Here is a 49,290-nt window from a genome sequence, read left to right on the forward strand (position 1 = left end):
GCGGGAATAAAATCCCATTCAGACGCCGGATAGATTCAAGCAAGCCAATTTATCGTCAAAATCGGTGTTGCAAAAACGGGAGTGACCATAGATTCCGTTCTCGTAGATTGTCAGCCGCTGCGCTGGGTCGGTCAACTTACCCCCGTCCAGCACCCACCGGCACATCATTGACGCTATTTCTTTTGCTGCGGGATCTATGGTTGATGGGGTGCCAGCATTAGCCTGGTAGGCCATAAGAAACGCCGCGGACATAATGAGTGTGTGGCGTAGTTTCATGAGAGATCCCTTAGTTCAGATTGCATCCAATGCGGAAGGCATTGCCGATTTCAGTGTATTCAGCACGGCTTGCGCCCGTGAGCTTAGTGGCTTCACTGCTGAAGTGCGTATTGTCGCGGGTGCATTTTTCTGGCGTGGATTGCGCGCCTTTGAGGCACATAGAGTACGCAACAGACGGATTAGCGAACTGGGTACGCTGGGCGTAGCCTTCGCACACAGCAGTTGCACGGGCCTGCTTCTGGCGAGCGGTCATCGGTTTGATTGCCTTACTATTGGCAGCCTTCAGCTTATAGCAGCTCAGATTACGCGAGCGGGCAGCTGCCTCTAGGGCTTTTGAGCGGCTAAGATTGTCGTTGTATTCAGGATGGCTGGATGGGTTAACGTTCAGGCTCGGCTGTATCGCGTCAGATGCCTGGCAAAGTTGCTGATCGCTGTATCTGGCAATCTCCGCTGCCTCTATCGCGGCTTTGTCTGGCTGCGGGGCTTTGGGTGCGGGAGTAGCGCATCCTGCTAATGCCAGCGCCAATGAGGCGGCTAATAGTCGTTTCATGGGTTCGAGTGCCCTGTATGCAAGTTGTAGAAGGGATCAGTTTGGAGATCGGAAATTATTGTACGTTCAGCGCGGTATTTAACCACTAATACCCGTAACGGATTGATTTAGAGCCAGTGGCTATCGCTTTTAAATTATCGCCTAATCAGTATCGCATTTAGGTTATCCGATTAGCCAAAAACCGCGGAAAACGGCGTATAGCGCGGGAGTTCACCCTACTTCGATGATTTGGCCTGTTCAAAAAACAGGCTTACCGTACAATATTGTCCGTTTCCCAAACGGCCCCCAAGATGGACGGGTACAGAATATGCAAATCCTTGAATCGACAGCTACTCAAGAAGTTGAGCGCAAAGTCATCAATAAGATGAAGAATGAATGGCGTTATGAAAAAGGAAAACCGAGAATGGATCTCAGAATAATCGCCACGTTACGTCCCCTCAAACGGTAGCACCGCCATGATGGGGGCTGCGCCGAAGAACCTGATTGTAATGAAACGGCGGCGTTGCGGCGGTTCTTCCTTATTCTGCCACACAGCCATACCAGGTTGACTCTCTCTCTGGCCGAAAGACTACCATTGGATAACACGGATTCATTCCACTAATAGTTGGTTCTAGGCTGTGCCCCTTAATCACCTGAGATATAGTAAATATTTGTTTTTAAATCATATCAATCATAACTGGCTACAACCTTCCTGACGAAGCATGGACCATCTAGCCCTTGTTGGGGGTAGTTTGGATACTCGTTCCTTTGTCATTTTAAGAGCAGCGGCGGTGTACTTAAGATAAAATCGCCTAAATAACAGAAGCTAAGCGCCCAATAACAGGATAAATAATGACAAGTCTTCAGCAGCGCGCAGAGTTACACCGCCAAATATGGGCAATCGCCAACGATGTACGAGGTTCGGTCGATGGGTGGGATTTCAAACAGTACGTCCTTGGCGCGCTCTTCTATCGCTTTATCAGCGAAAACTTCTCCAGCTACATTGAAGCCGGTGACGAAAGCATTATCTATTCATCACTTGATGACAGCGTCATTACGGATGACATTAAAGACGATGCCATCAAAACCAAGGGCTATTTCATTTACCCGAGCCATCTGTTCTGCAATGTCGCCGCGAAAGCCAACACCAACGACCGACTCAATGCCGATCTAAACAGTATCTTTGTGGCGATTGAAAGCTCGGCATACGGCTATCCGTCTGAGGTCGATATCAAAGGTCTGTTTGCTGACTTTGATACCACCAGTAATCGCCTGGGAAACACCGTTAAAGACAAGAACAGCCGCCTGGCTTCCGTCCTGAAAGGTGTGGAAGGCTTGAAATTGGGCGATTTCGATGCTCACCAGATTGACCTGTTTGGCGATGCCTATGAGTTTCTGATTTCCAACTATGCGGCGAATGCCGGCAAATCAGGTGGCGAGTTCTTTACCCCACAGCACGTCTCTAAGCTGATTGCGCAACTGGCAATGCATGGGCAAAACCAGGTTAATAAAATCTACGACCCAGCGGCAGGCTCGGGTTCACTGCTGCTACAGGCGAAGAAGCATTTCGATAACCATATCATCGAAGAAGGCTTTTTTGGTCAGGAGATTAATCATACGACCTTTAACCTGGCCCGTATGAATATGTTCCTGCATAACATTAACTACGATAAGTTTAATATTATGCTGGGTAACACCCTGACTGATCCACACTTCAAGGACGATAAGCCCTTTGATGCCATCGTCTCAAATCCGCCGTACTCGGTGAAATGGATTGGCAGCGATAACCCGACGCTGATTAACGATGAGCGCTTTGCACCGGCCGGCGTGCTGGCCCCGAAATCGAAAGCCGACTTTGCGTTTGTGCTGCATGCCCTGAACTACCTGTCAGCCAAAGGCCGCGCGGCCATTGTCTGCTTCCCTGGCATTTTTTACCGGGGTGGTGCTGAGCAAAAAATTCGTCAGTATCTGGTCGATAATAACTACGTTGAAACCGTGATCTCCCTAGCGCCTAACCTGTTCTTTGGCACCACCATCGCGGTGAATATTCTGGTGCTGTCAAAACATAAAACCGACACCGATGTGCAGTTTATTGATGCCAGCGGGCTGTTCAAAAAAGAGACCAACAACAACATCCTGACTGATGCGCATATTGGGCAGATTATGCAGGTGTTCGACAGCAAGGCTGATACCGACCATCTGGCGAAATCCGTGCCAGTTGAGGCCGTTGCCGCCAATAACTACAACCTGTCCGTCAGTAGCTATGTCGAAGCCAAAGATACGCGTGAAATTGTTGATATCATCGAGCTGAATGCCGAACTGAAAGCCACGGTCAGCAAAATCGACCAATTACGCAAAGAAATCGATGCCATTGTGGCCGAAATTGAAGGCAATGAGGCGCAGGCATGAGCGAGTTAAGTTATCTGGAAAAACTGCTGAATGGTGGTGAGATTGAGTGGGTTTCATTAGATTCAATTTTCGACATTTTTGCAGGGGGTGATGTACCAAAAGATGCATTATCAAACATTCAAACTGAAGAATATAATATTCCCATACTGTCCAATGGTATTGGTAATAATTCTTTATATGGTTGGACAAATAAAGGGAAAATCAATTCACCTAGTTTAACCATATCAGCCAGAGGAACTATAGGCTGGACAAGTTATAGAGATACGCCTTTTTTCCCGATAGTACGCCTTATTGTTTTAACACCTAAAAAAGAATTAAATTTGAAGTATGCTTATTACTTTATGAAAATGATTGAGGGTGATTACAAAACGCCTAAAACGGGAATTGCGCAGCTAACAAAACCAATGTTAAAAGATATTAGACTCCCGGTACCTTGCCCCTCCACCCCGCGAAAGTCGCTCGCTATCCAGTCTGAAATCGTCCGGATCCTGGATACCTTTACCGCCCTTACCGCTGAGCTTACCGCTGAGCTTACCGCACGTAAAAGACAGTACAACTACTATCGCGACCAGTTGCTGAGTTTTGAAGAGGGCGAGGTTGAGTGGAAGACACTGGGGGATGTAACCAAAAAATGGTACTCAGGTGGAACACCTACAGCAGGCAAAGCTGAGTATTACGAAAATGGAGATATCCCTTGGTTAAGGACGCAAGAGGTTAAATTTAGCGATATCGACAGTACTGAAATAAAAATAAGTCGAGTTGCGTTAAAAAACTCTGCGGCAAAATGGATTCCAGAAAATTGCGTCATTATTGCTATTTCAGGCGCAACGGCGGGACGGTCTGCTATAAATAAAATTCCTTTAACAACTAACCAACACTGCGGTTGTTTAGAAATTGATGACTCAAAGGCATTATATCGTTATGTCTTCCATTGGGTAAGCTTCAATTATGAAAACATTAAGTCGCTGGGACAAGGTGCCAGGGGCGATCTAAACTCAACCATTATAAAGAAATTCAAACTTCCTATACCTTATGCAACCGATCCTGATAAATCACTGGAAGAACAAGCTCGCATTGTTGAAATTCTGGACAAATTCGATGCACTGACCAGCTCAATCACTGAAGGCCTGCCCGGTGAAATCGCCCTGCGCCAAAAGCAGTACGAATACTATCGCGATTTGTTGTTCAACTTCCCCAAGCCTGCTGACGTCGCTAACTGACACCGACAGGCATGCAGCAACCGTCCGGTCAGCGTGCTGTTTCTGACCGGGATTATCGACAACCACTTTTCCGCGCCGGTAGCGTTGTATGCTTTTCTGCCGGTTTTTCCCCCACTGGCACACAGGATGCGCTATGACCCAAGAGACACACGCCGTCGCCGAGACTAATAATTTCATTGTCCTCGATAAATATACCAAAGCCTGGGAAGCCGCTGACAGCTACCAGAGCGAGTCGGACCTGGAGCGCGAGCTGATTCAGGACCTGCGCAATCAGGGATATGAGTTTGTCTCGCTGCCCTCGCAGCAGGCGATGCTGGCCAACGCGCGGACGCAGATTCAGGCCCTGAACGGTGTGACGTTTAACGACGGGGAGTGGCGACGCTTCTGTGAGCAGTACCTGGACAGCCCGAGTGACAGCAGCCTCGACAAGACCCGTAAAATCCATATCGACTACATTTGTGACTTCACTTTTGATAACGGCCAGCTGGAAAACGTTTACCTGATTGATAAAAAGAATCTGGTGCGCAACAAGGTGCAGGTCACCCAGCAGTTCGAGCAGGCCGGCACGCACGCTAACCGCTATGACGTCACGATACTGGTCAATGGCCTGCCGCTGGTCCAGGTTGAACTTAAAAAACGCGGCGTGGCCATTCGCGAAGCCTTTAATCAGATACACCGCTACAGCAAAGAGAGCTTTAACAGCGACACATCCCTGTTCAAATACCTGCAGCTGTTTGTCATTTCCAACGGCACCGACACCCGCTACTTTGCCAATACCACCAAGCGGGATAAAAACAGCTTCGACTTCACCATGAACTGGGCGAAGTCCGACAATACGCTGATAAAAGACCTCAAAGACTTTACCGCGACCTTTTTCCAGAAACATGCCCTGCTTAATATCCTGTTTGACTACAGCGTGTTTGACAGCAGCCAGACGCTCCTGGTCATGCGGCCCTATCAGATTGCGGCGACGGAGCGCATTTTATGGAAAATCAACAGCGCTTTTGCCGCAAAAGGCTGGTCAACGCCGGAGGCGGGCGGGTTCATCTGGCACACCACGGGTTCAGGCAAAACCCTGACCAGCTTCAAGGCCGCGCGGCTTGCCACCGAGCTGGACTTTATCGACAAGGTGTTCTTCGTGGTTGACCGTAAAGACCTCGATTACCAGACCATGAAGGAGTACCAGCGCTTCTCACCGGACAGCGTCAACGGCTCGGATAACACCGCCGGTCTGAAGCGCAACCTGGAGAAAAACGACAATAAAATCATCGTCACCACTATTCAGAAGCTTAACAACCTGATGAAAGGGGAAGCCAACCTGCCTGTGTACCGCCAGCAGGTGGTGTTTATCTTTGACGAGTGCCACCGCAGCCAGTTCGGCGAAGCGCAGAAAAACCTGAACAAAAAATTCAAACGCTTTTATCAGTTTGGTTTCACCGGCACGCCCATTTTCCCACAAAACGCACTGGGGGCAGAAACCACGGCCAGTGTGTTCGGTCGCGAGTTGCATTCTTACGTGATCACCGACGCCATTCGGGATGAAAAGGTCCTGAAGTTCAAGGTGGACTACAACGATGTCCGGCCGCAGTTCAAGGCACTGGAAACCGAAACCGACGAAAAGAAACTCAGTGCGGCTGAAAGCCAGCAGGCCTTTTTACACCCGCGCCGTCTTGAGGAAATCACCCGGTATATCCTGACCCACTTTCGTCAAAAAACGCACCGCACCTTTCCCGGCGCAAAAGGCTTTAACGCCATGTTTGCGGTCAGCAGCGTGGATGCCGCTAAAGCCTATTATGACGCCTTTAAACAGCTACAGCGCGACGCCTCCCCGGACAGCGACATGCCTAAGCCGCTGAGAGTGGCCACCATCTTCTCTTTTGCGGCCAATGAGGAACAGAGTGCTGTCGGCGACATTACCGATGAGAGCTTTGATGTCAGCGCCATGAACAGCAGCGCGAAGGAGTTTCTGGATGCGGCAATAGACGACTACAACGGCCACTTCAAAACGAACTTCAGCACCGACAGCAACGGTTTTCAGAACTACTACCGTGATTTGGCGCAGCGCGTGAAAAATCAGGACATTGATCTCCTTATCGTGGTGGGCATGTTCTTAACCGGCTTTGACGCCCCGACGCTGAATACCCTGTTTGTCGATAAAAACCTGCGCTATCACGGACTGATGCAGGCCTTCTCGCGCACTAACCGTATTTATGACGCCACCAAGACCTTTGGTAATATCGTCACGTTCCGCAATCTTGAACGCGCAACCATTGATGCCATCACGCTGTTCGGTGATAAGAATACCAAGAACGTCGTTCTTGAAAAAAGCTATACCGAATATATGGACGGCTTTAAGGATGTGGTAACCGGCGAGGCCAGGCGCGGCTTTATGGATATCGTTACCGCGCTGGAGCAACAGTTCCCAGACCCGACTGACATTGACAGCGAGAAAGAGAAAAAAGCTTTTGTGAAACTGTTTGGCGAATACCTGCGCGCCGAAAACATCCTGCAAAACTACGATGAGTTTGCCAGCCTAAAAGCCCTGCAGCAGGTCGATACCAATGACGCTGCAGCGGTAGAGGCCTTCAAGGCCGCGCATTATCTGGATGATGAAAAACTCGCTGAACTTCAGACCATTCGCCTGCCGGCAGAGCGCAAAGTGCAGGACTATCGCTCGGTGTACAACGATATCCGCGACTGGCAGCGCCGCGAGAAAGCCGCCGGGGACAAGGACAAGTCCACGACCGACTGGGAGGACGTGGTGTTTGAGATTGATTTGCTGAAGTCACAGGAAATTAATCTGGACTACATCCTTGGCCTGGTATTCGAGCATAACAAGCAGAACAAGGGCAAAGCGGCCCTGACTGAAGAGGTGCGGCGGCTTATCCGCTCCAGCCTGGGTAACCGCGCCAAGGAGGAGTTGGTCGTTGATTTTATCCAGCAGACCAACCTCGATGACATGCCGGATAAGGCCGGTATCATTGATGCGTTCTTTACCTTCGCTCAGCGGGAACAGCAACGTGAAGCGGATGCGCTAATAAAAGAGGAGAACCTTAATGAAGAGGCCGCCAGGCGTTACATCCGTACCTCGCTGAAGCGCGAGTATGCGACGGAAAACGGAACTGAGCTTAACGCGACGCTCCCAAAACTCAGCCCGCTAAATCCGCAGTACAAAACCAAGAAACAGACAGTATTTCAGAAAATCGGAGCATTCATTGAAAAATTCAAAGGCGTCGGTGGCGGGATTTAATTCACGTATATGGTTGTACACGGATAACCGCTTCCTTGCATTTGATTTATGCCGCTAAGCGGCATGAAGGCGACAAACGATGTTTCCTGTGACGTCAAGGGCTCCATGTCGCCGGAAACGCGGCGCAGCCGCCCAGGTTTGATAGATATTACCGATGCCAACCCCTCGCCCTGCCAGACCATTCCCGCTCACAGCAACGATACGTTAATGTACGCGGTCGGAGTGGTCCTGGCGAAGCCAGGGCGTATCTCCGCGTTAGCGCCTTTGGCGCTTACGAGCGTGTAATTCAGAGCTAAAGCCACACTTCTCAAAGCGACACAGCTTTAATAGTTACAACATTCACTTTTAAAGCCACTCTGTTCCCGGCCTTTGGCCGGGGGCGGGGCGGCTTTTCAGGTGGGCGGAGGGGTTGCGTTTGCGCTCGGTGCTGGGGGTTGATGTGGGTGAGGTCTGGTGAATGTTGTAACTAATATAACAGGTGTTATGCCCCGGCTTGTCCGGGGTGCTACTTCTTCTTTTGCCCTGGCAAATGATGGGGGTGTTCAGGTGTGGTTGCCCTGAGCAGAGCGAAGGGAGCTACTCCAGATGCCATGCCGTAGGCTGGCTCAGGAGTACTCTTTCTTTAGAAAGCTTGTTTTGTTCAGAAGTAACGTTCGAAATTAATCCTGTCTGAAGAGGGGTTTTCGAAGTTAATGGGATGCCTCGACCGGGAGAATTATCTCTTCGAATTTAAACGATTATTTCTTAATCAGACGCTGGCCAGCGCCGTATCGTGAGCATGCCCCGACCGTCGCCGGTGCACATTTTGGCGGACAACAGACGTGGGGAAGCCTGCCAGGCATCCGCGAACGGAAAAAATGCCAGCATAAGGCCCGCGAGAATCGCAGGAAGGGGAAAGGTTTAGAGAGGAATGTGGTTAAGACAGAGGAACGCCGGCGCGTTCAAGTAACATCTGATAGAACTTCTCGGCATTGGTGGCCAGCAGCGTCGGGAACTCGACTTTGAGAGCGCTTTCCAGTGACATTTGCGCGACCATCGTCAGTTGGCCGGCGGCTGTATAGCGACGCCAGGCATTCTGGTAACGGCTTGTCTCTTTGGCCGGACGCAGCTGCCGCACTTTACGCGCCTGTTCGTCAAGAACGGCGCCAATATCCGCCTCAGTGCGCGCTTTTTCATCGCGCAGCTCCGGGCTGACAACCCAGCGTTTTATCTGTCTCAGCCGGTTTTTGAGGGAATGGTGGCGGTCAATACTGATGCCCAGACGCGCCATTTTGAGCAGGTGACGCTGATATTTCTGCTGCATTGACTCCGCCAGTCCGCTGGCTACCGCCCACTGGCGATATTTATGCAACCACTCCCGGATGCTTTCAACGGCGATGCCGCGTGAAGTAAAGCATTTGTCGGTGAGAAAAATTCGCATGGGCTTGTTCTGGCCAGAGTCGGCGTCGCGGTCGCGGTGTATTACCACGTAGTCCAGCTGTTCCATCACCCGCAGGGCATGCAACAACACGTCATAGGCCTTGCGACCGTTCTCATAAACGTGCAGCGCATTCATGCGGCGGGCAATCTCTTCCACCGGCAGCATCATTTCGAAAAGGTAATCGCTGTCCGGGCTGTAGTCACAATTTGCGGCCAGAACTAAAGAGAGAGAGGTCAGCGCCTCACGGCTCTCAGAGCGTGGGGTAATCCGCATGGGTTTAGGGGTAAAGGAAGGGTCAGACGCACGGGAGTACGGCGTGTAACCAGTACGGCGAAGCGCGATCAAATCGGCATTTCGCCGCCAGTCATGCTGACGGAAGCAGGCCACCACTTTTGCAGCCATGCCGCGCGGCGTTTTGCCCGTGTAGGCCGGCTGGTTGTTGCGGTGCGTCTTCGACTGGCCTTTGCGCAGACGGTTAGCCTCACCCCGGCGCGAAGGACGATAGACACTGGCAGAAACACTGTTTGCTACCGGTGAAAACGGAAACAGTTGTTCAGACACGGCTCCCAACGCTTATGTTGCGCCGGAGGAGTTGACCTTTAAAAGGCATAAATCTATACTCCCTATATAGAGTAACAAACTCTATACAGTTTTAGTGAGCCCCGATTATCTTCTCCTGAGTCGCCAAACCTAGGAAGATTTTCGGGGTTTTTGCTTATATGGGCCTGTAAGTATCTCAATCAGCACCCATTCCCTGCCACCTTATGGCGTGGCCAGCCAGAAATTCTCTACTCGATCAGTAATCTCGTACTCAATGTGCCAACCATCAAAAATGTGAAATCTTTACATCTAAAACACCACGTTCAAGCAATTCACGCTCGGGTAAACCTTCAATAAACTGCGCCTGTGTAAGCCCTTCTTCACTCGCAGATTTCAATCAGAGAGCTCCTTTCTTTATGCGTTTCACGCTTACGTACAATAGCGCCCAGCTGTCTTTGGCTGGCAGACATTGGTTTACCTTTTCGATATGCGCGTTTTAATCCAATGGGGAAGTTTTTGCATTGTCAGCTTGTGGCATCTCCACCTCCCCATGTTTTATAAGAGAATATGTAGAGAATACTAGAGCTTTTTAACTTTATGTCAGGCATGAGCAACGTTGGCGCGCTGCTCATATTGTTGAAGTGACGAGCTGAGTTTCGTTAATCGTTAATAAGCAGAGTGCCAGTCTTTCCCTAACGCCCAGCGAGACTGCCAGTGAGTTAGATAGGTTTGTGCCAGGTCAGGCACATCGTGCAGTACCAGAGCGTTCTCTGAATTCGACCGCGCGGCAGACAGGGTATAGTTATATGATCCGGTTTCGACCGTCTGGCCATCAACGATAATCACCTTGTCATGCATGATTTTAAACTGACTGACGGTGCGCACCGGGATCCCCGCATTCACCAATAAATTCATCGCGGCCACACTGGCTTTCCCGCGATTGCCGCCCTCATCCAGTACCACCTGGACGTCGACGCCCCGTTTCTTTGCTTCGACCAGGGCCCCGGCAATGTCGGGCGAGGTAAACGAGTACCCCATCAGGCGAATGCTTTGCCGGGCATCATTCACCGTTTGCAGTACCAGCTGCTGCGCGCTGCCTTCCGGTGAGAATCCCACCTGTACCGACGGGGCCGCGCTGGCGGTGCAAACGCCCACATTCAATAACATGGTCAGTAAGGCCACCCGCAATCTGTTGTTCTTCATCAGTCTGTTTCCTCCTGGTAGGGCAATGCATAAATCCCTGATGACACACTGGCGGTCAGCAGGCAAAAGGAACCTTCGCCACAGGACGCGTCCCAGGTCAGGTTTTCCGGCACGCACTTGGTCAGACAGGTAATGGCCACCTTCAGTGCCTCATGGTGCAATCCCGGATGCGTTCTGAAACACACCCGCTGATGCTCGATATCATCATCGCTGAACATAAAGCCATGCAGGTCAAAAAAGTGGATCGACAGTGCTTTTTCACACTTCATCGTTTTTCTCCTGACACCGCGCAAAGCCACCTCATATCCGGTGGCCTGCACGACCTCGCTTTATTTCATCGCATTATCGATGGCCTGCTGCATCACCTGAGCGGACACGACGCCCGGAATGACAGTCGTGTTGTCAGCGGTCGCGTTCTCTGCCGGCATCACGATGATCCCCGGCGTCCCGGTTAATCCCAATAGCTCTGCCAGCGCACTGTTACCCGCGATCAGGGCATCTGCCGCTGTGCGGTTCGCGACGTCTTCTTCTCCTGCGCCCGCTGCCGTGGCCACTTTTTCAATATCGTCTGACGTCAGTTTCCCTTCGTTATGGCCGGTGCCGTAAATCCCGTTGTGGTAGGCCATATAGGCATCAGCCCCCTTCTGTTTCCAGATGGCCAGACCACGGCGTGACGCCTGCGTAGACTCGGGGTAATGCCCGGCAAAAATCGTCCAGTCACGAAAAGCAAACCTCACATCCGGGTTGCTGACCATGACCTGCTCCATTACCGGGGCCATCATGTTGCAGGCGATACATTCGTAATCAAAAAACTCGGTCACAATCACTTTCGAATTTTGCGGGCCTTTCACCGGCACGCCATCAAGCTGCATCAGCAGCCGGTGCCCCTTCAGCACCGACTGTGCCATCAGCTGTGCCTTGATGGCTGCCTGCTGTGCCTGCAGCTTTTTGCTCACCTCGATAAGCACCTGCGGATGGGCCACCAGGTAGTCGGCGGCAATCTCGCCGATGCGTGACTGCTGTGCCGGTGTGAACTCTTCCGGCTCTGCGGCGCCGGCGTGGATTGAGCCGAAAGTAAAACTCAGGGCGAGCGAAAGCGCCGCCGCGTTAAAACGGTTTGTCATGATGATGTCTCTCAAAGAAGGATCCCGGGGTCACCGGTGAATAAAAGATTGTGCCGCTGCCAGGATGTGTCGCGGTGTGGATTAACGTTCTTTCTGAATATTTCGGACGGCTTCGTGGGTAATTTCTTCCCGCTCCGGCTCCCGGCCCCGACTTTCGGGCGGCAGCGTCAGTTGCCCCTGCTTTTCCAGTTCACGCGCCGCGCTGGCCAGCGCCCGCTCTGACAGGTCATTTTGCGGGTTTTTAGCGGAGCCGTGCGCTTTATCCTGCTCGGCCTGCACGTAGCGGAGTGCTTCTGCAGACACCAGGCTTGCCTGCGCGTTTTCAGCCGGCAATGCTGCACTGTCAAACTGACCCGCCCCGGCAAGGGTGGCCAGCACAGCCCGAATGGCGCCGTTGTTGTCCTGCAGGGCTTCGTTTTGGGCAAGCAGGCCAGAAGCCTGACGGATAAGCGCGGCGTAGTCCGGCAGCTTCTCACCCGGTAGCACCGGTATTTCCTGCCGCATGTTCTGAACTACACGCTCTACCAATTGTGCTGACAACGCTGGCACATCCTGCCCTTTAGTCTCTGGAAGCTGAATTTCAGACAGGGGATGCCGCGTCTCTTCAATAGCCCGGAGTGCCTGGCGAAGCAGGGCAGACTCATCCGCCGGCCTTTCTTCTGCCGGCAGATACCGCAGGATCTCCTGCAGCTCAGACTGGACCAGCCTGAGCAACGTGGCATCCGGCCTGACAGTCCGGTCAGTCACCCCGCCCGCCACTTTCAGCAGCTGCGCGGACGGCATCTGCCGGCCGGTGAGCAGCAATACGCCTGCCGCCGGGTTGCCTCGCGCCGCCGCCAGCGCCTGCGTCATATCGCTGACCACAATCGTGTCACCGTTACGGCTTTTTTGCACCACCGCCGCCTGGGCGCCCTCGGTCGTCAGCTGGCGTACCGGCCCGGTCTGTATCTGGCCGGTGTCTGACTGAAGGGGAAACATCGTCAGACCCGCCGTTTTGCCGTTGCTGTCATAAACCGGTAACGCCAGATGCGGCATCGGATATTTCCTGGTCGGCGGAATAATCCGCGCCGTCACGGGGTTATCTTTTAAGCCCTGTTCCCGCAGGTAGGTTCGCCCGATGGCCGTTTTGCCCACCGGCTGCCCCATCGCCCAGATGCTCCGGGCCTGCGCCCGCTCTGATTCCGGCTTCAGGGCATCATGCGCAGTCGTCGGGCCGTTATCTTTTTGCCGCAGCGTATCCATCCAGTCACGAAGGCCATCGGTATAAATCTGCACATGATCGCGCGCACGGGAGGCGTTAATGTAAAAGGCCCGCATGCCGCTCATTCGCTTACGCGCACCCTCCGTCCCCTCCAGCGCAATCACATAGTCCGTACTGGCCCCCTGTGCGCCGTAGCCGGTCACCGCCCAGGCATAATCGATGTGCTGGTCTGCCAGCGTCATGCCCGGCGTAATGACCTTTTCGCCGCCGGCGTTTTTAAGCACCACCTCGCCGTTGTCACGCAGCGTTTCTACCCGGTACTGTTCATGGGCATCATGGCCTGCCTGCTTCTGCGTTTTGCTCATGCGCACGCTGTCACCTTCCCGCAGCTCAATCTCACGCCGTTCAAACACCTCAATTTCGGTGGCGTTTAGCTCTTTCGGGGAGTAATAGTGCATGCGGTCATTTTCATCGCGCAAAAAGACGCGCTCCGTTCCCAAATCGATGCCGGTCACGCTCAGATATCGCTCGTTGGCCAGCACCACCTGCCCCGCCTTCCAGTCATTAATGCGGTTGAAATCGTGACGACCGCCGGTAATGCGATCCAGTATCGGGACGGTCACCGCCTTCTCCCCCAACGCCCCTTCTTTTAACATGGCCTGATGAATGTATTTATTGATCATCTGCCGGTCCTCATGCAGCTGCACCACAATCATGGTGCGCTCACGGGCATCCGGTGTACGGCTCATGTAGTCCACGGTAATACGTGTCCACGGTGATTCGGTTTCGACCACCGAGTAGCCAGGGGCCTCCCAGGATCTCAGCCGGGGCACCGTCTTCGGTGACACTCTCTCCATTTTCTCGAGGGCAGCACCGGCTTTGTTCTCAATGACGCTGTAAACGGCAGACTTCAGGTCATGATTACGCTGGCGAACGATTTCGTTCATCACGGCCACGTCGAGGGTACTGCGCTCCTGCATCAGCGTGAACGGTGCCCCGCTTTCCGGTGACTGCAGCTGACCGGTATCGCCCACCGCAACGGCCCGGCCCTCTCCGCGTGATATCGCCTGATAGGCGGCAGCGGTGTCCTGATTCCCCAACATCGAGGACTCATCAATCAGAAAAAGTGTCCTGGCATAACGCACGTCTTCGCCCGCCGCCGTGCGCTGTTGCCAGTCCACCACGAAGGATTTAAGGGTCTGCGCCTCGATGCCAACGTCACGCATTTCCTTCACCGCGCGGTGCGTCGGGGCAAGCCCAATCACGAGCGGCCGTTCACTTTCCGGCAGGGTGTCAATCGCGGCTTTCACCGCCCGGAACTGGGTGGTTTTCCCCACGCCGGCATAGCCCTGTACGGCAGTAAAGCGATCGGGACTTTGCAGGATAAGCGTCGTGGCGGCCTTCTGCCCGGCGGTCAGCCCATTAAGCAAGACCGGGTCCATCGTGGCCATCAGCGGCGTCTGGGTGTTTTTACCCGTATCAATTTCCCGGATGATGGCCTTTTCCATCTCCCAGGTCGCCCGCCCCACAAATCCCCCACCGCCGGCGACTTTCACCGGGATGAGGTCTCCCTCTTTAACCTGCCGGGCCACTTCACCCCGTAACGCCCCCAGATTATTGAAGAACGTGCCCGCCTGCTCCAGCAGTTTCACCTCTGAGAAGGCGACGTCCTTCATCTGGGAAACCGCCCGCGACACGGCCTTTTGCGCATCCGTGAGTAATCCCGCGTTTAACGCGGCCAGCGCTTCCCCGGCGTCTTCCTTGCCACTGGCCTGGCGGACTAACGCCAGCGGTGAACGGGTGGTGCGCATCCGGCCGAGTTTCTCTTCCGCCTTGTTTTGTGCTTCACCGGTAAAGATTTCCGCCTCATGGCCCGACTGGGCCAGGGCGTTCATGATGTTGCCGGACAGGTCACGAGCATTGAGGCTGGCCAGCACGATACCGTGCTCATTGTCCCGGCTCCCCGGTGCGCTGATGTAGCCGTGCGTCAGATACAGCGGCCGGTCGGTCGCGACCTGCAGCGGTTTTTTCTGGCCATCGCGCTGCACCGTTAATTTTCCCTCACTGACGGCAGTGACCGTCAGCCGGTCGCGGGCTTTCAGCCCATTGGCTTTGTCTGCGGCCAGGGCAAACAGCTGCTCCCCCTGAGCAACGTGCAGCTGTTCACGGGTAAACAGCCGCCAGTCGCCGGTCAGGTCGCTCAGTTTTACGCGGCTCAGAACGCCGTCGCTGTCGATAAGTGACAACATGCGCGTCTCCTCATGCACCCGGTCAAGGGTGTAGTGGCGGGTCTCATTTTTGTCTGACCGGTCTTCCAGCACCATCCCCGCCCGGTACGTGGCCGGGAGCAGGCGTTCTTTCACGCTGGCATAGACCGGCGTGCGGGCTTCGACGGTCACGCCGTCCCGTTCAAGCTTGCCGGCGTTTTGCAGGGCGTCACGGATAATGCTGGTCAGGTGCTGCTGCTCGCGGGCGCCGGTGACCACGGCGGTGACGGGGGTGTCCGGTGAACTCAGGTCAGCATAGCGTTCAGCCAGTGCCCGGTAACGGTCACGCTTATCGCCGATACTGATCACCCGTGCTTCCAGCCCCGCCACCGGTTCGGTCAGACCGTGACGGGGCACGCCGGCGGATGACAGCACCGACAGGGCGTTGGCGTTGGACTGCCGCCCGGCGCTGTCCAGGAAAATAAGCTGGGCGTCTTTCTCCTTCGCTTCGCCGCTCAGGACCAGCATCTCCTTGAGTCCGAGGCGCTCCGCACTTTCCACGATGAGTGTGCTGTGCGGTGAGAGACTGAACCCCTTATCCAAAATGCGACTGCGATAAAGGATGTCGTCTTTGAGCAGCGGAGATTTGCCAAAGCTCAGGCCCCGTTCGGCAGAACTGGCCAGTATTTTCACCTCGCGGCCATGCTCACGTGACATTGTCACCAGTTCTTCCGTCACCTCGCGCAGACGGCCGATTGACGCCGGTGCGTTCAGGATGGCCACCGGCGCAAATTCCACCGCTTTGAGCCGCTCAGGCGTATCGATGTCGGTCTGCCGGAAGCTGACCACTTTCCCTTCCTTCACGATATCGGCCGCCAGGGCCTGCACAGACAGTTCATCCAGCAGATGAATATGCGAGGTAAATACCCCTTTGTCCCCGTCCAGCGGGGCCAGCAGGTTTTCACTGATGGCCCGGTCGATCGCCTTGCGCAGATTAGGGATCGACTGTTGCCCTTCCCCCGCCTCATGCGCTGTCATCAGCAGGTCACCGTAGGTAAAGCGGGTGCGGGTGTCACTGAGCACCGAAATCGCAGTACGCACCGCCTGCATGACGCTCGGCGGCATCGGACGTTCTTCCGCCTGTTCAGGCTCCACGGCGCGAACCTGTGCCGCGTCTATCACCTCACGGATATCAAAATTCAGGTCTGCCATCTGCTGATCCCACCGGGCCTGCAGCCGGTTGCGCCCGGCCTGCGTCTCTGGTTTGACGATGGGTGGTTCCGCCGGTGCGTCCTTTGCCCCCGTACTTTTTTCCGGCGTTACCTGTCCGGGTTCGGGCAGTCTGACCGCCTCAGCGGTCGTGCGGACAGGGGCGTTCCCCTCTCCGCCCACCTCAATTGCAGGTTCTGACGGGAAATCCACGCGTTCACGGGACAGTGATGGCTCGGTGACGGCTTCAGCCGGACTGGCCATCTCATCAGGCGTGCGGGCAGAGGCTATACCCGATTTCCCCACCTCGTGTGACGGTTCTGACGGTAAATCCACGCGCGCAGGGGACGATGATGGCACGCTGGCAGTGTCAGCCGGCGTCAGTGACGGAGCAGCGGGCGGGCGTGTGCCCTGCGCATCGACTTCATCGAGTCCGTAACGGCTGATATCGACCTTTTTCTGCCGGGTGTCTAACGCCGCGACATCGCGGCTTTTCAGCGACGCTTCATCCCCGACCTGGGCGGCGATTTCACGGTGGCGGGACGAAAACTCCTCCAGCACCGCCTCCGGAAACCCTTTGATTTCCCAAAGTTCATGCTTGCCGCCGGTGAGTTCTGTCTCATACCCCATCGCCTCGGTTTTCGCCTTCAGGCTGTTGCGGTAGATTTTGCCGAAGCTGACCTGATGGCGGTACATTGTCTCAATAAACCCGGCACCGTAAATGGCATCGGTGGCCAGCGCCTTCCACTTCCCGTCCAGCTCGGTCACGTTGGCAACTACCGCATGGGTATGAATGGCCGGATCGAGATTGCGTGACGTATCGTGGGTAAAGAGCGCCGCCACCATCTTGCCGGTGGGGACGATCGAGGTGATGCCCTCCTTCGTGTCACGGGCGGAAATCGTCTGCTCCATGATGGCCAGTGTTTCTTTGACCGACTCAATATGGGCCTGCAGCAGGCGCTTATCGCCGCCGGCCAGGATAAGCATTGAGACACTTTTCGGCGCAGAAAAGGTGAAGTCGTGTCCGGGCCGGTGCACATGATTACCTGACACCTCCTTTCCCAGCTCCACGCCATTCGGTAACCGCCCGTGCAGGATATTGGTGAACGCCTCAAGATCAACGTTCCCTTCCAGACCCAGCTCACGGGCGCCTTCCCCCAGCCACTGGCTTTGCAGATCATCGAGAAAATAGTAGTTATCTTTGCTGCTGTAATAGCCCGCCGCGTCTGCAGCAGACGCAACGGAGGCAACGGTCATCATCGTTCAAAACCTCCGGGTTCGTGGTGTTCATCCATATGCTGGTACGCGTCATAATCATCGTGGTGTCGCAGAATGTTCTGTTCCTCCTCGGCCATCGCGCGGTTTGCCGCGCCATACTCCGTCGCCTGGGCCTCATCCAGGCTTTCCGGAGACTCCTTCCGGGCGCCCAACGTGCGCAAAACAAGCTCGCCTTTTTCATCCACTTCCACGTCCATCTGCAGATCCGGTGCTTCACCCTGTGCCTCTGCCGCGGCCTGACTGTCCGGGCCTTCTGAAGACGAAACGGGCTTACGGCGTTTAAGCGCGAGCAACTCAAGCGCGCTGAGGCCGGCCAACGGTTTCATGTTGTTGGCAGCAACAGACAACACTGGTGGGTTTTTCAGCGCGGCAGAGGTGTGTGGTTGAGGGGGTATGGTGTGAGTCGTTATGGCGGGTTGCGGTACGACAGGCACAGGTTTAGTCTGTGTGTTGGCCTCTATCTCGGGTGCCACGCCCTTTTTCACCGTTTCCGCCGGCGGAGGATCCTGTCGCATACGCGGGGTGAAAGGGCGAACATTCGCTGGCAGTATCGGCGCATCAGAGGGTTCGGGTGCTTCTGAACCCACACCGTCAGGGGCGGTTTCGGGCTTTTCAGAGTCGTGTTGTTTTGATTTTTCCACGCCCCTGGCAACCGGGGGAGTGCTCTGACTGACGGCGGACACGAGCGGGATATCGGCCTGCTTTCCGCTCTGGACAGGTTTCTGCTGGTCGGCTTGTGGTGTCACCGCCGGGCTGGATGACTGACCGGCATTTTTCGGTTCCGCTGCGGCTTTCTGCCCTTCCAGAATTTCGTCGCCGGTCGGGAAGACAATGCCCGCCCTGCGTGTCGCCTGTTCGTTCTTGCTGATGACCTGTTCCAGCTGGGGACTGAGCACATCCTTGAAATCGCGCTCAATCAGCGCCTTGTGATACTTCTTCTGCGGACGGTACTTCAGATCCAGTTTCACGACCGGGTATTCCCCCGGCAGGCGGGCATAGAAACGCAGGTTTGGCATCGACATGATCTGGTCATAATCGACCACCGGCTCGTTGACCTTGTCACGGCTGATGGAGATACCGTCACGGATTTGGTCAAGACCGTAGCTGTTCTGCTCCCGCGCCTCACGACGGCGCTGATGCCCCAGTTCTTCCTCAACGATTTTCGCCACCTCGGCGCTCGGCGAACGGCCATAAAAACGGGTGTTGAGCAGGTCGAAAATAGACTTGGCTACCTCACGTCCGTACACGTTGATAAGCTGTGGCATGTTCTGGATGCCAATAACAAAACAACCGCCAAATTTGCGCCCTTCAGCCAGCGTCTCGGAAAACTCTGGGATTTTTTGCAGACCGGTTTTTTCATCGATGACAAACCACACGCGGCGGTCGGGATCTTCCCCCATGCTTTGCAGATAAATCGTCGCCATCGACAGCCACATGGACATCAGCGGGCGAACCGACTTGCGATGACGGGCCGTGGTGGAAATAAACAACCAGCTACTGTCGTATTGTGCGTCGGTCATCCACTCCCGGATGCTGAACTCGGGTTTCCCCTCCTGGTCAAGCCCCTGCAGGTAACGCAGGGCTTTGGCATAGTTGGTCACCACCGAGCGGATCGAGATGGCCGTCTTCTCAATTTTTTCCTCTACCAGGTTGGCGGAAGGCGTATTTTTGAGAAATTCGCGCAGGGTTTTCAGGTCAATAGACAACAGGGCTGTCAGGAATTTCTCAATGCTGCGATCGCTATGTGAGGCAAACTGCATCGCCGTATCGCTGAAAATGGTGCGTGAAGAGGACACCCAGAACGGGTCGGACTCCCCCTCCACCGGAATAAGCGAGGCCGTCAGGTTCTCGTAGTCCACGACCTCCCGCGCTTCCCGCCACAGCACCCAGTTCGCACAGCGCTTGTCGTGCGCGTTGAGGATTTTGTCGATACGTTCGTCATAGTGCGTTTCAATAAAGGTGCCGCCGGAGTCGTAGACAATCGCCCGGTCCCCCCGTTTACGTATAAAGTCGAGCAACCAGCGGATAAGGGTGGATTTACCGACGCCGATGGTGCCGTGGATCAGATAATTCATCACCTCGGCATGCCTGACCATATGCAGGCCGCCAATCTGCAGGTCGGACTTCTGTCCGGCCTTTTTCAGCTGCCGGTTCACGCTGACCAGGTCATCCGTCAGCGTCATGCCGGATATATAGGTATCTTCACTCTCCTTCTTGCCAATGCGGCCCACATACCAGGCAATCACGCTGAACAACAGCAAACACACCGTGCCGCAGCCGGCGGCGCTCAGCTTTAAGTTATTCACCAGCTGGCCGCCCATCGACTGCATCCAGGGGTCAGCCAGCAGCTGTCCCAGCGTCAGTTTGGTGGTGCACAACTGTATGCCGCTATTGCAGTGCCAGCTGATATCCCAGGTCGCCGGGCTTTTCGGATTCATCAACGGCACAAAGCTGGATAACAGCCTGCCGGTCCAGTACCAGAAACCGTTATTCAGCACATCGGCGGAGGTGACCGCCCAAAATACGCCGCCGGTGGATAACAAAAACAACAGTAACAGCCAGTTCAATATCCACTGGTTGACCTGGGCAAACATGCGCAGGCGGTAGGCCGTCATCTGGCCCCCCTGCGTGAGGTACTTCGGTGTAAAACTCATGGTTCAGCTCCGGCAAACGCGCAGGCTTAAGCCGCCCGGACGGGCAGTTCAGGTTGGTCAGTAAAAGAAGCGGGGAATGAAATTGGGCTAAAAAGTTGTAAAGGACTTAATGAAACGACGACGGATTGTGATGGCTGAACTGCGCCTGGATCAGTGCACCGGCCGTTCTGAACAGGAAAGCCACCGCGTTTATCATGGCAACCGTGACAGACGACAAAAATGCACCCACCGCCAACACCAACATTATCAGCAGTACGACCGGCAAAGCATCAGGTAGCATATCGCTGCGGGTCTGGCGTAAGGCCAGCGAGAAGGCGTACAAATTACTGTCGTGCATGATGAACTGCAGCAGGGCGACGCCGTGATACCAGAGAACAAACGCGCTCCAGATGAAAAACAGGGTAAACCAGGCCATCAGGCCACGGGCACTTTTGTATAGCATGAGCAATTCCTTCAGTTGGGCGTTTAACGGCAACGCTCGCCACAGTCAGGACGCGGGGATTTGCGTCTGGACGAGGAAGCGGAATATCACAGGTGGATAAGCAGGCACGGTCACTGGGGAGTTAACAGGCAGAGCGCTGAATTATGACGTCATGCGAGTGGGTGAACATGGCACACGGGCGTGTGCCATCAGGACAATAAACAACAAAGATAAAACGTTCAGGTCAGTTCATGATCCCGGCGACGGATTTCGCTAGCTGGGCTTCCAGAACCGGTTTTGCCTCTTCGAACTTGAGGTTCACCTTGTTGGCGTTAGAGACAACGCGCGTCTGGTATTTCATGCGGTTGCCTTCTTCACTGCTGGTCTGCACCTTCACACCCGAGTTACCCTGGCGTAATGCGGCGATGTTATCTGTTGTCACGGTCGCTTTGCTGCGTTCGGAGATCTGCAGATCGGTCACCATTGTGTAGTTGGTGTCTTCCACCATCGCGTCTGCCGCCATACCGGCAAGGCCTGCGGCCAATCCTACCCCCAGAATTGCCCCACCGGATGTGCTGTTATATGCGGTGATCCCAGCGCCCAGTGCGGCACCTGCGGCAGCACCTTCATACCCCGTGGAAAGCAGACCCTGCGCCTGACGCAGGTCCATTTTCTCGGCTTTCAGGACGTTGGCCTGGATCCAGTAATATGCAGAGTCCGGTGACGACGTGACGTTATAGCCTTTAGCACGCAAATCCTGTGCTAATAGCGTTTGCAGGTCGCTCATGTCTTTGTCAGAGGTGTTTCGGATCTGGATATAGACTGTTTTTTCGCTGGATGGCTCCAGCCACACGGTCTGACTCATCTGTGTTTTCACATCGAGGTTACGTTTTTTGATGGCGGTGCCCATCGCGCTACAACCGGAAAGTACCAGACATGAGACGACCACAGCCGCCACAAGAGAATTGCGGTTTTTCATTTACTGTTTCCTTGTCAAAAAAGCGGGGCAGGCACGCCCCGAAATATTGGCTATTTGGATATAAATCTGGAGGGTGAAACCCTTCCGTTAGAATTACAGGAGGGTTATCGGCAGTAGGGGATGTAACTTAAATCTTTTTAGCCAGCGTAGTGAGTTTTTTCATCATTCCACCAATGCCATAACGCGTAACTTCAGCACTGATAACAACCTGCATCACAATAAAAGATAAAATAAGTACAAATGGAGCAGCACCTATTAATATTTCATTGTAAGTGCAAGCAGCGACTGCTACGGCCATATTGATAATTAATGATGCAATTGCTAATCGTTTTACCAATCTCTTGAGATTCAAAAGAATTATCGATTGGTTTCGCACAGATGCTGGGATTGACAAATAGACTAAAGATGGAACATATAGCCCAGTACTAATTGCAATGCCAAAGATAAATGAAAATGCAAAAAAACCAAGCTCGGTTCCCATATGGCTAAAAAATGTCAATGGGTTGCCGAAGGCATCTGACTCTGGAACATAATTTAACGCAAGCCATAGTACTGATGCAGAATAGGCAGCTATACACAGCAATGGCCAAGTTATAGAAAGCCTCATTGCAGCCAATGGAGAAACAATGGGCCGATCCTCATCCTGAAGGCTTCCAATAAGCATGTTCATGTCTTGATTAATTTGATTACGCGTAATTGTTTCCACATCATCCCCCATTACTTATCCGAAACGTCTTTTCATTTCGTCTAACTTATTTTTTATAGATTTGTCATCCGCCTTATCAGGTATAAGATTCTGCTTACCCTTCTCGGTTTCAATACCGGCAGCAAACTGACCTTGGGCTTTATTATGCTCTCCTTTTAATATATCACTGGTTGTCTGAACAGGTGTTTTGTTTTGATCTATTTTTTCGCCATTTCCGCTAATGACTTCCGAATTCGCAGATCTTTGTGCTGCAACCTGCCCCGCCACGTTATTAGGGATACCTGCCCCCTCCGCGTGCGCCCTCACTTTCTCCGCAGCCGAGTTATAATTTTCAGTCATTGACGCTGAAGGCGGACCACCTTGCACGTTAAGATTTCTCTCTCGATTATGCAGGTTTACATCATCCGCCTGAACAGATTCGGCACCCGCATTCCGGTTCCGTTGTATGCGGTGAGTTTCATCCTGTGCTGATTGGTGAATATTAGACACCGGTGCTGACTGCTGGCCATTTTGAACATTGCGATCACCGTTGTGCAAATTGACTTCATCAGAACTCACAGACGCCGATCCTGTACCCCGGCCTTGAGAAATACTGTGGCCATCCGGCGCACTCACAAACGGTGCAGTCCTTTGCGGGGACGTTTCAATGACACCTGCAGATGTCGTCCCATTGGCGTTTTCTGGGTTTCCTTCTGCCGCACTGGCTCCATAAGGTATCGGGATTGGGTCGCCGGACGCGGTATGTTGCGCAGTGACCGCGCCGTATTCTAACGAGTTTGATGGTGTCAGGGGTTGCATGTTTGTCTGTTCCGTCCGCTCACCGTAGTTCTGCATGATTTCCGGCTCCAGACGTTCTTTCATAAACTCCGTTGCTGCTTCACGCGCGGAATTAACGTTGGTCAGAACACTCTGTGCATTATTGCCAAACTTGGCCGTCGTCCAGTCCACAAATTCCTGGTTGTAGTTTGCATCCAGGCTGGCACTTTCGTTCTGGGCCAGTGTCGCCATCCGGCTGAATTCCTGGCTTTTGGTACTACTGTCGGTGTACTGATGATACTGACTTTTCGCATCATTCAGCGTCGCGGCATATTGTTCAACCTGAGAGTTAGACTGGTTGTCCGTCTGGTTGCCAGATTCGCTAACGCGAGCTGACGTCACCATATCCATGCCCTGGCGGAAATCCTTAACCGTCTGACTATTTTTCTCATGTCTGAAATCAGTTCCTGCCGAATTACTCTCTTGAGTTCCATGTTGACTGCCTGTTGTACCTTTAACCTCAATGCCTGCATGAGCATCGGCGCTCAGTCCAGTGGCAAGTTTGACCCCTCCTCCCCACACCGATGAACCAGTGTCAAATTTCGCACCTACGCCAGCGTTAGCAGAAGCATCTTGCGATTTTGTCATCAGTTGGTTGTAAGCTTCTTGTTGGCTGATGTTGTTCGCTTTTGCATAGTTCTCTGCTGCCGACATCATCATGCTCGCCCCCCGTGTTGCGTTGGTGGCCTGGGTGTTTTCACTGCCCTGCGTCATCGAGGCGCTGTTACCGCTTTGCCTGGTCAGCTGGTTCAGTTGCTGGAAGCCGCTGGTGACACTGTGGTTATACCCATCGAGCGACGTTTGTGCCTCCTGCTGAGCCTGCCGCGACTGCTCCTGGAAACCGCTGCTCGCCAGTGAACTGAGTCGCATGTTAACCGGCAGGTTAGAGATGGCCTGAGACGTGTCATAGACGTTATGACCGTCAGCCGTCAGGGTGCGCATCCCGCCATTTTCCATCTGGTGGCTTTGCTGACCCATACGTTGCGACAGGTTGGTGTCAAATTTGTTGGCGTTAACGTTATCCATCGACATGTTGTTAAACGACCAGTTGCCGTCAGCGGTCGTGGATGCCTGACCGCCCGCCGAGAACGCCGCTGAACTCATCACGCCGCCCACCACCTGCGACGCCACCGAAGCTGCGCCTTTCGTCAGGAAAAAGGACAGTACCGGTATCGACATACTGAGATAGCCTGCGATATTGGCCACGTCAGAATGTTGCAGGGCAATGCGATCCTGATTCGCCAGCACCAACGCCGTTGAACCGGTTTTTGACTGGAGGTAAAAGTTGGCCAGGGAATTCAAAATCGCAAACATCACCGGCCACATCTGGAAATACAAGAACCCGCCGGCGTACAGCTTGAGGGTATTCAGCCCGAAGATGGTGTGGTTGACCAGGGCCAGCGCAATCACCAGCGGGAAAAGGCCAATCAGAATCAGCATCATCAGGGACTGGAACATCGGTAACGTTTGTGAGGCAATTGCCCCGCCCGCCGCCCAGCTCAGACGCTGTTTGGTCAGGGTCGATTCGGTGGCCAGATTCACCAGGTTTGCCGTATCTGAGGAACGGGCCGCAAACCCTTTCCAGCCGTCGCGGATGGCGGCATTGGTCACGTTGTTACGCATAATCTGTGAGGCACTCAGTCCGCCTGCATAGAAAAATCCGTAGCTGTCGTTCATGGCATTGCTCAGCAACGCATCCGCATTCACTTTACTGCCAAACACGCGGGTCGCCATATCGTGCCAGCTGACGCCGCCCACCGAAATATCACTCCCCATCAGTGTTCTGATGGTTCCGGCGGCCTGCTGGCAGGTCACAAACTGCTTTACCCCGCTCACCGTCTGATAGATCCCCCGTAAAGGACTCGGGTTATTGGTGATCAGCGTCAGCGGGTCGGTGCTGTTGAGCAGCTGGTTGATGGTGTATTTGTTGTTAAGCAAAATGTCACCAATCACGCAGTTTTCGACATAGTCCGTCAGCATCTGTGCCAGCTGCGTGTTTTGCGTCCGAAAATTGGAGGTTTGCGCCACGATTTGAGAACCAAACAGCATCCCGCTCTTGGTATAGGTCAGCGAGTCCGGGCGCGATAAGGTGTAATCGTACAACTGCGCCACCCCAAATCCCGCACCGGTGGTCAGCCCCGCAATCATGGCCAGTCCCAGCGGCACATTGTCCACCTCGTACACAGCTGCCGGGTCGGTGATATCGAGGATTTGAACTGACCGTTTTGGCACCAGTAACACGGCCGTAATAAACATGAATACGGCCAGCCAGTGCATAAACACGCGCGGATCACGGGTTTTAATAAAGGACACCATCACCCCCAGCACGCCAAATGTGCTGACAATGCGAAGCAAGGTATCAAACGTATCGGCCCCCAGAATGGTAACGACGCCGTTTAACACCTGCCGCCACATGTCCCCACCGAATATCGTATAGATTTCAGTCATTGCTGGTCCCCCAACGGTAGTTACCCTGATATGACGTTGAAATAATGGTCGAGACCTGCTGCTGGAGGTACTGCATGTTGCGGTCAATACCGTCCAGCGCGTTCTGATCGGCCGCCGACTGCAGCTTCATGTTGGCCAGCAGCTGCTGTGCCTGGGCCACGTTCTGCCGCAGCTCCCCCGCCGCCTGTTCCGGGAAGTTTTTCCCGGCCAGAGACTGACTGGCCTGCTTCACCAGCTCCTGCAGATACTGGATCATTAAATCCTGCGCGATGTAATCCGCCACCTGAATGAGGTACGTCGGGCTTTGCCCCATGCTTTGCGAGTTGGTCAGGTATTTCAGGACGGGGACAGAGGTGGTGTTGAGAAAACCCTTTTCCTGGTCGGATAAGCCAGTGTCATCCGTCAACTTCTGGTTCATGGACAGCATGATGTTTTGGACCAGCGTGACCAGCGCGTTATTGCTGCTGATGGTGACGCTGGCCACCGTCGGCCCGAGGCAAAGGTCGGGTTCATCACAGCCGTAAATCTTGGCGGTCCCGCCGCGCATCAGTACGGTGATCACATCCCGGTTATCCACCATCGGCGTCAGGATAGTCACCTGCCCGGCGCTGTTGAAAATGATGGATCCGACGATACTCATCACCAGCTCTTTCAGCTGGCGGTTCCCGTCGAAAAGATGATTGCGCCCGAGCGCATCCCAGATGAGATTTTTGTTCTTCAGCACCTGGTCTTTTTCATTGGCGTTGGCCCGACTCGTGACGCTGTCACCCTGCCCGCCTACCGTGCACCCCTGCCGGGATGAGGCCCAGTCGGAGAAAATATTGTCGTCACCGGCAATGTCCTGGCAGATTTTCTGGTTGGAAAGCTGGGACACGGGCCAGAGGCCCCCGATGATCCCCTGCGCCGCCTGACATGAACTCATGTTGGCGGAATTCACGTCGGAGGCGATTTTTTGCAGAAAGTCTTTGGCCTGTTTCAGTTCAGGCACCATCGTCTGCAACGCCAGGTCGAACGCGTAGCCCGCCGCATTACTCATAATTTGCTTGGCAAAGCGCTGAATTTCCTCACCACTGATAAATGAGAAGGCGCCCAGATAGGCATCAATGCCCCCGCAGCCGGAATTCAGGGAAGGCACCTGCATCGAGATAAGTTGTACCTGTTTTACCGGATTTCGCAGATACACCGAACCACCGGTGATGTAGCCTGCGGCCTGCCCCTGCCAGGCCTGTGCTTTGGAGACGTTGCCGTCATAGCCCAGACTGCCGAAAAAACCGTTCAGGTCGCCCTGTACATCGGCCAGCGCCGGCGCACTGAAGCACAGGGCAGCCAGCGTGCACATTACTATTTTCCGTAGCTTCATGAGGAGAGGCTCCCGTCGGTCAACTTACTGAGTGTCATGAGGTTAACTCCGTTAAATCTTTAAAATATTTCCGACTAAAACGGTTAAACACAGAAACATCCCGCGCAGCTAACGGCGTCAGAAAAATTTACTGCGGGAAAATTGTCGGAAAGATGGGCTGTGTTTACTGTGCCGTGACGGCCTGACTGGAAGGCACCGGCCCCAGCGTATTGGAGGGCAGATTGTCGATATCCGCCTCAATCATCAGCGCGACGCGCTGGCTCAGGGTACCCATGTCGGTATCGCCCTGATAAAGCGGAAAGGCCGCAATGGTATTGTCCGGGCGCGGCGTGGCAACGTTAACCAGAAACGTGGTCGGCGTGGCGATGGGCAGACCGTTGCCAAAAAACGTCATGATTTCCCCCGCCAGCGGCTCATTGGCGCCGCGTTTACGGGGAATAAGGGCCACCGGAAAGGACGTATCGCCATAGCCGTCAAGCGTATAGGGATAAACCTTGATGCCGACCTCATCTGACCACTGCTTTAACTTCGGGTCGAATTTCGCGCTGTACGGACACCCCCGCTGCATAAACACCACAATGGCGTAGTTGTTCAGGTTCACCTCACGCCCGTCGGTGAGCATCATCATGTGCGGCGCACGATTTGAGGGGGAGCGCGTCTGCAGTAATCCCAGGTCAGGCAGCGCCGGTGACCAGTTGGTTTGTGTCTTGGACTTTTCCAGCGCCGCTATCTGGTCGGCCACGGTTGCGTGCGCGGCCAGCGGAGCCATGAGGCAAAAGAAAGGCAACAGAAAGGTGAGTTTCACGGTTTTGCCTCCCGGTTCTTCCTGCGCGCCTTACGGTGTGCGAGGACTTCAGACCCGATGAGCACGACCAGCGACAGGATAAGGCAGGTGAAGGTTGAAAAAACCAACACCTGTCGCGTCAGCGTCGCCGAGTAGGCCAGCAACTCACTCAGGCAGTTAGCGAGGATGCCAAGCAGAAATAACACGGCCACGACGGGCAAATTATTCATGTTTTTGCTCCTGTTTCCCGCCCTGAAACGCCATGCCAAAAGCCGCCACGGACATCCGGCCTTTACGTACCACCATCAGCCAGCGTGCGGCCAAATAGACACACGCGTAAAGCGTGGTGAGAAGCCCGTAGAGAGTCAGCAGGTTGTGGTTAAACCCCGTGATATAGGTTTCACGGCGCACCTGTTCGGGGACACATTGGTAAGGTGACGGCGTGACCGGTTGTGGTAGCGCCCGTTCATTGACTGTCATGCCCGCCGGGAGAGCAGCACATCCCCATACGTTTCCCGGCGCGGCTCCTTCCACCAGCCCTTCGGCCTGCCGGATGACAAACGCCCCCGGCGAAGGCCAGGCATTAACCACGATAAAGAGAGAGAAAATAAACACCGGCCCGATGACCATGATATCGAGCACGAGCCTGACCGCTGCCCAGCCGGCTGCGGCGCCCGTTTTGAGCGCTGAAAGTTGCATGAGAAATCCTTGGTTCTGAAGAAGGGGTAAACGGGGGGTTAGTCGGTGAGGTCTGCCGCGTAAGGCACGATACGTTCACCGACACTCAGGAAGGTGCAGAGCAAGATGAAATCGCCCGTCCCCTGCTGTGGGCAATAGTCAAAGTTCAGCATGTCGTCCCTGAAGTGCGCCTGTATCGCACTTTCCAGCGCATGACAGTCCAGTCCGGGGCGCGTTGAAAATGTCACAACGTCATACTCAATGCCGGTGAACGTTTCACCTTCCCTGATGCTTTCAATATTAAGAATAATGCTTTGCATAATGACCCTCCCTTTAGAAGTTGGGTTTGAAACCCGTGGCCACGTTCAGAAAACGCCTGGCCAGGTCATCCTGTGTCATAAAGCCATAAGCCAGCGGACGAAAGTCGCGGGAGGCCGGGTTAACCAGGAATAAGGCGGGGAAATGACTGATGCCCATCCGGGCACTTTGCCCTTCGTCCTGGCGGCTGTCCGGCACCTGCGGGGAGATTTGGCCGTCCACGCTCACCGGAATCAACGAGATATGCCGCGTGCGGGCAAAGTCAGCCACCACCCCGGCCATCTGCGCATCAATCGGGTCACTGCCGCGATAGAAGTAAAACATCCCGTACTGGGCAGACAGTTCGCTGATGGCCTGTGCCTGTTTGGCCTGGTCGCTGGCCTGCTGCAGCGGTGCCGTACTGTTGTAGTGCGGGTGTTCGAGGTTGTAATCCAGATCGGGATGATCCAGCTGAGCCACCGCAAACGACTGGCTGAACATCGATGCCCTGTCCGTCCAGAACTTCTGCCAGCGCAGGAAGGTGGCGGTATTTTCGCTCGACGGGTTAAGAATGGCCCGGTCCAGCGCCTCCTTCGTGTACCGTTTGAGCACTGCCGCCTGCTCAGACGGTGACAGCTTGCTAAAATCCGGCACTTGCGGGGCCGGGGCCGGTTTGGGTGCCGGCGTGTCCGCCGGCTTCTTCGGTTCGTTGTACCAGTGCCAGCCGGTGAACGGATCCGCCGGTGTCACCACCGCATCAGCCGGTGTCTCTGTACCGTCCGCCCACGCCGGTAACGCGAGACTGAGCAGGCAGGCAAACCACAGTGTTTTCATCATTTCCCTCCGCCCTGCGCGTTAACCTGCGCCGCAATCCGGTCTTTCACCTGCTGAACCATCACCGACGAGTTCGGGATTTTCTGGTTGGTCATCAGGTCGCTGTAGAAATCGGCAAAGTTAATCAGGTCAAAGTTGATGGCCTGCAGCTCAGGCACGGTGATCCCCCGGCAGTTCGGTGAATCACCGCTGCCAAAACTCACACCCAGCTGATCGCGACGCCCCTGCTCCTGAATAATGCGGGCCAGCTTGCCCCCGAACACGCAATACACCTGTTTTTTCTGAATACAGACGCCCAGCACGGCGCGGTTGCACGCCTCACCGACGCTGACCACCACCTTTTTCGCCTTGGCCTTGCCGATGGCCATTTCATCACTATTACAGTTCGCCAGCCCGGCGTTGTTCCCCCAGCCGGAATCCACACAGCAGTTGGAGAAACCGGCCATTGCCTTGCGACAGGACATCGCCTGACCGGTAAAGGCTTTGATGTTGATCTGGTCGTTGACGACATCATCACCGGCTGATGCCAGTCCCGCGAGTTTGGCCACCGCCGTGTCAAAACCGCTGTCTCCGGCGCCGTTGGTATCGTCACAGTCCCCGGACATGCACAGGTAATTGCCGCCACAGAGTTTGCCCGTGGAGGTGTAGGTCTTCTGGCACTGATACGTGACCTGTTGGTGCGAGCATTGCCCTGCCGTTTGTTCAGTACAGTGACTTCCGACGACGGTACAGCTGGCATCAGACATTAAAGCGGCACAGTTACCGTTACTGGCTGGCGTCGTCAGATAGGTATCGGTGTACTGCCAGCAGTCGCTGTGAACGGTGTAGGTCTGTCCGTTCACGGTGGTTGTTCTGTCGCCACCGCCCACCGTGCATTGCGTGCTGATTAACTGGCCACCCACGCTCTGGTCATCACACGCCTGTTGAACGTTGGTCTGGGGTTGATACGTTTGTACGGTCGTGACAGCCGTCATGCTGAGCGTCAGGGACGCAGATCCGTTACCAAAACCACTAATGATGCCGTCAAGGAAAGTCGTCTGGTGATTCACTGACCCAATCGTTAAAGAAAGCGTGACTGTCTCTCCCTGATTCATGTGATAGCCAGAAACAGACAGATTCTTTTGCGTTGTCCCCGAAATCCTGTCCGGTACAACCATTGAGTCCCCTAACACGCTCCATGTCACTGTCCGGGCCAAATATCCCGACATATTGAAATTAGCCAGTTGAAGGTCGCCGGTAAAAGGTGCGATGAAGGTCGCATAAACCGTCAGATTGTCGCGGGAGTAGGTGAAGTCCCCGGTATTTATTACCGCTGTCTGATTGGTTTGCGTCGTCACATACGTCCCGCCTATCGTGACGGCCCGGTTACAGCTTTGGGTCACCGCCACATCTTTGTCGCAGGTGTAATTCTGGAAGGTGCTTTTACTGACGACTTTGTCCGTACACTGGTCATAGGTGCCGTTGACGACCGTGCCGGCAGTACTCTCAGCATCCTTGCCGTTGGTAATGAACGGTGCCTTGGGGTCAATGGTCACCGCCGGATTGGTCGTGCCGGAGCTGATAACAGCCTGCCCGGCATTGTTCTGGCCGAGTTCGGTCTGTCCTTTGTCACTGATACCGCCGTCCCCACCCTGCACACCCCCGTAATAACCGCTCTGCGACGGATTGGCGGTGTACCCTGGAATGACGGTCGAGGGTGAGGTGTTTTTCATCCCCGAGGTGCCCTGACCGCTGTTAGATTTTCCGTAGCTGGAACCGGCGTTGTAGGCATCGCTGACGGCATCGGCCTGTGCCCCCTGGGCACACAGCAGCAACAGTGACAAAAGCAATCGCTTCATTATTTCCCCTCCGCCGTTTTCAGCAGCTGTGTGGCCGTGGTCGCACAGTCTCCCCGGCGCACGACTTCTTCGAGTGCCTGCTTAACCGGCAGGCTGCCGTAAAGCACGTCATAGTTGCCCTGGCAGGTGACCACCAGGGCGGGCACAGCCTTGATGCCGTATTGCTGATACAGCGTCGGATCAATTTGCACCCCCGCCTCTTTGTCCTTCTTGGAGAGATCAAACATCACCGAGGCCGTTTTGCGAAAATCGTTATCTAGCAGGCCACGCAGCGTCGCCGGTATACCAAAACGGCGGGCATCGGCGAGCATGGGCAGTAACCCTTCTTCCGGAATGCCCAGGCTCACAAAATAAAGCGCTTGCGGCGTGGGCCGGTCAGCGCTGTTCTGGTCAGCCTGGGACGCGGCAATTTCGTTTTGCAGCTGAGACACCTTATTTTGCTGTGCCGGTGGCAGGGTAATGTTCATGCCCTTCAGCTGCGCCTGGAACTGCTCAAGCTCGGTTTGTTTTTGTTTCATGTACGCCATATCACCGGCGGACACGGTGGGCTGCTCGGCTGCCTGCACGGATTGCGCGCAGAGCAGCGCGGCGCTGAGCGTCAGCACCGTCATCAGGGGTCTGTTCATAGAAGGTCCTTACAGATAAGCGCAGTTACGCTTTCGCCACAGGAGGTAGCCGAAGTTCTTTTTGGATGTCGGGGCGTTATGTACCGAGCCCCACAGCTGCGTGGTCGTGCCAAAGGGGTGGCAGTCGCTGGCTTCGGGGTACATGTTGACCATCTGATATCGCCAGCGGGATTTCGGGATAATCGGGGACGGATACTCGTAGCACACCGCCACGTCCGCCCCGACCGTCTCCATCACGAGTCCCTCCCGATGCAGTTTGAACGCCATCCGTTCGCTGACCAGTACGGACGCCTCAAGCGGCGAAAACTCGTTGCTGGTGTAGCCCGTGAAGGGGTACATCGACCCCTGCGCACCGGCACACCAGAACAGCGGATCCAGCGGTACACCGGCGGTAGAGGCAATCGAGTCGGCGGCGCAGGCCCCCTGTGCCAGCAGGTTAGAGAACAGGCTCACTTCCGGGTTGATGATCATCGACAGCGTGCTGTCATTCCACAGCGGGTCAACCTCGGAAAGGTAAGCAATATCCATGTCGCCGGTCTGCATGCAGCCGGTGCTGGTGATGATATTCAGCCAGTAAATCAGCGGATATTTATACCAGTGCACATGGTAGAACGCGCCGGGTGACGGCTTGTCACTCTGCCCGCCGGTGCCAGTTCCTGTCCGCCCGAGGTCAATTTTAAACCCGCCCATATTGACCATCACGCCGGGTTCACGGGTGACGTCTGTGAGGGCTACCGGTTCCCAGAAGCCGATGGCCAGCCCCAGTCGGTAAAAAATGCCGTAAGGGCACAGCTGGATAGGCGATGCCGGATTGGGGGTGTCCGGGTGTGAACCGGAAGCCAGCTGAATGCTGCCGAGCGTCATGGGAAACAGGCATTTCCAGCAGACGTCACTGATAGGGTTTACCCAGCGACCGTCTCCGGCGTTCGTACTGGCCGCCTGTGCCGGCGTGCACAGGAAGGCCGTCCAGATTAAGGTAAGGCAGAGAATGAGCTTGCGCATTCGTCCTCCGGTTCCCTGACAACCGGCATAACCTTCCCGCCCGGCCGTTCACAGCTGTCAATCAGCTGGATATGAAACGTCGGTGTGAGTAATTCGATAAATGCAAATAATCTCATGCTTATTCAACCTCCTGATAAGGTGAGAAAGAGGCCACGTATAATCCGCGCTGACGTAATCGCCTGAGCATCCGGTGCACCTTCTGTGCACTTTCACCGGCAGCGATCTCCATCCGGATTTGGACAATTTTCTCGTCGTGTTTGATGTGGGCAGGAAGTGTGCCAATCCAGGTGTCAAGCAGCAGGTTAGCCAGCTGTGTGAGCACGATTTCAGGCACAGTGATTTCGAATCGGGGGTTGGTACTCAGGAAAAGTCCGTGGTCTTTAAGCAGGTGCTCCAAATCAAGGGCCATCGCCAGATAAAGCGCCTCTTCCTGCCCGCCGCTATCCGCCCCGCCTTCATGCCGACCGATAACGCACGTCAGTAAGGGCTTCAGCCACGATTTAATCAGGTTCACAATGTTCGCCCCGGACGCGTCCGTCGGTCAAAAGACAGGGGGGAAAGGAAGAGGAACCCATAAGGAGCAAAAGGATCCGGTGGTTTGTCATGATGTATGTCAGCGTTTCCATCACACACTCCTTTCTTTAGACAGTGGGCCGTGACGCTGGAGTACCGTGCGAATATCGTGCTCATTCAGTGATGCCAGAATCAATGAGGTGCGAAGTTCGGCGCTCAGGGCCAGCAGCGTCTGCAAAGCCGCGCGGATAACCACCGATTCGGTGTAAAGCGGGTGTTCTTCGGTCATGGCCCGCAGGCCGTTTTTATCGGTGTCGCCAAGCCGCACGGTGGTGGCAAAGCGTTTGATATTATCCGCGTCGTGATTGTCTTTAACGCAGTGATTCATTTCAGTGCCACCTCCTCGACCTTGAGCGTCCTGTCGTCGCGGCTGATACGTACCGGCGTATGCTCGAAGCCAAATTTTGTTGTCAGGGTGCCGTACTGGTCGAAGTACACCGGTTCATCCAGCGCATTGCTGCTGTCCCGGATATTGCCGTTCACCAGAATGACTTTGAAATTAACCTGCCCGGCCAGCTGCTGTTTCACCCACTTCATCTGCGCGGGGTTGTCGCCGTCAATGAAGTACAGGGTTTCGCTAAACGGCACTTTATCCAGCGGATTGATCTGATCACCGGCACGGGCGATCACGTTACCGCGCATATCACGAATAGTTTCACGCACGGTAAACGTCGGGTCATAGTGCAGCGTGCGGTCGGCTTTCGCCGGGGTCAGGCCCACTACCGGATCGGGACGAACGGCGTGGGCTTTCACCCGGGCTTCGGCTTCGCGCTGGATCCTGTCCATCTCACCGCTGTCTTTCATGCCCTGCAGGCGCTGACCGATAAAATCCAGCAAGTCAGGCTCGGCTATCGGAAACAAATGACCAATAGTGCCGAGATCCTTTGCCCCTGCTGACAGGCTGAATAAGCCTGCCAGCAGGCAGATAACCCACCGTGATGTCATGGTGCCTCCTGCATGCGGTGGGCAATGTCCGCCTGGATCTGAGGCGTGATGTCCAGTACGGGCATCACCACCGCCGGCGGCACCAGGATCAAGTCATCGTGCGCCTGCTGCCAGTCGTTCAGGCTGGCTTTAAGTGCCTGATCAAACCGGGTGGTCAACACCCGTGCGCTGTTCTCATCCAACTGTTTTTTAGCCGACTGCTGCATAAACAGATCGATAGTGCCCTTCATGTCAAAGACCACCGTCCGTCGCTGAAATTGTTGAGCGACCAGTGCGCTGATACCGGCACACACCGTGACCAGCAGCAGTGTCAGCAACAGTGCCACCGCCCCAGCCCGCACGAATTTCTTGTGGAAAAAACCGGCCTTACTGGCCGGTGTTATGCTGATGCTCTGCCTGACGTTTTGCGCATCGATATCGGTTTCATTCACGGTTGATTTCCTCGGTTTCTTTCACACTCAACCCTGCCCAAATTTCCAGCTCGCGGATCTCGTCCTGATACATGTCAGGTTCACAGGCCAGCAGGTAGGCCGCCTCTTCACTGGTGGCCCCCGCATCCTGCGCCTCGCTCATGTATTGGAAATCCTGCCCGCGCGTACTGAACATCGCCCGCGTGACCGGATCGACGAAAACGCGATGGAAGGAACTGTTTTCCCCGGTCGAAATCATCACCGAACTGAAGCCCGTTTCTTTCGCCGGCTGGAAGCCGCGAATGACCTGCGTTTCCAGCTCGGTAAATTGGTCAGGGTTGGCATTGAGGTAGGTTTTAAAGGCTTTGGCATCCTGCAACAGCGTCACCTTCGTCCCGCTACAATCCCAGGCTGCGGCCGCCGCCGGCGGTGCGGCCTGGTCTTTGGTACCGGTGAAGTCCTTAATCCCCTGTGTGATGGTGATGAAGGCCCCACGGTGACGACGCACCGTCCGGTAGCCGGTTTCGATAAAGCGTGCGGCATGCGGGTTAGAGCCGCTGAAAAGACGCCAGGCTTCGTCGATAATGGCCACTTTTTTCAGGTCACGCGGCGAGTGGTACATTTTTTCCTGTATGGCCAGAATGAGCGAATACAGGATGGCAGACAGCAGGTGTGGCTGGTTTTCCAGGCTCAGCAGCTCCAGCACGGCAAAGCGTGTTTCGCCATCGAGCGTCGGATTGTCGGAGTTAAAGTATTCTCCGTTCGCCCCCCAGGTACACCAGCGGTCGAGCAGCAGAACCAGCTCGTTAATACGGTCACGGATGGTCGGCTGGGAGTCGTAAGTGGTCGTGACTTCTCGCGAAATCATGTACGCCACCACGTCATCAATTCGGGCTTTGTTGGCTTTCGCTTCCCAGGCCGCGACCACGCCTTTTAGCAGAATGGTTTCGCTGACCTTATCCAGCGGCTCGTTAGGGCTGGCCAGTACGGTCAGCAGGCCAGTGATGCCTTCTGCCGACTCTTTAATGTCCACCACGTTAGCAAAGGGATTAAAGCGCAGGGTGGCACCGTCCAGGTATTTCCCGCCGGCTTGTTTACAGAAGTTTTTGTAGCTCGCCCCCATGTCGATAACCCAGGCGAAGCCGTGGGAGTTCAGCACCTGCCGCAGGATTTCCTGAATAAAGAAGCTCTTGCCCGCGCCGGTGGTCCCCGTCACCGCAATGTTGTAGTTGGTGCTGCCACTGGTTTCGCTGAACATATCGAAAAATGCCAGCTGGTTACGGTAGGTCGGCAACGGACTGCCTATCGGTGACATTTGCCGCTCAGCCACCACCGGCATCAGGTTGACGGCGTTAAAGCTTTTACAACGCAGCGTCGAACCCATCACCACCATGTCTTCCCACAGCCCCTCCTGCATCATGAAGGGGAAGGAGCTGATCCAGTTTCGCAACTGCTGAAAGCGCGGGGCGGAGATTTCCAGATCATTTTTGCGAAAGACGTTGATGGCCGCCAGCTCACACGACTGTTGTTCGCTGGCGTCATCCGGCGTGAACAGGGTCAGGTTCAGCGAGAAATTGCACATGGCAATTTCGTTACTGGCCAGCCCCTGCCGCAGGTCTCGCCATTCCTCATATGCCCGCTGGGTGCCGGGGAACAGCTTGGCGTAGGACGTGCCGGCTTTCTTACCCAGGTCCTGCTCTTTACGAAACGCGTCGTTCTGGCTTTTTACCTGATCTTCCACGGATACCGTCCAGCTGAGGATGAACGGACAGGGAATACCCAGATCGGGAAAACGCATGTTCTGCAGATTGTCTGACGCCTGCCAGAGCGCAAACCTCGCCGGGGCTTTAGTCAGCTGCATATTCACAATACGAGTACTGGCGACGGCGGTATCGCGGCTGTCCCCGAGGATACGGTCCTCCGGCTGACGCGCGGTGGTAAGCCGCAGATAGCCCGGACGCACTTCCATTTCGGTACTGTGATCGACGCACTGGCGGTGCAGTTCCTGGTCGGTGTTCCAGTGATCAGGACTGCGGGTCACCTGCCCAGGCCGGTAGTTAAGCTGCTCCCGCATGACCGACAGGAATTCCGGGGCACCGACGCGGCGGGTTTCCATATGGGCGGCCATCAGAGAGACGCGCAGCGTCTCCCGCAGCTGCACAACGGAGTCCATTGCCCGGATACCGCCTCGCCCTGAGCGGGCATACACCAGAAATACGCGGTAGTTACGCAGATAAAGCGGGTATTCTCGGTCGTTACTGAGCCCCTTCAGAGCCGCCCGCTCCCAGTAGGCTTTGGTGATGGCGTTAAGCGGTTTTGACATGCTGCCTTTCCACATGTCCTTGCTGAGACCATTGTCGAGCATCTCACCCACGCACTTACTGGCCACCATCAGCACAGTAATTGGCGTTTTGCGGGGCATTTTTTTGCGCAACAGGTCATCGAGAGCCTGCACAACTTGTTGATTGGCCCCGGCCAGCGGGGCCACTTCCATGATGAAACCGATGGATCGACTGTTGATAAACAGTTCAGTTTTTTCATCATACATTCGGTAGGGCAACAGGCTGGTGATGGACGGATAGCTCAGGCTTTGCTGCAACATGTCAGCCGCCGTCTTTGCCCCGCCTTCATCTTTACTACCGGCAAAAATGTTAGCCAGCTGGTCTAACCAGGAATCGCTCATGACGCCCCCATTTTTTCAATGCGTTGTGGATAACAAAGAGGATGCGGGGATGACGCAGGCACGGGCTGCGCGTCAATAAATTCGGGCGTTAAGGTCCGCTTCATTGGCCTCATTCCCCTTCACTGATCACGCGAAAATCTGCATCCCAGCGGGATTTGTTCTTCACGAACTCGACCACTGCGGGCTGATGGAAGCTGTCTTGCTCATCCACCCAGGGGGCGATCCACAGACGCTGCGTGGCATCGGGAATACGACGGGCGTCCACCTGTCCCGGACCGGCATAGTCAGCCGGCGTAATGGGGCGGATGGCCGAGAGAGAGCGGGTGTTACTGCCTGCAACCGGAATGGTTGACGCCCGCAGCATGGCGTCGTTATTGGATACTGGCGTGCCGGCTATCGGCCGGGGGGCCAGGCCGGCGACGCTGATGGGGCGATCGGGAGACACGTTGGGTTTGATGTTTGTTGTGGAAGCCAGTGACTCAGCGGCAGGCTTTGGGACGGTTTGCGCCTCCGCCGTCAGGTCGTCCAGGCTTTTGCCTTTGGCGGCCAGGTGACTGGCGTCTGACATGGACAGGCATTGATCAGTGGCTGTCTTGTTACAGTCGAAATCGGAATTCATACCGGCGCAGCCGGTCAGCATGCCGCACAGCAGCACGGCAGGAAGGACTTTGAACATGGTGTTTACTCCGGATGCGGCGATGCCGCCTTTTGTGAAAGAAAAAATGAGTGAATGGTAGGCAGTGCAGTGGGGGGACTTTCTGTGTTCTGAATTACGGGTGCGCGATTCTTAGGTTAACGGGATAGAACATATGCGGGAATTGCGGGCAGAGGGCCGAACGTTTCTTCATATCGTTGCACCAGGCGGCGGAGCGTATATGCTTCTGTTTCCGTTTTCTTGAGGCTTTGACGCAAATGGTCACACTCGCTGGCTAAGCGAGATTTTTCCCTGACCGCTTTTCGGACGACCTTTTTAGCGCCCTCTGGATCAGCAAATTTCGCCAATGCATAAGCCAGCATATCCAGTTCAAAACGCAGGTCTGCCGGATGTTGCCAGAACGGCGACAACTGGTGACCCAGATACCCGCATGCGAGACAGCCACAAATATGACCGGCCTTCACCCTGACGTGTCCGCGCGCGTTCACCCACAGCAGTCCCCAACGGTCGGGAAGATCATTAAGGTCGATCAACCCTTCCGGACAAATGTAATACCGGTAAGTGCCCATGCCCGTTATCTCGCCACTGCGGTGGGGTTTTGCCCGGTCAGCCAGAAAATCAGAGCGGCTGACCTTGGACTCCACCACCACCGAACCGCCGTCAAACCCCCACCGGTACGCAAAGACATCTGCTCGCTCACCACCGTACAGTCCGCCTACTTCCGTTAATGCCACCTGACAGCCGGGGCCATTACCGCTCGCCGGACGCTTACACCACTTCGCCGCAATCGCGTTCAGTTCGTTATGTGTCATACGCCAAAAACCTCGTATAACTTTGCCACCACTCCCCCCGTTAACACGCAGCAGGCTTCTATCAAAAAGAGGGCGTTGATATCGTCAGAGTTTAATACGGGGAGACGCCAGGCCACGATGATCCAAAAGGTAAAACCCAATAGGCCCAACACCAGGGGGAACCCGAGTGCAGTCAGAATGATTTTTCCGTTGAATGATTTTCGTCTGGCGGCGAAAAAAACACTGACAAGATAAATACCCCCCAAAAGCAGCGTGCACCGCCATATGCTCCATTCTGCCCGTATATGAGCGAAATGATTGATAGCGGCCCAGCCGCCAAAATAGGCGATAAACGCCAGGACAAGAATGGCAAAGGGCCACAGGTTGTTTTTGCTAATAAACGTCATTCATCCCACCTTACAGCAAGCATCCCCATGAGAATGAGCCCATAAGAAATAGCACCGGCGGCATAAAAAAAACCGGCCGTCACCATATCTGTATAGGGATGCCAGAGTGCAATGCTGCATAGCACAAAACCGATGAGATAGAGCACCCAGGGGGCGATAAAAAAGGCAATCTCAGGGTACAGCTCTTCCCTTGACTCATCGTAAGCCAGTGCCCACGCCACAATGATCAAAAAACAGGTGAGCATGGCGATCACCCGCCACATGATCCATTCAGCAGGCATGACCCCGATGTGCATCAATTTTGCCCAGCACCCCAGTTGGGTAACCAACAACAGCACGAAGATCACAAATGACGGCCGGTACAACGCCTTAACCGCTCTCATTACGCGCTCCTCAGTTGATGGTGTCGCCCAAATGCAGCACTCTGGCCTGACGCAAAACGTCGTCTGGGTTACGTTGGCCACGGCGCTGCAACAGGTTGTTTTTACTCAGCTTCATCACGATCCCCTTATTTCATCTGGTTAATACTGCACGAGTTGAAACATTCGGCCCCCCACGGCACTCATCAGTGAAATAGCGCAATGCGTCATTAAAATTTCGTTAATCTGTGATGGGCCGAGATGAGGTAATTTCCAGGCGACAAAGGCAGACATCACAAACAAGACAGCCATCACGCCCCAGAGCGCGGCCATCATGCAGAGCGTATTGATGACCGAAAAATCAATCGCGCTGCCATAAATCAGAAACAGATAAAGTGCGCCGGCAATGAGGGCAAAGCGCCAATCACTCCAGTCGGCCTGTGTTGTATGGTGTAATTCGTATGCCCAGACGCCATAAAATCCGAGGGTTATCAGACAAAGGATGACATAGGGAATACGGTTGTTTTTACAATCACTCAGAAACATCATGTTCTCCTCAAAAATCCGGATTGAGATTTCCCAACCCATTGGCTGGCTGCGTCGCATTCCCGGCGTCGGCATCAGACTGGCCGTGCTCAAGTTTTTCAATGTCACTGAGCAGTGCCGACAACTCGCAGGATGACGCTTTGCGCTTCCAGGCCTGGCGGTAACGCACTTTTAATGCGCCGAGCCGGATACGTTGTTCCCGATTTTTCACCACACACCCCCCTTTTTATGCCGCTGCTCCCCGCCCCAATACCCGTACACGCAGCGTTTCCGGTGCCCGACGCCCGCAGACCGGCACCCGTACAACCTGATTCATCAGCGTCAGCATCAGCATGGCTCGCCTGGCTCCGTTGGGTTCGTCCCAAACGGCTTCCAGCCCTTCAAACACCCCGCTGAGAACCTCCACCCGGTCACCGTGCATCGGCATCGTCGGTGCAGGTGACAGGCAGTCATGGGTTTTCAGCCGCTCCACCACCTCATCGGGCACCACTGATGGCATGCCGCCAAAACTGATTAATGACGACACACCTCTTGTGCTTTTGATGGTGGTGGTGTGAATGACCTCCGGATCAAAACGCACGAAGATGTAACCGGGGAAAAGTGCCTGAGGTGACACCGTTTTAATCTGCGGGCTGCCGAGTAACATGGGGGTGATGACTTGTGCCGTATAAAGCGGCAGGAAACATGTCACCCCCTGATTGTCCAAATGCTGTTGTGCGCGTTTTTCCTGTGCATACTGCGTCTGTGCAACGTACCAGTGTTCCATATCCCGTCCCCCTGTCAGTTAATGGTATCGCCCAGTTTCAGCTGGCTCGCCTGACGCAACACGTCATCAGGATTGAGGACAGCAGCGCGGGTGACGTTATTCACCTGCGTGGATGCATTACCGGCCACCTGCTGCACGTTGTTCTGTGCGTCCCCTTTTTTGTCTTTATCCGCTTCAATGTCTTCAATGGTTTCCAGCCGGAAGCCCTGCTGGAAGACCACGGTCACGCTGTTACCCGCGCCGATATCAATTACCGGGTGATACTGCTCAGCCCGTTTTATCCAGTACTGGCTGAGCGTGTCAGCCGCCTTGCTGGCACCGCCCCCAATCCCCTGCTTAAACACGTCGCCGGCACCCACTGACGCCGTAGCCCCCAGTCCGACTGACGGCGTGGCGGCTGACTTGATGCCTTCCCCGAAGCCAGAGAGCAGCCCTGCCATACCGGCGTAGCCGATGATCTGACCATTACGCATCACCGGCTTGCCGCGAATACCCTGCTTGCCCTGATATGCCACATGTCCGTCAAACGGCATGTCGATATGCTTGCCGTTTTTCAGGATGCAGCTGATGTTTTTGGTTCTGACCTCACCGCGTTCGCTGGAGATGTCCCCCCAGATTTCGCCGGTGACGCGGCACTGGTCCATGTTGTAGGTTTTACCGTTGGGCATGGAGACATCACCAATCAGGGTGATGACCACGGGAGAGGTGTTTTGCTGACCGGTCACGCTGGCGTTGGCATCCGCCCCTTCAATCATTACCGCTTCCGAGAAGGAGCCGGACGGTATCCACGGCAGTTTGGTTTTTTTGGCCTGCAGTGAGGTATAGCTGAAGGTTTTACTGGTCATGCCTCCCAGATGGCCCGAGCCGGTGCCGGGGTAAAAACCGGCACCCTGCCCCTGACCTTGCCCCGGATAGCCCTGCCCGGCACCCGGCCCACGGTTGGGGTCGGTGACGTTCCACTGCGCGGGGCTAGCAGGGCCGGTGGCAACCGGGCCGGTCGTGCCTGCACCGGGGCCGTTGGCTGGCCCGGATGGCGGTGCGCTGGCCACAGGCGACGCCTGCGGCTGACTTTGCAGCTTACTCATGGCGTCCATGATTTTGGAAAGCTGTTGCTTGAGGGCTTCATTTTGCTGCTGCTGGTCGGTTTTGAGCTGGTTCACGCTGCTTTCCAGCGCCGACGTTTTGTTTTGCTGCTGAGCCAGCGCCGCAGTCGCCAGGTTGTCGGTAAAGGAGCTGGTGACCACGCCGCCGGTCATATCGACAGCTTTGGGTTTGGTCGGGTTCTTCAGTTCTGCCTGATGGTGGGTGTATGCCCATATCCCGCCCCCGACGCCGAGAGCCACCGCGACACACACGCCGGTTACGACCCACTGTTTGCGGCGGGTCGTGGTGTTGATGTTACTCATACCCCGCCCTCCGTCGCCGTGGAGAAGATAACCCACACGTACCCTTCACCGCCGGCATAAAGGTTATGGGTGGACAACATCACGGCACGGACACCCTTCTGCCAGAACTGTTTCTCTGAAAGCGATCGCGTGATGTAACCGGTGTTCTTCATGCGATAGCGCATGACCAGCAGGTGCGAGCCAACCAGCTGACGTTCAGGTGTCAACAGGACGCCCGGCAGCGGATTGTAGGCGGGTCCGCGCGCCGCTTTGGCTTCGATATAGTTGTCAGGTACGCCGCCGTTCACCACCGTGCGGGCCACGCTCACCAGCGTTTTCTCCCACGGCTGGCTTTCTTCCCAGGCTTTCGCATCCGGATTAGCCTTCATCGGCACCGACGCAGGGATAAGGTGCAGCGTATGTCCGCTGCCCGGTTTTGGCGTCACGTCAAGAGAGGCGCCGATACCGCTGGCCGTTTCCAGAAAGAGCGTGAAGTTCTGACCGGTCAGCGGCGTGATAAGCAGTGCCCCGTCTTCGGTGTTTTCCTGGGTAAAGGCACCGTCGGGACCGGTGACGCGGGTGATAAGCTCACCCTCAATGACAATTTTGTTCGGGCTGGTATTGCTCAGCTGCGCTTTCAGGTGCGCATCATTTTCAAATACGGTGCCCGCCGGGCCGCTGACGTCGGCCATCGCAGCCGGTACGAGGCAGAGGCCGGCGACGAACGCGGCAAGAAGTCGTGCTTTCATGCGGTTATCCCTGATGCTGTTTTGACACGGGTTGAGAGGGCTGCACTTCGGGGAAGGCGGTCAGACGGATAATGCCGTCCACATATTTCACGTTGAGCCGGTAGGCTTTATGCACATCGGGGATGTCTAACTTCAGGCTGCCGTTAGAGGTACTGGCAGAGAGCGTGCCGCTGACGATGATGTCACCGGTCGCGGGGTCGAACGCTTCATCCTCGATGCGAAACACCGTGGAAATGCCGTTTTTCTTGATGTAATCCGCCTCGACGGCCAGCGCTTTTTTCAGCTCAGACCGGGCTTCGGGCGGCACCCAGCGCAACAGGGCGGCGTGCTGACTGTCAACGGTGTCAGGCGTCACGCTCAGGCGTAAGTTAACAAACGAGCGCACCAGCATGTTGTTCAGGTTGGCATCCCCCTGCGACGCGTCGGAGGTGAATGACCGGTCAAATAACATCGGGGTGGTGATGGTTTTTTGCGTGGTCGCAAAATGCCAGGCCATGGCACCGGTGATGCAGGTGCCCACCAGGCTCAGAGCAAGGAGCGAACCGAGTGACGCCAGAGCCAGCAACGTCACCCGGTTTCGCGTTTCTTTCACTTGATACTTCATCGTTTCTTCCTTCGGGCAGGGAAAAGGCGCCACTCGAAAGTGGCGCATTCGCTATTGCATCCAGTGACGGTTGCCTGAATCAGGCACCCGCCTGAACTGCACCCGGAAAAGCACCGTTGGCAGATACCAGTAAAGAAGGTTTAAGAGCCACCATGAGCCCTGACCTTTTTTAAGGTGTCGGATAAGCAGCCAAAGGACGGCACCCACGCACAGCATCACGATAAAAATGTCGCAGAAGAACCCCGTCACCCCACAAGCAAAAAGCACAAAGGCTTCCTCGGGTGGCAGTCCGGCAACGCGTTTTTGCTGATTGAGGGTTTCCGGGAATCGATATTTCAACGAGTCCTGGTCCATAGAAGGAATTAATTGATGAGGGCGAAGAAAGCGCGGGTGATAAGGATGAGCATAATAAGGCCGGCAAATACCATCGGGTTACGGGTTTTAATAAAACCGGTCACCGACACGATAATTTCAGCCACATATAACACCCATTCCACCGTCGAGCCGTGACCAAAAGTATCATTGGCATCCGCTTTTTGCGTAGCCATTAAATCTGTTGCGTGAACCAGGTGGGGAGAAATAACCACCGCGAGGGCCAGTGCAAAGAAAATAAGAGTTCGCCGGGCGGCGGGAGACTGCGGAATAATAGGTTTAACACGACGAGAATAAAAAACATTAAAGTTAAACTGGAGAGTGCCGATAACCCCCCTCTGGAGATTATGTCCCCCTTCAGGCAAAGCTACCGCTACCCCTTCCGTCATACCGGAATCGGTCATCACTGATTTCATTATAAAAAACCTCGATTTGAGTAATAAAAATGTCAGCGTGCGTAAACAGACGTAACGCTCCCCTATCTTACATTGAGTCAAAAAAAAAAAAACTGTGACGCAAGTCACAGTTTTTTCGGTTTCTAAGATATTTCTTATCATTCACCGGTAGTAGGCTCACACTCTCATTTCCTGTGTTATTTCAATCAGGCACAAAAATATGAAAGTAAAAGAGAAGATATACGAACGGCGCGGCCGTCCGAGAAAATATACAATGGGCGAAGTGCGTTACCGCGTACTCTGGGCGCCTGAAAATCTGCTACTGGAGTTGCGTATTGCCGCCCGCGTTCGCGGGGTAAGCATGAACGATGAGGTGGTGGGCCGGCTGATTCAGTCGCTGGATTTCACCCCGAAAAAACCCATTATTAAAACGGAAGAGGGAGAGCGGTTATTAGCCCTGGCCCGTTTGTTTGATGAGTTTATTCAGTCGCACCTGGATATGCTGCGGGAAAAATATGCCCAGGAAGCGCCGGTGGTGGATGAAAATCGGCAGTTTGTGGCCGGTAAAATGCGGCGTTTCAGCAGCAGTTTTCCGGTGAATTTAAAAAAGGACATGGAAATCAGCGCACGGTTTAATCAGCGCAGTATGAATCAGGAAATCGTTCAGCGCCTGTTAGGGTCACTCAATTATTTCACTGAGCAGCAGTTGCCCGAAAATGAGGAAATAAAACGACTGCGTTCGCTGGCGATGCTGTTCGATGAATTCATTGTGTCGAAGGTGGCGGTAGCGGAGAACCCGTTAACGAATAAGGAAAATAACGAATCGGGATCTTAGTTATCCTGACAAGATATGCCGGGCAACCAGCCCGGCATAAACTTCACTCTTCTGCGATAAAATGTTTTGACTCTGACCTGTCTTCGGCGGCGCTCATGCCGGAGAGATTTCTGTCGAGTAGTTCCTCCAGTTTTTCATTCCCGCTCTCACCGCGCAGCTGCAAATACATTTCTGACATCATGGCCATCATAATGCTGATGCCTTCACGGCTGCCGGAAACTTTGCGTATTAAGTCCCGGTTAAACCCTTCCTGGTCAAAGCTATTTCCTTCTCCCTGGTGTTTTTTCACCATCAGCCCGATGTTAACCAGTTCATTGACCACGGAGGAAAAGTTCACCTCGCCGTGCGTGGCGCCGTTTTGCAACTCAATCTGCACCAGCTCCAGCACTTCCCTTTCGGTTTTTTCTTTGAAATAAATATTGCGTCTGGCCATCTCTTTTTCCTGTGTGTCCGGCAGGGATTTATTGCCGGTAATGTTCGCGTTATTTCCCGATGTATTAGTCAATCGCATGGGTAGGATAAAGCGAAAGGTGTTATTCTGTTGCTGGCGATTATTCTGCCGAAACTCAGTGTGTGTCAATACGGCACTGCAAATTAACATTGTCCGGTTTGGCTTGGGTGTGTTAATCCGGCACCGTGGAAGAATTTCATGTGTGTGAATCAGGCACCGCATGCCGTTTTAGGCGTATTCGCCAGCACTGACGGGTATTTTGATGTGTGTTAATTAGGCACCACCTCAATTATAATGGTGTGTTGATTAGGCACTACACACCATTAGGTGATATTTAATTTATTGATATTTAACTAAACACACTATTATCACACCATGCAGTGCTGGTTAGGGTGCCGGATTGACACACTATCAGGCACTGTAATCACACACAATACGGCACTTCACTAACACACCATCCAGCACTGCAAAGTGTGCTAATTAGCACACTCTTTCAGTGACACTTGTAAAATTTCATTAAAAATTACAGTTAACATCATGAATTACAACAACAAAACTGCAAGATGAAATCTTGCGTGGGGTGTGATGTAAGTTGTAAGAAAAAGCGGCCTGGTGAAATATCCCTATTCTGTTGATTTATTTAATTCCGTGGTGACATCAGAAGGCGTTCGCAGAGCGCCCTGTGCGCGTCTGTAACTAATTATCTTGCATCGGGAAAGGTGAAAGCGTATTTTCGCCAGAAATCACGCCGCGCTTATCCGGCGCATTCCTGGGGAATATAAAATAATGAAATGGTATGCTCTGCTCACGCTGGCGGCGGTGTTTTCTGCCCAGGCCAGCCCGGAAATGTGTTTTAACAAAGCGGGACGCGATTACGGTATTGATCCCCTTTTGTTGACCGCAATTTCAATAAAAGAGTCGCGGCTGAGAATGGACGCCATCAATGACCGTAACCGTAATAAAACAGAAGATGTTTGCGGCATGCAGGTTAACAGTTCACATTATGCGGCGCTGCGAAAATTTGATATTACTCGTGAACGGTTACTGAAAGAACCCTGTACCTGTATTTACACCGGTGCCTGGGTACTCGCACACAATTTCCGGGCTTACGGTAAAAACTGGGACAGCGTCGGCATGTATAACACCGGTCCGTCACCGAAGCTCATCGTGCAACGACGCGCCTACGCAACCGCTATTAAAAATATATATCGCATCCTGCTGGCCACACAAATGATTCAAAATAAACAAATCGCCCAGCGTGACGAAAATCCGCTTCTGGCCAGGTCAACGGCATCAGCCAATACAGACACTAAAGCAAACAATCAATAATGTAACCAGGAGGCGTGCGTATACGTTTTTTGATTTTATGACGCGGGAAGGGAAATAACTCTTGGGAATAATCGGGGAATTATGGGAAATATCCGGCGTTCTTCAATAGCGCCGGATGGATAAAGCGCTACCATTCAAAAACATCGTACCCGTCAAGAGTATCAGCGTCCGGGTCAAAACAGATCATCCCGATTTGGTGTTGTTTGCGCATACAAAAAACCAACGTCCTCACGGGCTTTGAAATCCCCATGTCTTTTAATTTCAATACCGGATACCGGTATTCACGCAGCATTAAAAGATAGCCATAGCCGGTGTCAAATACCCAGGGGAATTTTTCGTTGACGTATTGCGATAAAATTTCTCCATCGCCCGGCGTTATATGTGCCGTGCTGCATGTCATGCCGTTAATCTTTTCCATACTGTTGACCTTATGCACAGGGAGAGCGAACACCCTCCCTAATTTAAATGCGGAGTGTTACGCCTTCATTTTTTTAAACTGTTCGGCAATCATCCACAGCGCCCGGTTTAATTTCACGTCTCCGTCAATACCGTTAATCGCACGCGTCGTGGTGCGCTTTCCTTTTTCGGTGCGGCCGATTAATCCCCCCCGGATCATATTTTCCTGCACCCGCTGAAAGGTCACCCACAAATCATTTTGGCAGTCTTCTCTGCGGCGCGGCATTAATACACTCGCCGGGGTAACGGGGATTTTTTTATCGTCTTCCCCGTAGCGATACATGAGCGCCGCCTGGGCAAACAGGTCTTGTTCATCCCGGTTGAGGGGCATGTCTTTCATGATATTCATGTGCTCCTCGACCTTGTCAAAGATGCCGAGCACCTCATACGCCCCCTCGATAACCTGCCCGGTCACATCGCCTTTGTGCGGAACTCTGACTTCGCCAAAGTCCTCACCGCACACCATGCCGTTCGCGCATACAAATCTGAAAATACCGGGCAGCATCTGATAACTGCTGCTGCCGTCGTGTGAATTGAGCAGGATAATTTCCGGCACTTCGCTGCCGGTGATTTGGCGCTCGCGGCGCAGGCGCAGCATGTGTTTGGTATGGCCTTTTCTGGCCTCATCCCGGACGCGGGTCTGACAGGCAAAGAACGGCTGGAAGCCTTCTTTGCGCAGGCTGTCGAGCAGCTCGATGGTGGGAATATAGGTATAACGGTCACTGCGGGAATCGTGTTTTTCTTCAGAAAAAACGCTTGGGACGACGCTGGCCAGCTCGTCATTGGTCAGCGGACGGTCGCGGCGGATCTGATTTTTGGAACCAAAACGGGAAGCTAAACGCATAATGATATCCTCGATGTTTGTGATGATGCTAAGTCAGTGATGGCGTGATGCAGGAAACACCGGACGGTAAGTTTCGCCGCCCGGTCACAATGGCTAGTCCTCTTCAAACAATTCATTTCGCAGGTCGCAGTAGGCGTTTGCACTGCGTACCAGTGCCGCGTCCGTCAGCGTCAGGCCCTGTTTTTCCGCCGCCTGTACAAAGGCCGGATGGTCTTTTTCCGGCAGACGCTTGAGGTACGCCATTGCGCTGACGATCAGGTTGTATTCATAGATTTCGGCGTGCAGGCCGCAGCCCTGATGGGCTTTTTCACTCAGGCGGGAAATGACCGCATCGGCGCGGATCACATCGAAGGGATGCGTTGACGAAATATCAGTGATAAAGCCGTCCATGCGCAGGGACGTGCTTTTCGCCCCCCATCTTTCGGA

At 54.4% G+C, this 49,290-nt stretch carries 47 protein-coding genes and 1 pseudogene; 5 read left to right on the forward strand and 43 right to left on the reverse strand.

The window, feature by feature from the left end; translation table 11 throughout:
* Positions 1 to 18: 18 nt before the first annotated feature.
* Both AC0Z7K_RS22775 and AC0Z7K_RS22780 read right to left on the reverse strand, forming a co-directional pair.
* Entirely contained in the window at positions 19 to 276 is a 258-nt protein-coding gene (locus tag AC0Z7K_RS22775; RefSeq protein WP_001567333.1) for a hypothetical protein, read from the reverse strand.
* Positions 277 to 286: 10 nt separating this feature from the next.
* Complete coding sequence (locus AC0Z7K_RS22780) at positions 287 to 826, reverse strand: hypothetical protein (RefSeq protein WP_001567334.1); 540 nt, start codon at positions 824 to 826, stop codon at positions 287 to 289.
* Positions 827 to 1,657: 831 nt separating this feature from the next.
* On the opposite strand from AC0Z7K_RS22780, the gene AC0Z7K_RS22785 reads away from it, so the two are divergent.
* The 3 genes from AC0Z7K_RS22785 (at position 1,658) to AC0Z7K_RS22795 (ending at position 7,684) form a co-directional block, all read left to right on the forward strand.
* Positions 1,658 to 3,214 carry a type I restriction-modification system subunit M gene (locus tag AC0Z7K_RS22785; protein ID WP_485616075.1) on the forward strand — a complete coding sequence of 519 codons (1,557 nt, stop codon included), beginning with the start codon at positions 1,658 to 1,660 and terminating at the stop codon, positions 3,212 to 3,214.
* Positions 3,211 to 4,434 carry a restriction endonuclease subunit S gene (locus tag AC0Z7K_RS22790; protein ID WP_485616076.1) on the forward strand — a complete coding sequence of 408 codons (1,224 nt, stop codon included), beginning with the start codon at positions 3,211 to 3,213 and terminating at the stop codon, positions 4,432 to 4,434. The genes AC0Z7K_RS22785 and AC0Z7K_RS22790 overlap by 4 nt, the downstream gene beginning before the upstream one ends.
* Positions 4,435 to 4,567: 133 nt before the next feature.
* Positions 4,568 to 7,684, forward strand: coding sequence for an HsdR family type I site-specific deoxyribonuclease (locus AC0Z7K_RS22795; protein ID WP_485616077.1), 3,117 nt, complete (start codon positions 4,568 to 4,570; stop codon positions 7,682 to 7,684).
* A gap of 916 nt (positions 7,685 to 8,600) precedes the next feature.
* Here AC0Z7K_RS22795 and AC0Z7K_RS22800 read toward each other — a convergent pair.
* From AC0Z7K_RS22800 to AC0Z7K_RS22980, 37 genes and pseudogenes are all read right to left on the reverse strand, one after another.
* Positions 8,601 to 9,665 (reverse strand): Replication protein, encoded by a 1,065-nt coding sequence (locus tag AC0Z7K_RS22800; RefSeq protein ID WP_485616078.1) that lies wholly within the window; start codon positions 9,663 to 9,665, stop codon positions 8,601 to 8,603.
* Between the two features lie 265 nt (positions 9,666 to 9,930).
* A pseudogene (locus AC0Z7K_RS22805) lies at positions 9,931 to 10,182 on the reverse strand (RepB family protein).
* Between the two features lie 128 nt (positions 10,183 to 10,310).
* Positions 10,311 to 10,847 carry a phospholipase D family nuclease gene (locus AC0Z7K_RS22810; protein ID WP_485616079.1) on the reverse strand — a complete coding sequence of 179 codons (537 nt, stop codon included), beginning with the start codon at positions 10,845 to 10,847 and terminating at the stop codon, positions 10,311 to 10,313.
* Positions 10,847 to 11,116, reverse strand: a complete 270-nt coding sequence (locus tag AC0Z7K_RS22815) for a hypothetical protein (RefSeq protein WP_485616080.1) — start codon at positions 11,114 to 11,116, stop codon at positions 10,847 to 10,849. The genes AC0Z7K_RS22810 and AC0Z7K_RS22815 overlap by 1 nt, the downstream gene beginning before the upstream one ends.
* A gap of 60 nt (positions 11,117 to 11,176) precedes the next feature.
* Positions 11,177 to 11,971: a DsbA family protein gene (locus AC0Z7K_RS22820; RefSeq protein WP_485616081.1), complete on the reverse strand. Its 795-nt coding sequence runs from the start codon at positions 11,969 to 11,971 to the stop codon at positions 11,177 to 11,179.
* Between the two features lie 81 nt (positions 11,972 to 12,052).
* Positions 12,053 to 17,848 (reverse strand): conjugative transfer relaxase/helicase TraI, encoded by a 5,796-nt coding sequence (gene traI / locus AC0Z7K_RS22825; protein ID WP_485616082.1) that lies wholly within the window; start codon positions 17,846 to 17,848, stop codon positions 12,053 to 12,055.
* A complete protein-coding gene (gene traD / locus AC0Z7K_RS22830) occupies positions 17,845 to 20,520 on the reverse strand; it encodes a type IV conjugative transfer system coupling protein TraD (RefSeq protein WP_485616083.1) in 2,676 nt (891 codons plus the stop codon). The genes traI and traD overlap by 4 nt, the downstream gene beginning before the upstream one ends.
* Positions 20,521 to 20,626: 106 nt before the next feature.
* On the reverse strand, positions 20,627 to 20,962 hold the full coding sequence (locus tag AC0Z7K_RS22835) for a hypothetical protein (RefSeq protein WP_217147345.1): 336 nt from the start codon (positions 20,960 to 20,962) through the stop codon (positions 20,627 to 20,629).
* A 223-nt stretch (positions 20,963 to 21,185) separates the two neighbouring features.
* Positions 21,186 to 21,920, reverse strand: coding sequence for a complement resistance protein TraT (gene traT, locus AC0Z7K_RS22840; RefSeq protein WP_014695898.1), 735 nt, complete (start codon positions 21,918 to 21,920; stop codon positions 21,186 to 21,188).
* Between the two features lie 127 nt (positions 21,921 to 22,047).
* On the reverse strand, positions 22,048 to 22,626 hold the full coding sequence (locus AC0Z7K_RS22845; protein WP_485616085.1) for a hypothetical protein: 579 nt from the start codon (positions 22,624 to 22,626) through the stop codon (positions 22,048 to 22,050).
* A 15-nt stretch (positions 22,627 to 22,641) separates the two neighbouring features.
* The gene (traG, locus tag AC0Z7K_RS22850; RefSeq protein WP_485616086.1) at positions 22,642 to 25,890 is read right to left on the reverse strand and encodes a conjugal transfer mating-pair stabilization protein TraG; all 3,249 of its coding nucleotides are present in this window, start codon (positions 25,888 to 25,890) and stop codon (positions 22,642 to 22,644) included.
* The gene (gene traH, locus AC0Z7K_RS22855) at positions 25,883 to 27,250 is read right to left on the reverse strand and encodes a conjugal transfer pilus assembly protein TraH (RefSeq protein ID WP_485616088.1); all 1,368 of its coding nucleotides are present in this window, start codon (positions 27,248 to 27,250) and stop codon (positions 25,883 to 25,885) included. The genes traG and traH overlap by 8 nt, the downstream gene beginning before the upstream one ends.
* A gap of 163 nt (positions 27,251 to 27,413) precedes the next feature.
* Positions 27,414 to 28,055 carry an F-type conjugal transfer protein TrbB gene (gene trbB / locus AC0Z7K_RS22860; protein ID WP_485616089.1) on the reverse strand — a complete coding sequence of 214 codons (642 nt, stop codon included), beginning with the start codon at positions 28,053 to 28,055 and terminating at the stop codon, positions 27,414 to 27,416.
* The gene (locus tag AC0Z7K_RS22865; protein ID WP_485616090.1) at positions 28,052 to 28,264 is read right to left on the reverse strand and encodes a hypothetical protein; all 213 of its coding nucleotides are present in this window, start codon (positions 28,262 to 28,264) and stop codon (positions 28,052 to 28,054) included. The genes trbB and AC0Z7K_RS22865 overlap by 4 nt, the downstream gene beginning before the upstream one ends.
* Complete coding sequence (locus tag AC0Z7K_RS22870; RefSeq protein WP_485616091.1) at positions 28,257 to 28,733, reverse strand: hypothetical protein; 477 nt, start codon at positions 28,731 to 28,733, stop codon at positions 28,257 to 28,259. The genes AC0Z7K_RS22865 and AC0Z7K_RS22870 overlap by 8 nt, the downstream gene beginning before the upstream one ends.
* A 38-nt stretch (positions 28,734 to 28,771) precedes the next feature.
* Positions 28,772 to 29,032, reverse strand: coding sequence for a hypothetical protein (locus tag AC0Z7K_RS22875; RefSeq protein WP_413536418.1), 261 nt, complete (start codon positions 29,030 to 29,032; stop codon positions 28,772 to 28,774).
* A gap of 13 nt (positions 29,033 to 29,045) precedes the next feature.
* Positions 29,046 to 29,843: a type-F conjugative transfer system pilin assembly protein TraF gene (traF, locus tag AC0Z7K_RS22880; RefSeq protein ID WP_353504350.1), complete on the reverse strand. Its 798-nt coding sequence runs from the start codon at positions 29,841 to 29,843 to the stop codon at positions 29,046 to 29,048.
* Positions 29,843 to 31,681, reverse strand: a complete 1,839-nt coding sequence (traN, locus tag AC0Z7K_RS22885) for a type-F conjugative transfer system mating-pair stabilization protein TraN (protein WP_112198204.1) — start codon at positions 31,679 to 31,681, stop codon at positions 29,843 to 29,845. The genes traF and traN overlap by 1 nt, the downstream gene beginning before the upstream one ends.
* Positions 31,681 to 32,307: a type-F conjugative transfer system pilin assembly protein TrbC gene (trbC, locus tag AC0Z7K_RS22890; RefSeq protein WP_112198205.1), complete on the reverse strand. Its 627-nt coding sequence runs from the start codon at positions 32,305 to 32,307 to the stop codon at positions 31,681 to 31,683. The genes traN and trbC overlap by 1 nt, the downstream gene beginning before the upstream one ends.
* A gap of 9 nt (positions 32,308 to 32,316) precedes the next feature.
* On the reverse strand, positions 32,317 to 33,309 hold the full coding sequence (gene traU / locus AC0Z7K_RS22895) for a conjugal transfer pilus assembly protein TraU (protein ID WP_112198206.1): 993 nt from the start codon (positions 33,307 to 33,309) through the stop codon (positions 32,317 to 32,319).
* 118 nt (positions 33,310 to 33,427) lie between these two features.
* Positions 33,428 to 33,823, reverse strand: a complete 396-nt coding sequence (locus tag AC0Z7K_RS22900) for a hypothetical protein (RefSeq protein ID WP_224266913.1) — start codon at positions 33,821 to 33,823, stop codon at positions 33,428 to 33,430.
* 111 nt (positions 33,824 to 33,934) lie between these two features.
* A complete protein-coding gene (locus AC0Z7K_RS22905; protein WP_014695883.1) occupies positions 33,935 to 34,210 on the reverse strand; it encodes a hypothetical protein in 276 nt (91 codons plus the stop codon).
* Positions 34,207 to 34,827, reverse strand: coding sequence for a type-F conjugative transfer system protein TraW (gene traW / locus AC0Z7K_RS22910; protein WP_112198208.1), 621 nt, complete (start codon positions 34,825 to 34,827; stop codon positions 34,207 to 34,209). The genes AC0Z7K_RS22905 and traW overlap by 4 nt, the downstream gene beginning before the upstream one ends.
* On the reverse strand, positions 34,824 to 35,258 hold the full coding sequence (trbI, locus tag AC0Z7K_RS22915) for a type-F conjugative transfer system protein TrbI (RefSeq protein WP_112198209.1): 435 nt from the start codon (positions 35,256 to 35,258) through the stop codon (positions 34,824 to 34,826). The genes traW and trbI overlap by 4 nt, the downstream gene beginning before the upstream one ends.
* Positions 35,251 to 37,920 (reverse strand): type IV secretion system protein TraC, encoded by a 2,670-nt coding sequence (traC, locus tag AC0Z7K_RS22920; protein ID WP_224266912.1) that lies wholly within the window; start codon positions 37,918 to 37,920, stop codon positions 35,251 to 35,253. Before traC ends, trbI begins: the two co-directional genes overlap by 8 nt.
* Before the next feature lie 109 nt (positions 37,921 to 38,029).
* Complete coding sequence (traV, locus tag AC0Z7K_RS22925; protein ID WP_014695879.1) at positions 38,030 to 38,596, reverse strand: type IV conjugative transfer system lipoprotein TraV; 567 nt, start codon at positions 38,594 to 38,596, stop codon at positions 38,030 to 38,032.
* Between the two features lie 116 nt (positions 38,597 to 38,712).
* On the reverse strand, positions 38,713 to 39,387 hold the full coding sequence (locus AC0Z7K_RS22930) for an adenylosuccinate synthase (RefSeq protein WP_112198211.1): 675 nt from the start codon (positions 39,385 to 39,387) through the stop codon (positions 38,713 to 38,715).
* Entirely contained in the window at positions 39,384 to 39,773 is a 390-nt protein-coding gene (locus AC0Z7K_RS22935) for a hypothetical protein (RefSeq protein ID WP_112198212.1), read from the reverse strand. The genes AC0Z7K_RS22930 and AC0Z7K_RS22935 overlap by 4 nt, the downstream gene beginning before the upstream one ends.
* Positions 39,770 to 40,156, reverse strand: coding sequence for a hypothetical protein (locus AC0Z7K_RS22940; protein ID WP_112198213.1), 387 nt, complete (start codon positions 40,154 to 40,156; stop codon positions 39,770 to 39,772). Before AC0Z7K_RS22940 ends, AC0Z7K_RS22935 begins: the two co-directional genes overlap by 4 nt.
* A gap of 138 nt (positions 40,157 to 40,294) precedes the next feature.
* A complete protein-coding gene (locus tag AC0Z7K_RS22945) occupies positions 40,295 to 40,681 on the reverse strand; it encodes a hypothetical protein (RefSeq protein ID WP_157962132.1) in 387 nt (128 codons plus the stop codon).
* A gap of 7 nt (positions 40,682 to 40,688) precedes the next feature.
* A complete protein-coding gene (locus tag AC0Z7K_RS22950; RefSeq protein WP_112198215.1) occupies positions 40,689 to 40,892 on the reverse strand; it encodes a hypothetical protein in 204 nt (67 codons plus the stop codon).
* Between the two features lie 12 nt (positions 40,893 to 40,904).
* Entirely contained in the window at positions 40,905 to 41,444 is a 540-nt protein-coding gene (gene rfaH, locus AC0Z7K_RS22955; protein WP_112198216.1) for a transcription/translation regulatory transformer protein RfaH, read from the reverse strand.
* 14 nt (positions 41,445 to 41,458) lie between these two features.
* Entirely contained in the window at positions 41,459 to 42,850 is a 1,392-nt protein-coding gene (traB, locus tag AC0Z7K_RS22960; RefSeq protein ID WP_112198217.1) for an F-type conjugal transfer pilus assembly protein TraB, read from the reverse strand.
* A complete protein-coding gene (gene traK, locus AC0Z7K_RS22965; RefSeq protein ID WP_112198218.1) occupies positions 42,847 to 43,578 on the reverse strand; it encodes an F-type conjugal transfer protein TraK in 732 nt (243 codons plus the stop codon). The genes traB and traK overlap by 4 nt, the downstream gene beginning before the upstream one ends.
* 4 nt (positions 43,579 to 43,582) lie before the next feature.
* Positions 43,583 to 44,182 (reverse strand): TraE/TraK family type IV conjugative transfer system protein, encoded by a 600-nt coding sequence (locus AC0Z7K_RS22970; protein ID WP_112198219.1) that lies wholly within the window; start codon positions 44,180 to 44,182, stop codon positions 43,583 to 43,585.
* 51 nt (positions 44,183 to 44,233) lie between these two features.
* Positions 44,234 to 44,536: a type IV conjugative transfer system protein TraL gene (gene traL, locus AC0Z7K_RS22975; protein ID WP_112198220.1), complete on the reverse strand. Its 303-nt coding sequence runs from the start codon at positions 44,534 to 44,536 to the stop codon at positions 44,234 to 44,236.
* An 8-nt stretch (positions 44,537 to 44,544) separates the two neighbouring features.
* The gene (locus tag AC0Z7K_RS22980; protein WP_112198227.1) at positions 44,545 to 44,970 is read right to left on the reverse strand and encodes a type IV conjugative transfer system pilin TraA; all 426 of its coding nucleotides are present in this window, start codon (positions 44,968 to 44,970) and stop codon (positions 44,545 to 44,547) included.
* A gap of 199 nt (positions 44,971 to 45,169) precedes the next feature.
* Between AC0Z7K_RS22980 and AC0Z7K_RS22985 the strand changes: the two genes are divergently transcribed.
* Entirely contained in the window at positions 45,170 to 45,784 is a 615-nt protein-coding gene (locus tag AC0Z7K_RS22985; protein WP_112198221.1) for an Arc family DNA-binding protein, read from the forward strand.
* A 43-nt stretch (positions 45,785 to 45,827) separates the two neighbouring features.
* Here AC0Z7K_RS22985 and AC0Z7K_RS22990 read toward each other — a convergent pair whose 3' ends face one another.
* Positions 45,828 to 46,217 (reverse strand): relaxosome protein TraM, encoded by a 390-nt coding sequence (locus AC0Z7K_RS22990; RefSeq protein ID WP_112198222.1) that lies wholly within the window; start codon positions 46,215 to 46,217, stop codon positions 45,828 to 45,830.
* 804 nt (positions 46,218 to 47,021) lie between these two features.
* On the opposite strand from AC0Z7K_RS22990, the gene AC0Z7K_RS22995 reads away from it, so the two are divergent.
* A complete protein-coding gene (locus tag AC0Z7K_RS22995; protein ID WP_112198223.1) occupies positions 47,022 to 47,564 on the forward strand; it encodes a lytic transglycosylase domain-containing protein in 543 nt (180 codons plus the stop codon).
* Positions 47,565 to 47,691: 127 nt separating this feature from the next.
* On the opposite strand, the gene AC0Z7K_RS23000 is transcribed toward AC0Z7K_RS22995, so the two are convergent.
* From AC0Z7K_RS23000 to AC0Z7K_RS23010, 3 genes are all read right to left on the reverse strand, one after another.
* Entirely contained in the window at positions 47,692 to 47,982 is a 291-nt protein-coding gene (locus AC0Z7K_RS23000) for a DUF5983 family protein (protein WP_112198224.1), read from the reverse strand.
* Between the two features lie 57 nt (positions 47,983 to 48,039).
* Positions 48,040 to 48,864: a DUF932 domain-containing protein gene (locus tag AC0Z7K_RS23005; protein ID WP_217147323.1), complete on the reverse strand. Its 825-nt coding sequence runs from the start codon at positions 48,862 to 48,864 to the stop codon at positions 48,040 to 48,042.
* A gap of 93 nt (positions 48,865 to 48,957) precedes the next feature.
* On the reverse strand, positions 48,958 to 49,290 hold a 333-nt coding region (locus tag AC0Z7K_RS23010), incomplete at its 5' end, for a hypothetical protein (RefSeq protein WP_485616092.1).

This window comes from Rahnella sp. 1L-D-7-B-C2, assembly GCF_057290995.1.

Coding starts and splice junctions, on each gene's coding strand:
- AC0Z7K_RS22775 (WP_001567333.1), bottom strand. CDS start 276: ATGAAACTACGCCACACACTCATTATGTCCGCGGCGTTTCTTATGGCC.
- AC0Z7K_RS22780 (WP_001567334.1), bottom strand. CDS start 826: ATGAAACGACTATTAGCCGCCTCATTGGCGCTGGCATTAGCAGGATGC.
- AC0Z7K_RS22785 (WP_485616075.1), top strand. CDS start 1,658: ATGACAAGTCTTCAGCAGCGCGCAGAGTTACACCGCCAAATATGGGCA.
- AC0Z7K_RS22790 (WP_485616076.1), top strand. CDS start 3,211: ATGAGCGAGTTAAGTTATCTGGAAAAACTGCTGAATGGTGGTGAGATT.
- AC0Z7K_RS22795 (WP_485616077.1), top strand. CDS start 4,568: ATGACCCAAGAGACACACGCCGTCGCCGAGACTAATAATTTCATTGTC.
- AC0Z7K_RS22810 (WP_485616079.1), bottom strand. CDS start 10,847: ATGAAGAACAACAGATTGCGGGTGGCCTTACTGACCATGTTATTGAAT.
- AC0Z7K_RS22815 (WP_485616080.1), bottom strand. CDS start 11,116: ATGAAGTGTGAAAAAGCACTGTCGATCCACTTTTTTGACCTGCATGGC.
- AC0Z7K_RS22820 (WP_485616081.1), bottom strand. CDS start 11,971: ATGACAAACCGTTTTAACGCGGCGGCGCTTTCGCTCGCCCTGAGTTTT.
- traI (WP_485616082.1), bottom strand. CDS start 17,848: ATGATGACCGTTGCCTCCGTTGCGTCTGCTGCAGACGCGGCGGGCTAT.
- traD (WP_485616083.1), bottom strand. CDS start 20,520: ATGAGTTTTACACCGAAGTACCTCACGCAGGGGGGCCAGATGACGGCC.
- AC0Z7K_RS22835 (WP_217147345.1), bottom strand. CDS start 20,962: ATGCTATACAAAAGTGCCCGTGGCCTGATGGCCTGGTTTACCCTGTTT.
- traT (WP_014695898.1), bottom strand. CDS start 21,920: ATGAAAAACCGCAATTCTCTTGTGGCGGCTGTGGTCGTCTCATGTCTG.
- traG (WP_485616086.1), bottom strand. CDS start 25,890: ATGACTGAAATCTATACGATATTCGGTGGGGACATGTGGCGGCAGGTG.
- traH (WP_485616088.1), bottom strand. CDS start 27,250: ATGAAGCTACGGAAAATAGTAATGTGCACGCTGGCTGCCCTGTGCTTC.
- AC0Z7K_RS22865 (WP_485616090.1), bottom strand. CDS start 28,264: ATGAATAATTTGCCCGTCGTGGCCGTGTTATTTCTGCTTGGCATCCTC.
- AC0Z7K_RS22870 (WP_485616091.1), bottom strand. CDS start 28,733: ATGCAACTTTCAGCGCTCAAAACGGGCGCCGCAGCCGGCTGGGCAGCG.
- AC0Z7K_RS22875 (WP_413536418.1), bottom strand. CDS start 29,032: ATGCAAAGCATTATTCTTAATATTGAAAGCATCAGGGAAGGTGAAACG.
- traF (WP_353504350.1), bottom strand. CDS start 29,843: ATGAAAACACTGTGGTTTGCCTGCCTGCTCAGTCTCGCGTTACCGGCG.
- traN (WP_112198204.1), bottom strand. CDS start 31,681: ATGAAGCGATTGCTTTTGTCACTGTTGCTGCTGTGTGCCCAGGGGGCA.
- trbC (WP_112198205.1), bottom strand. CDS start 32,307: ATGAACAGACCCCTGATGACGGTGCTGACGCTCAGCGCCGCGCTGCTC.
- traU (WP_112198206.1), bottom strand. CDS start 33,309: ATGCGCAAGCTCATTCTCTGCCTTACCTTAATCTGGACGGCCTTCCTG.
- AC0Z7K_RS22905 (WP_014695883.1), bottom strand. CDS start 34,210: ATGAATCACTGCGTTAAAGACAATCACGACGCGGATAATATCAAACGC.
- traW (WP_112198208.1), bottom strand. CDS start 34,827: ATGACATCACGGTGGGTTATCTGCCTGCTGGCAGGCTTATTCAGCCTG.
- traC (WP_224266912.1), bottom strand. CDS start 37,920: ATGAGCGATTCCTGGTTAGACCAGCTGGCTAACATTTTTGCCGGTAGT.
- traV (WP_014695879.1), bottom strand. CDS start 38,596: ATGTTCAAAGTCCTTCCTGCCGTGCTGCTGTGCGGCATGCTGACCGGC.
- AC0Z7K_RS22930 (WP_112198211.1), bottom strand. CDS start 39,387: ATGACACATAACGAACTGAACGCGATTGCGGCGAAGTGGTGTAAGCGT.
- AC0Z7K_RS22935 (WP_112198212.1), bottom strand. CDS start 39,773: ATGACGTTTATTAGCAAAAACAACCTGTGGCCCTTTGCCATTCTTGTC.
- AC0Z7K_RS22940 (WP_112198213.1), bottom strand. CDS start 40,156: ATGAGAGCGGTTAAGGCGTTGTACCGGCCGTCATTTGTGATCTTCGTG.
- AC0Z7K_RS22945 (WP_157962132.1), bottom strand. CDS start 40,681: ATGATGTTTCTGAGTGATTGTAAAAACAACCGTATTCCCTATGTCATC.
- rfaH (WP_112198216.1), bottom strand. CDS start 41,444: ATGGAACACTGGTACGTTGCACAGACGCAGTATGCACAGGAAAAACGC.
- traB (WP_112198217.1), bottom strand. CDS start 42,850: ATGAGTAACATCAACACCACGACCCGCCGCAAACAGTGGGTCGTAACC.
- traK (WP_112198218.1), bottom strand. CDS start 43,578: ATGAAAGCACGACTTCTTGCCGCGTTCGTCGCCGGCCTCTGCCTCGTA.
- AC0Z7K_RS22970 (WP_112198219.1), bottom strand. CDS start 44,182: ATGAAGTATCAAGTGAAAGAAACGCGAAACCGGGTGACGTTGCTGGCT.
- traL (WP_112198220.1), bottom strand. CDS start 44,536: ATGGACCAGGACTCGTTGAAATATCGATTCCCGGAAACCCTCAATCAG.
- AC0Z7K_RS22980 (WP_112198227.1), bottom strand. CDS start 44,970: ATGAAATCAGTGATGACCGATTCCGGTATGACGGAAGGGGTAGCGGTA.
- AC0Z7K_RS22985 (WP_112198221.1), top strand. CDS start 45,170: ATGAAAGTAAAAGAGAAGATATACGAACGGCGCGGCCGTCCGAGAAAA.
- AC0Z7K_RS22990 (WP_112198222.1), bottom strand. CDS start 46,217: ATGGCCAGACGCAATATTTATTTCAAAGAAAAAACCGAAAGGGAAGTG.
- AC0Z7K_RS22995 (WP_112198223.1), top strand. CDS start 47,022: ATGAAATGGTATGCTCTGCTCACGCTGGCGGCGGTGTTTTCTGCCCAG.
- AC0Z7K_RS23000 (WP_112198224.1), bottom strand. CDS start 47,982: ATGGAAAAGATTAACGGCATGACATGCAGCACGGCACATATAACGCCG.
- AC0Z7K_RS23005 (WP_217147323.1), bottom strand. CDS start 48,864: ATGCGTTTAGCTTCCCGTTTTGGTTCCAAAAATCAGATCCGCCGCGAC.